Raw genomic sequence first — 57009 nt, 5'->3', positions numbered from 1 at the left:
CCCTGCGGGAGAGGCAACCGAGGAGATGATACGGGGGCTTAGAAAGCATCTTTCAAAGGGTGATATACTCATAGACGGCGGAAACACCTTTTATAAAGACGACATCAGGCGTTATGGCGATTTACTCGAGGACGGCATCAACTATATGGATGTCGGCACGAGCGGCGGCATCTGGGGCCTGGAGGTCGGCTATTGCCTGATGATAGGCGGCGAGAAAAAGGACTTCGATACATTAGAGCCTGTGTTTAAAACCCTTGCCCCGAAGGACGGCTACCTGTACTGCGGCCTGCCCGGGGCAGGGCACTTTGTGAAGATGGTGCATAACGGCATCGAGTACGGCCTTATGCAGGCATACGGCGAAGGGTTCGAGATAATAAATGAGTCTCGCTATAAAGACGGCGTTGACTTATCGAAGGTGGCCGGGCTCTGGAACCGGGGAAGTGTCGTGAGGTCGTGGCTTCTCGAGCTTTTAGAAAGCGCGCTTACGAAAGACCCGGGGCTAAAGAACATAAAGGGCTATGTCGATGATTCGGGCGAAGGTAGATGGACGGTGAACGAGGCGGTCGAGCTTGGCGTGAGCGCGCCTGTGATAACCGAATCGCTTTTCAGGCGTTTTAGATCGAGGCAGGAGGATTCCTTTGGAGAAAAGGTGCTTGCCGCGCTAAGGCAGGAATTTGGCGGCCACGCAGTAAAGAAAAGTTAGTTTTCTCTATCCCTTACCATGAAACCGCGCGTTATAGCATTTGACATAGGCGGAACAAAGACCAATGCAGCTGCCTTTGGAATAGACAAGAAGGGGCGGCTCATCGAGCTTGTGTTCGGGAGGTTTAAGAATTCCGAGTTCGGGAGTGCAGAGGCTGTGGTGCGCGCGTTTCTTACCCTTGTGCCAAAGACCGAAAGCCTGGCCATTGCCGTTGCCGCGCCCGTAAATAATAACCGCGCTGTTCTTGTCAATATCGACTGGAAGATAGATGCCAATGTAATAGCGAAAAAGTACGGCTTTAAGCGAGCAGTTCTTCTAAACGACCTTGAGGCCGCTGTAATTGGTGTTGGCGCGCTTAATGTCTCCGATTTCTCGGTGCTTCAAAAAGGCAGGGCAAGGCAAGGCAATATCGTCATGGTAGCTCCAGGCACGGGGCTTGGTGAGGCCGCTCTTGTCGGCACGTGTTGCACGGTCGTTGCAACTGAGGGCGGGCACGCGGACTTTGCGCCGCAAAACAAGACAGAGGATGCGCTACTTTTGTTCCTTAGAAAAAAATACGGGCACGTGAGCTATGAAAGAGTGCTTTCTGGTAGAGGCATAGGCGATATCTATGATTTTCTAATGTCCGGAAGGGAAGTCCCTCCTCGAACAAAAGAACGTTTTAATGTAGACGATAAGGCAGCCGTGATATCCGGCGAGGCCATGCGTAAGGGCGGCGACAAGGTATGTAAAAAGGCGCTTGAGGTCTTTATGTCGGTGCTTGGCGCCGAGGCAGGGAACATGGCTCTAAAAACGCTTTCAACAGGAGGCGTGTTCATTGGCGGAGGCATCGCGCCAAAAATCATCACGGCGCTAAAAAAGGACAAGGCCTTTATCCGCGCTTTCCACGCCAAGGGCAGGTTCAGGGCCTTTATGAAGGATATTCCCGTTAAGGCCGTTATGAACGACAAGTGCGCGCTCTACGGCGCCGCTCTATCAGGGCTTTAAAGATGAGGCTCGTGGTTTCAAAGGACATCGACGGTTTAAGTAATAAGGCGGCAGAGTTCTTTTTTGAAAAGGCAGTGGCTGCCATAGAAAAGAGTGGGCGTGTTGCAGTTGCACTGTCTGGCGGTTCAACCCCGGTTCTCTTGTACAGGCTTCTCGCGTCAAAGGAAAACGCAGGGCGAGTTGATTGGAATAAGGTTCACTTCTTCTTTGGCGACGAGAGGTGCGTTGCGCCTGGTAGTAAGGACAGTAATTTCCGTATGGCCAATGAGGCGCTTTTCCTGCCGCTTGGCATAAATCAAAAAAACATACACCGTATAAAGGGCGAGGAAGAGCCGGCAAAGGCCGCTGCCATCTACGAGGCAGAGGTAAGGGAGTTTTTTTGCGCGGACCCCAAAGAAACGCCGCGCTTCGACCTCGTGCTGCTTGGGCTTGGCGAAGACTGCCACACGCTTTCCCTATTTCCAGGCACAAAGGCGTTAAGTGAAGATAAGCGGCTTGTTGCCGGAAATTACGTAAACCGCCTTGATTCATGGCGCGTGACCGCTACATTTAGCCTTACCAACGCTGCCCATGCGGCCGCGTTTCTCGTAAGCGGCGAAGTTAAGGCCGGAGCCCTTAAAACGGCCCTTTCAAAGGACGTGTCCATAGCCGACTGTCCGGCCTCCGGCATACGGCTTTCTGAAGGCGAGCTTGTATGGTTTACGGACGAGGCAGCGGCCTCGCTTCTAAGGGCTTGAGAGCAGGATAAAAAAAGGGGCGGCTTCATGCCGCCCCTTTTGTATTTTATCTTAATGCGTAGAGGTTTAAGCCTGTTTTACTTCTTTTTCTTTGCCGGGGCTGCTGCTGGCGCTGCGGCCTCTGTCTTTTTGGGTATGTGGCACCTTGCGCAATCCTTAAGCTCGAAGGCGACCTTGCCGTGACACTTTCCGCACCACTCTCCCTTGGCAATGCCCGCCATGTTCATGTTGTTCGTGCCTGCCGCAGGGATGAATATCGCAGGGTGGCAGTTGTCGCAGGTGAACCAGTACGTGTGTATGGAGTGAGGGTATTTCACGTCACCTACCGACGGTGTCTTGCTCTTTATTATGACGTCCATGTCTAGAGGCGGCATGTCCTCTCCGCCGTCGAGCGAGCCCTTTGGCGATATGGCGCCTGAGTTTACGAGCTTTACCCAGTCGGCGTTGCCGTATTTGTCCTTCGGTATGCTCGGGTCGGAAAGCGCTATTACGTGCGTTACCGGCGCCTTCTTCGACGGGTCGCCTGTGCCCGCGATGTTTCCGGCCTTGTCGAGGTAGAGTACGCTATTGGGGTTTTTCGGGTCCACCACCGGCGATACGTTTGGGTCGGCCTTTTTCTGCGCTGACACGGCCTCGTTTACCGGAGCGTAGGCGATGTATCCTGCAACGATAAAGGCGAAGGCAAGGAGCGCCGCCTTAAGAGAAAGAGATCTGTTGATTTTATCCTTCATTATAAAATTCCTCCTTGGATTGGCTTTTGCGCGAGTTACTTTGCTGCGCCTTCATACGAATGGCACTTTGCGCAGTCGAAGGCCGCCCATGCTATATTGCCGTCGTGGCACTTTCCGCAGAACTTGCCTTCCATTATGAGCCCCATGTTTATGTCGTTGGAGCCCTTCTTCATTATGAATATCTCTTCGTGGCACACCTTGCACTTGAACCTTATCCTGTGGAACCAGTGCGGGAACACGACCTGGTTGACGCCGCCGGCCTTTACCGCCTCGGCCTTGCCTTCCATTACGATGTCGCCGTACTCGGCCTCGGACGGGCTCGGCATGAGAAACGCGCCAAGGATGCCGGCCAAGAGAAGCGCTAAAAATATTTTTGTCTTCATTAAATATCCTCCTTCTTATTTATAAACAATCGAATATCTTAGTTTTTTATTTCCGGCAGGGAAGCAATAGTGCCCCTATTATATCCAGACATACGGGTCTTTTGTCAAGCTAAAAATACTGCTTTGCCGATTGCAATGAAACCGGATATTATGGTATATAATTAGGCTTGGTATGGCGGTGTGCCGGTCTTGTTTCGGTCTTGGCCGCCGTAAATAGAGTTTGTGCGGAGGTATTGCCTTGGAAAGTCTCGGAGGATGGAAAAGGAGTTGTTACGCTGCCGATTCGGCCGCGTTAAAGGCCGGCGACACGGTAACGCTGATGGGCTGGGTCCAGCGTAGGCGCGACCACGGGGGGCTGATATTCGTGGATATGCGCGACAGAAGCGGCCTGGTGCAGCTGGTGTTCAATCCGGAAGAGCAGCCAGATGCGCATAAAAAGGCGCATTCCATACGTAACGAGTTCGTCATCGCGGTAAAGGGCGCTATATCGCCGCGCCCGGAGGGCACCGAGAACCAGGAGCTTAAGACCGGAAAGATAGAGGTAAAGTGCTCGGAGCTTAAAATCCTTAGCGATGCCGCAACGTTGCCGTTCATGGTCGAGGATGACACCGATGCCGGAGAGGACGTGCGGCTAAAGTATCGCTATCTTGACCTTAGAAGGCCAAAGCTCCAGTTCAACCTCATGCTAAGACACCAGGTCGCCATGATAGCGAGGAACTACCTCTCTGCCAGGGGTTTTCTCGAGATGGAAACCCCGATGCTAACAAAGAGCACGCCCGAGGGCGCAAGGGACTTTCTCGTGCCAAGCCGCTTAACCAAGGGCGCGTTCTTCGCTCTTCCCCAGTCCCCGCAGATATTCAAGCAGATACTAATGATATCGGGGTATGACCGTTACTTTCAAATCGTAAAGTGCTTTCGAGACGAGGACCTTAGGGCAGACCGCCAGCCCGAGTTCACGCAGATAGACGCGGAGATGAGCTTTGTCGAGAAAGACGACGTCATCGAGTGTATGGAAGGGCTGATGGCAACGGTCTTTAAGGAGGTTATGGGTGTGGAGGTAAAGTTGCCCATACCGAGGCTTAGTTACGCAGACGCTGTGGGCAGGTTCGGTCTCGACGCGCCTGATACGCGTTTTGGAATGGAGCTTAAGGATTTAACCTCCATAGCAAGGGGCTGCGGCTTGAAGGTCTTTGCCGAAGTCGCAAGTTCCGGAGGACTTGTAAAGGCCATAAATGCTTCCGGCGGAGCAACTTTATCCAGAAAGGACCTTGATGACCTGACGGCATTTGCGGCGGTGTACGGCGCAAAGGGGCTTGCGTGGGTGAAATTGACTGACGAAGGCTGGCAGTCGCCTATTGCAAAGTTTTTTAAGGACGATGAAAAGGCCGCGATAGAAAAGACGCTCGAGGCAAAGAAGGGAGATCTGCTTCTTTTCTCCGCAGATAAGCCAGGTATCGTAAACACCGTGCTCGGAAGATTAAGGCTTGAGATGGCAAGAAGGCTTTCCGTGCTTCCGAAGACCGGCTATAACTTCGTCTGGGTAACGGACTTTCCGATGTTCGAGTATAACGACGACGAAAAGCGTTTTCAGGCCATGCACCATCCCTTTACCTCGCCGCTTGACGAGGATGTCGACAAGCTCGACTCCTCCAACAAGGACGGCATGCTTTCTGCCAGAGCAAAGGCCTACGACCTTGTGCTAAACGGAAGCGAGATAGGCGGAGGCTCGATAAGGATACATTCGAGTGCTGTGCAGTCGAAGATATTCGGGCTTCTCGGCATAGGAGAAGCAGAGGCAAGGCAGAAGTTCGGCTTCCTTCTTGACGCGCTTAGCTTCGGCACGCCGCCGCACGGCGGCATAGCATTTGGCCTCGACCGCCTGATAGCCATAATGACTGCAAGCGAGTCGATTCGCGACGTCATAGCCTTCCCAAAGACCCAAAAGGGCTTTTGCCCCATGAGCGAGGCCCCGGGCGAGGTCGATAAAAAGCAGCTTGATGAGCTTTCCATAAGGGTTACGAAGAAGGATTAAAAGGCCTTTTGGGTTACAGGCAGGGGACAGGCGCTTATATGGGGATTCGAGGTTTGCTGGCTGCTATATCTGCCGGGTTGATTTTTTCGGCTGCCGTGGTTTGTTACGGCGAAGAGCCGCCTGCAAACAGGTTTTCAAATGCCGCAGCCGGGTTCTCGATAGAAAAGCCGCCGTCCTGGCGGTTTCTTTCATCCGAAACGATAAAAAGGAACAGGGACCGCGTCAGGCTCGGCGACGAGGAGACCGATAAAAAGATAAAGGAAAAAGCCGAGGCCCCTCTTGTCGTCATGGTAAAACATGACGATGGCTACGAGAGCTTGAATACTTCGGCGCAGGTCATCATGGTGCCGCTTGGCGCTGTTTCCGGTAAGGGGGCAAAGGAACTGCTCACCATGCTCCTTGATAAATACGAGGACGTGTTTTATGAGTTTTCCATATTAAGCGGGGTAATGGATTCGACCGTGGATGGCATGACTGCCGCGGTGGCAGAGGCCGCGTACTCGGTATTCACTAACGATGGCAGAAGCTACAAGACCTTTATGCGCATATACCTTGTTCCCAGAGGGTCCTCTGCGTTTGTTATATCATTTATGGGCCCGCAGACCGGCACCGACACCTTTAACGAAGATTTCTTTGGCATAATAGAGTCGGTAAAGATTAAGCGTTAGTGGCGAGCCCGCCTTTGGCCTTTCTAATATCTTGAAAAATAAGGGATTTCGGCGCTGTCGCGTCGCCTCCAACAAAAAATCAAAGGTTTTCCTTTTTCACGCGTCCAATATACGGAGCTATAGCCGATGACAGGGGTCTCTGACATAGAGCTCGTAAAAATGGCCGCCTCGGGCGACAGGGAGGCGTTTGGCCTCTTTGCCGAGCGCCACTACGGGCTTATCTACCGTACTGCCTTCAAGTGGTCCGGCGTAAAGGCAGACGCAGAGGACATTACCCAGGAATCCCTTATGAAGCTTGCGAGATCGATAGACACCTTCAGGAGCGAATCGGACGTAAAGACCTGGCTCTACAGGGTTACCGTTAACGCGGCAAAGGATTTTCACAGAAGGAATTCGGTTAAGAGAAAGTATGAGGAAGCGTATGTAAGCGAGAGCCTCGGCGCGTCAGCAGCCGATGAGGGTATCCCTGAGAGAAGCGAGGAAAAGGACGCGCTCATGGCTGCGATAGGCAGGCTCTCGGATAAACTAAAGGACGCGCTCCTTTTGGTTGTAAGCGAGGGGCTTAGCCACGCAGAGGCGGCGAAGGTTCTCGGGTGCGCCGTTACGACAGTTGCCTGGCGCGTGTTCGAGGCAAAGCGCAGGCTCTCGGAGATGCTTGAGAAAGGGGCCGGGGCATGAAGAAGAGCGACATAGAAAAATTGCTAAAGGATATGAACGTGCCGCTTCCGGACGACAAGAAGAAGGACGAAAGCATAAAGGCTGCGATGGAGGAATTCGACGCCGCGAAGAAAAGGTCGAAGGCTGCCAAAGCTTTTGAGGACGAGGAGCGTCCAACGGGTATAAATAAATTCTTTGGAGGTATACCCGTTATGAAGGCGCTTACAGGCATGGCAGCAGCAGTACTGGTTCTGGTCGTAGGGTTTGCGTTCATTATGCCGCAGTTTAAGTCAGGTAAAATAGTTACGGTTGCAAGCGCTCCGGCAGAGGTCGATGTAAAGAGGCCGTCTACGGTAGCGTCTGCCCCGGAGGCAAAGCAGGATGCGCCGCTTCGTTATCCGGCAGGCGATGTGGGTAAGCAGGTTTCCGTACCGCCGTCTGTTGCCGTGGCAAAGTCTGCTCCGCCTGTGCCGGCAGATAAAGAGATTCACGGTGTTGTCGCGCCAAAGGCGGATTTTGCGGCAGGCGAAGGTCGTGGAGACATAAGCATGGATGAAATGGCTACGGAATCTATGGATGCCAAGGTTTCGTCCGCAGCTCCTTTTGCGGATTCGCGGGCAAAGGTCGGCTTGCTTGCGAAGAAGGAAAAGGTGGCGGGCGATGAGGGCCGACATTATCTGATGTCGCCGTCTACAGTGCCTGTTGAGGCAAAGCCGCAGTATTATAAGGATGAAGGCAGAAATAAGTTCGAGCACAAGGAAATAAACCCGGTAAAAGTCGCAAAGGACGAGCCTGTCTCGACCTTCTCCATAGACGTTGACACGGCATCCTACGCATTCGTAAGACGCAGCATTCGCGAGGGCCATTGGCCCCAAGCTGACGCAGTGCGCACAGAGGAACTCATAAACTACTTCGACTACGACTACGAGCTTCCGGGCAGCAGGTCCAAGCCGTTTTTGCCCAATGTTTCCGTGATGCCCTCTCCTTGGGACAAGGATAAAAAGCTCGTGCACATAGGCATAAAGGGCTATGACATCGTAAGCAGGGAAAAGCCGAGGGCCAACCTTGTGTTTCTTGTGGACGTGTCGGGCTCCATGAACAGCCCTGATAAGCTTCCGCTTCTCGTAAGCTCTCTAAAGCTCCTTGTCGGAGAGCTTGATAAGAACGATACCGTTGCCATTGCCGTGTACGCAGGAGCAGCCGGCGTTGTGCTTGAGCCCACGAAGGCAGCGGAGAAGACAAAGATATATAATGCACTCGAAAGGCTCCAGGCCGGCGGCTCGACAGCAGGCGGAGCGGGCTTAAAGCTTGCGTACTCGCTTGCAGAGGAGAACTTCGATAAGAAGGCCGTCAATAGAGTGATACTCGCAACAGACGGAGACTTTAACGTCGGCATAACGAATACGAACGAGCTTCAAAGCTACATCGAGAATAAGAGGGAAACGGGCGTGTATCTCTCTGTGCTCGGTTTTGGCGAGGGCAACTATAACGACGAGCTCATGCAAAAGCTCGCGCACTATGGTAACGGCAACGCGGCCTACATAGATACAATAGACGAGGCAAGAAAGGCGCTTGTCGAGGAGGCTGCCTCAACGCTCTTTACGATTGCCAATGACGTAAAAATCCAGATTGAGTTCAACCCGGCTATGGTCGCGGAGTACAGGCTGATAGGGTACGAAACAAGGATGCTAAACCGCGAGGATTTCCGTAACGACAAGGTCGATGCAGGAGACATCGGAAGCGGTCATGCTGTGACGGCCATATATGAAATCACGCCCGTTGGCTCGAAGGCCGCGCTCGTAGAGCCGCTTCGCTACGGCTCGGATGAGGGCGAAGGCAAAAAAATCAGTGGAAACAAAACCGACTATGCGTATCTTAGGCTGCGCTATAAGGTCCCTGGTGAAAAGACCGGGCGCGAATTAGAGAAGGCCATCACCGTAAAGGATGAAGCGCGGACAGTCGAGGCTGCGCCTGTTGAGTCGAGGTTTGCAGCATCTGTTGCGGCATTTGGCGAGATACTTAAAGGCGGCAGGTATACTGGTGATTATACGCTCGAAGACGTTGCAAGGCTTGCCGCGTCCTCAAAGGGCGAAGACAAGTCCGGGTACAGGGCTGAGTTCGTAAAGCTTGTGAAGCTCGCGGCAAAGACAGCAAAATAGGCGTCTTCTTCTGCGCCCTCCTCCCCGCAGCTGCCGGGGCGGCCTTTGAGATGGAAAACAAGGCTGCCCCGGCAAGTTTTTTGTCAACATGTTCAAAAAACCACTCTAAAATCAGCAACTTGGCAGGCTTGCCGCCCGTCTGCCAAAATACCCCTTGACAAAAGCAGTTACTGACCCTATATTTGTTAAGGCTTTCCCCGCACGAGTGCGGCTTCGCCCCATTATCTATCGTGGGGCGGTTTTATTTAAGAAAAATAGCACATAAATCAAAAGGAGGAAAATGTAATGAAGATCAGACCGCTACATGACCGCGTGATAGTGAAAAGGCTCGCGGAAGAGGAAGTGACAAAGGGAGGCATCATCATCCCGGATACCGCAAAAGAGGCCCCGGCAGAGGGCACGATTATCGCAGCAGGCCCGGGCAAGTCGGATGAGACCGGCAAGGTCACCCCGCTTAACGTCAAAAAGGGCGACAAGGTGATATTCTCCAAGTACGCGGGCACGGAAATCAAGGTGAAGGGCGAAGAGCTCCTCATAATGAGGGAAGAAGACATCCTCGGCGTTGTCGAGGGCTAAGGTTTTTTTAAACCATATAATCCAAGGAGGGAACTTCAAATGTCAGCAAAAGAAATCATCTTTGGCCAAAGCGCCAGGGGCGCAATTCTACGCGGCGTAAATATTCTGGCCGATACCGTAAAGGTAACGCTTGGGCCCAAGGGCCGTAACGTCGTAATCGAGAAGAGCTTTGGCTCCCCGGTCATCACAAAGGACGGAGTCTCGGTTGCAAAGGAAATAGAGCTTGAGAATAAGTTCGAGAACATGGGCGCGCAGATGGTAAAGGAAGTAGCGAGCAAGACAAGCGACATCGCCGGAGACGGCACCACCACCGCGACAGTCCTTGCGCAGGCAATTTTTCGCGAGGGCAGTAAGCTCGTTGCCGCAGGCCACAACCCGATGGAACTTAAGAGGGGCATAGAAAAGGCCGTAGAGAGCGCAACAGACAGCCTTAAAAAGCTTTCCAAGCCGATTAAGGAGAAAAAGGAAATCGCGCAGGTCGGCACCATATCCGCTAACGGCGATACCACAATCGGCGAAATCATAGCCGAGGCAATGGATAAGGTCGGCAAAGAGGGCGTTATCACAGTCGAAGAGGCAAAGGGCATGGAAACAGTGCTCGACGTTGTCGAGGGCATGCAGTTCGACAGGGGATACCTTTCTCCCTACTTCGTGACCGATGCAGAGAGAATGGAGTGCGTGCTCGAGGACGCCTTCATCCTCATTAACGAGAAAAAGATTTCCAGCATGAGGGACCTTCTCCCCGTGCTCGAGAAAATCGCGAAGCTTGGCAAGCCCCTTGTGATTATCGCCGAGGACGTCGAGGGCGAAGCGCTTGCCACCCTCGTCGTAAATAAGCTTCGTGGCACGCTCCACGCGGCAGCTGTAAAGGCCCCTGGCTTTGGCGACAGGCGTAAGGCCATGCTCGAGGACATAGCAGCTCTCACAAACGGCAAGCTCATTGCCGAAGAGCTTGGTATAAAGCTCGAGACTCTCGACATAAAGGACCTTGGCAGGGCAAAGAGAGTGGTAATCGACAAGGAGAACACCACAATCATCGACGGCGCAGGCAAGAAGGACGTAATCGACGCCAGGGTTAAGCAGATAAGGGCGCAGATAGAGGAAAGCACCTCTGACTACGACAAGGAAAAGCTCCAGGAGAGGCTCGCAAAGCTCGTTGGCGGAGTTGCCGTAATAAATGTCGGCGCTGCTACCGAAACAGAGATGAAGGAGAAGAAGGCCAGGGTCGAGGACGCTCTTCACGCAACAAGGGCAGCTGTTGAGGAAGGTGTTGTTCCTGGCGGCGGTGTAGCGTACCTTCGTGCGCTCGAGGCAGTTGAGAAGATGAAGCTCGAGGGCGATAAGCAGTTTGGCGTGAACATCGTAAGAAGGGCCCTTGAGGAGCCGATACGCCAGATAGTTGCCAACGCAGGCGGCGAAGGCTCCATCGTTGTCGAGAAGGTAAAGGGCGGTAAGGGCGCATTCGGCTTCAACGCCGCAAGCGAGGAGTACGAGGACCTCGTGAAGGCGGGAGTCATAGACCCGACCAAGGTATCGAGGATAGCGCTTCAGAACGCGTCTTCAATAGCCGGGCTGCTTCTCACCACCGAGGCCATGATTGCCGAAAAGCCCAAGGAGGATAAGGGCGGCATGCCGGGCGGTATGCCTGGAATGGGCGGCATGGGCGGTATGGGCGGCGGCATGGACATGATGTAAGTAAGGTACCGCGAAACCTTCCAAGGAAGGTTTCGCGGTAAGCAGAATATAGAAGAACGGATAATTTGAGGGAACCTTTCTTAGAGGAAGGTTCCCTCTGTTTATTTTAGCAGTGCGTGTATGATAGAATTTACCGTATGCGCAATGCCGACCTCATAAAAGTTTTTTCCATCCTTAAAAAAGAATACTCACGGCTTAAGACACCGGCCGTTACGGTCGTGTCCGAAAGGACAAAAGACCCGTTTCGCGTGCTCGTGTCATGCGTTATAAGCTTGAGGACAAAGGACGATGTTACGGCAAGAGCGTCGGCAAGGCTCTTCGAGAGGGCAAAGACTTTGGCCAAAATGGCAGCACTTACGCCCGTAGTAATTGAAAAGCTCATCTACCCGGCCGGGTTCTACAGGACAAAGGCAAAGGTAATAAGGAATCTTTCTCTTGATATAATCAAGAAATATAACGGCAGTGTGCCGGATTCAATCGATGAGCTTCTCACCCTTAAAGGGGTCGGCAGAAAGACCGCTAATCTTGTCGTTACGCTGGGTTTTGGCAAGCCCGGTATCTGTGTTGACGTGCATGTGCATCGGATTACGAACCGTTGGGGTTATGTGAGGACGAAGAACCCGGAAGCAACCGAGTTTGCGTTAAGGAAGAAACTGCCGGGCCGTTACTGGATACCGATTAACGACTATCTTGTCGCATACGGGCAAAATATTTGTACTCCTGTTAGCCCGCGCTGCTCGGAGTGCGCAATATTCAAATACTGTAAGCGCGTAGGGGTGGGGAAAAGGAGGTAGCTAGGTGACCAAGATAGTTTTTATAATAGCATTTGTTCTATATGCGGGTTTTGCCGTGGTTATTATTGCGGACGACGTAGCCTGCTTTCGCATGGTTACGTGCCGCGTTCTTGCCCGTATGTTTTCGTGGGCCGCGCTTAATATGGTTATCCCTGTGGCGCTTTTCTTTCTGGGGTATGAGATTGTATGGGGCCTCGGTGTGCTTTGTGTCGCGGCCTCTGTATTCGCGCTCGTAGAAAGATTTTTCATTGCCGCAACCCGTAGCCTCGACGTGCCCATAACCCCGCCAAAGCGCTTTGCAATTTCGGCCGCATGCTGCTTTGGCTTGAGCTTTGCCCTGACGCTTGCCCTTCTTTTGACCTTCAAGGCCTGATAGGGTTTTATCTAAAAGACAGCGGATACGCCGACGAAGTATCCGTTTAGCGGCTCTCTCGTGGTCGTCATCCAGTGGTATCCTGCGCGGAGCATGACGTAGCCAAGTCCTGCGTTTATAGAAACGTCGCCCTCTGCAGTATGGTTGCCGTTTATGGTGTACCACACGGGCCGCACTTCGATGCCAATGTCCTTTATAGGATATATGAGAACGCGGGCGGTAAAGGAATGCCCTGTGTTTGTTTCGGTGCCTTTGATTCTGACCGAGCCGAGCCCTATGTCGGCTTCTATCTGCGGCAGAAAGAGCATGCGAAAGAGGCCGTGTTTTTTTGTGATAACAAGAGAGTGGGATGGCGCGTTTTCATTGTAAAAGGTTTTTTGTATCTCGAAGGCAAGGGGGCCGAACCCGGCCTCTGCCCTGGCGTCTATTGCCGAGATATTTCCCGGTATGTAGCCGCGGTTTACGTCGAGCCGCAAAAATGGGACAACGCTCTCTCCGAAATCCCGTGCGCCGTCCGAGGCAATATCGGTAAGGTCAGAGCCTGCCGCGTAATCAAGGCTTCCTGCTCCGCCGTATATAAGGGCGGCGACGGTTGCCGTAGCTATTATCGCTGTGGCGCAGAGTTCTGGTAAAGCGTAGCATAAACTGCTGTCTTCCGATGACGCGACAGACATGCTAGTAGCGTTGATGTCCACGGAGCCCTGGTTTTCGGACTGTGCGTGCGTGTGTGAGGTGGCGCTTTGCTCGAAAAGTTTAAGTCTGTCGCCTGCCGAAGCCTCGTGGGGCAGCGAAAGCGCCAGGCAGATTGCCGGTATCAGCAGGATGGTAAGTGCGCGTGTCGTCATGCAGAGCCTTAGCGGTGCGGCTTTATTTCAAAGGAATCTATCTCGCTGCCTTTAAAGTCTATGGCCTGTATCCTTAGCAGGTCTTTTTCAACTGTTACCTTGAGAAAATGAAAGGTCTCGACGAATTTGACCGAGAACTTGTGCGGCGGTCTCGGTTTGTTGTAGAGCATTGCTCCGCCTCCTCCTGTTACAATGTGCGTAACCTGGCCGTCTTTTGAGCGTTCGTAGTCGTGGTCGTGGCCGGAGAGCACAAGGGAGACGTTGTTTTTTTCGAATATAGCGTGAAGGGCTTTTGTTACCGTTTCGGTATTGCCGTGAAAACCGCTTGAGTAGAATGGGTGGTGCATGACCGCTATCTTGAATGCGGCCCTTGAATTTTTAAGCGCAGTCTCCAGCCATTCGAGCTGTTCTTTGTCGCCTTCTTCTATCGTGTTAGAGTCGAGCATGAAGAATTCGATATCCCCGGCCTTTATCGTGTAGTAGCGGTTCGGGAGAGTTAGGAAATACGCTCTGAAGCCCTCGCCGTCGTTTTCTATGTAGTCGTGGTTGCCCGGCACCGGGTAGAAGGGGATGCCCTTTTTAAGGAGCTTTTCGTAGGGCTCTACGAATTTGTCCAGATAGTGTTCCCATTCGCCTGTCATGTAGACGACGTCGCCGGTGTGGATTATGAACTCCGGGGCGGCCTTTAGTATCTCGTTTGCAACCTCGAACTGCTCTTTGTTGCCGGAGCCCGAGTCCCCGACAACGGCGAAGACGAAGTTCTTTTGCGATGTTGCCTTAAGCGTTATCGAGTACGGCGCGTTATCCCTGTAGGTATATTTCCTTATTATCTTTTCCGTGCTGTCTGCAACACATGTAGAGGCGGAAAGGATAACGGCCAAGGCGGCTGTAAGCAGCGTAAGTGATATGCGCGATTTTGTCATAGGGTGTTTTCCATGGCGCTATGTCCTTGATGGCGGTTGTTGGCTGCCGAAAAACACAGAGCGCCGCCTTCAAGCGTGCGGCGCTCTGTCACGGTATTTTTACTTTTTCAGCTCTTCGAGCACTTTGTCTATATCCATCGGTAGTAGCAGTATCTCTATTCTCCTGTTCCTTAAGCGACCTTCCTTGGTGTCGTTTGAGTCTATGGGGCGGTGCTCGGCAAAGCCTGCCAGGGAGAGGAACTTCGGGTCTACGCCGGACGATTCCTGAAGATACTTTACGACGTTTGTGGCCCTTGCCGCAGATATCTCCCAGTTCGTTGGGAATTTTTCCTTAAGTTTGCCGCTAACCGGCACGTTGTCGGTGTGGCCGATGACGCGGATCTGCTTATCCGAGATGTTTTTCAACAGCGCGCCGACCCTTTCGAGCACTTTCATGCCTTCGGGCTTTATCTGTGTTTCTCCGGAGTTGAAGAGTATCTGGTCAACGAGGTTCACCGAGAGTCTGTCGACCGCCTGGGTTATCTTGACCTCGCCTTTTTCGATTTCCCCTTCGAGCTCCTTTACCAGGCTGTCGTAGGAGTTTTTGAGCCTCGAGAGTTCCGCCTCCTTTTCGGCGCTTATCTCGCCGGTCTTTACCCTCATTCTCTCGTTTTCCCTTGCGAGGTACTCGTTTTCCTTTTCAAGTTCGCTTATCTTGTTTTTTGCGTCGGCCAGTATGTCGGCAGTGGCTTTTTTCTCGCCGCTTATGTCGCCAAGCGCCTTTTGCAGTTCTTCGAGGTGTCTTCTCTTTGTGTCGAGTTCGAGTGTGAGACGGTCTATTTCCGCGTCCTTTGCGTCCGAGACCTTTTGGAGCGCATCGTATTGCTTGGTGCTTACGCATCCTGTGAACAGAAATGCCAGAGCTGCGAGCAGAATGTATTTTTTCATGGTCTTGCCTCCTTGCTATTTTTTGTTTTTATTTTTCTGAAAAAAAACGGCCAAGAGATGTTTTTCGCGGTTTTTAACTGTCTCTTGCGTTCTGGTGTCACGGGGAATGTTCGTGTAGCCCGCAAGGGCCTGGCTATCTGTTAAAGGATAGCATTTCCTGCGTCCAAGCACAATACCTGTTTATGCCAGGACGATTAATATGGTTTTCAGCCACGCGGTTTTCTGCTATAATTTGGATGACTTGGCGTTTTAGGCCGAATCGGCCATTAACTTCCTTAGGGCGAGGTGCAGCCGTGATACACGTGATAAATTTTATCTACCTTATGTCGCTAATAGTATGGCTTGGCAGCATGATATTTTTTAGCTTTATTGCGGCGCCAAGCATATTCAAGACGCTGCCAAGAGAAACAGCCGGCGACGTGGTCGGCGATGTATTTCCGAAGTACTGGATGACAGGTTATATATGCGGGGCGCTCTCCATTGCCTCGTATGCCTATGTCTCCGGAGCCGAGCGAAGCGTGGATATGCTCATAATCGTGCTTCTCTCTGTAATGCTAGTGTTGATGCTTTTTTCCGGGCTCGTTGTCGGCAATAACGCGCGCATAATAAAGCGCAAGATGCGCGATACCCCTGATACAGAGCTTAGGGAGCGCCTTAGAAGGGATTTTATAAAGGTGCATACCGCGAGCACGCTCTTGAACCTCGTAATCATGGTGCTTGGCGTGGTCGTTGTGATGTGCACGGCGGTCGGGCGCGCGCGTTTTTGATGGCGCGCCGTAAGGTCGCGTTCAAGCCGGATTAGTTTTTCTTGAAAATACGTTTTAACGGCGGTAATGCGGTGGATTGTTTTTTTAAGGCTAAGGCCGTTGCCATAGTAGGGGCTTCCCCGTCAGAGGGTAAGCTCTCGAACGTCATTATGCAGAGCATGAAGGACGCTGCTTTTCCGGGCGAGGTCTTCTACGTAAACCCCAAGTATCCCGCAAAAAATTATTATCCCGATATCCGTTCAATCGGCAAGCCCGTTGACATGGCCGTGTTTGCCATGTCCGCCGAGTATGTTCCCGGACTTCTAAAGGGGCTTGGCGGCGTTCTCAAAGGCGCGGTGGTCGTAAGCGGCGGGTTTTCCGAGACAGGGGCCGTTGGAGCGGCGCACGAGAAGGCTCTCTTGGAAACAGCAAGAAACGAAGGCATACGCTTGATTGGCCCGAACTGTCTTGGTATCTACGATACCGTCTCCGGAGTTGACACGTTTTTCATACCAAGGGAAAGGGCAGGCAGGCCCAGGAAGGGCCGCATAGCCATACTGTCGCAAAGCGGCTCGTTTGCCCTGACCGCAATGGATGAAATGGCGGCAGAGGGGCTCGGTGTTTCAAGGGTTGTAAGCTACGGTAACCGCGTGGATGTTTCCGAGGCCGAGTGCCTGGATTTTCTTTCTACCGACGAGCATACCGATGTTGTTATCGTTTATATCGAAGGCATAAATAACGGCCGCGCCTTTGTCGAGGCTGCAAGAAGGTGCAGCGCGAAAAAAACAGTGCTTGCGTACAAAGTCGGCCGCTACGGCTCTGCAGAGCGGGCCGCAAGGTCGCACACCGGCTCCATAGCCGGACGATACGAAATATACAGGGCGGCATTTAAAAAGGCAGGGGTTGTCGAGCTAGGGAGTTACGAGGAACTTATGGATTCATGCCGCGTGCTTTCGAAAAGTCCCGTGATGCCAAAGGGCCGCCGTGTTGCCATAATCACCGACGGCGGGGGCATGGGGGTTGGCATTGCAGATGCATGCGAGGCTGCAGGGCTCGATGTCACGCAGCTTGCCGAAAATAAGGCCAATGAGCTCCGCTCGGTATTCCCGGCTTATTTTACCGTTTCTAATCCCATAGACCTTACCGGCAGCGTGACCGATGAATGGTATGCTCTTTCACTTAAAACGGTGCTTGAAGGCGACGGCTACGACATGGCCATAGTCGCGGCGCTCTGGGGCCCTCCTGGGCTTACGGACAAACTGCCGATGATGCTTGCAGAAGAGGCCCAAAAGGCCGCAAAGCCGGTTATCATATGTTCTCCAGGAGGATCTTTTACGCTAAGTAAGCGCGCTTTGTTCGAGAAGGCCGGGTTGCCGGTGTTCTCGACGCCCGAGGGAGCGGTCAGGGCAGCTTCGGTGCTTGTCAAAAAAAGTGTTTTAAATCATATTTAAAAGGGTTAGAATGAACGCGGACGTCATAAAACAAGCTGTATCAAAGGGGCATAAGACGCTAAACGAGGTCGAGGCCAAGAGCCTTGTTGCCTCGCTCGGGCTTCCTGTGCCCGAGTCACGGCTTGTAAGGGATAAAGAAGAGGCCTTGAGCGCAGCTTCCTTAATCGGGTACCCTGTTGTCTTGAAGGTTGTTTCCAGGCTTTTTCTCCATAAGAGCGACATAGGCGGAGTTATCACAGGCATACGCGACCCGCGCGAGATGGAAGAGGCGTGGATGGAGGCATATGTCAATGTTGCCGGCGATTTCGCCATGGTCAACCTCGACGGGTTTCTCGTCGAAAAGATGGTGCCAAAGGGCATAGAGGTAATCATCGGCGCCTTCAGGGACGCGCAGTTTGGCCCGGCCGTAATGTTTGGCATAGGCGGGGTGGCGGTAGAGTATCTAAAGGACGTTAGCTTTCGCCTTGCCCCTGTTACGCTTGATGAGGCGAGGTCGATGATAAAAGAGGTGAGAAGTTTCCCTCTCTTAAACGGCGCCAGAGGCGAGCACGGCGACATAGAGGCCGTTGCCGCTGCCATAGTGAAGATATCCGCGGCCTTCGAGGCCATGCCGGAGCTTAAGGAGTTCGAGGTAAATCCGTTCGTCGTATATGAGAAGGGGCTTGTTGCGGTTGATGCGCGGGCAGCACTTAAGTAGCAGGAGTTTTAAAAAAAATATTTCGCCGTAGAGCGGCTTTGCTGGAGGGTATATGGAGAGGTTAGGCGTACTTAGGGTGGTGGCGCTTTTGATGGCCTGCTTAGCGGTTTTTGTGGTTTCTTCTGCCGATTGCTTTGCAACCGAGACAGAAGAGCTTAGAAAGGAACTCGATAGTCTGAAGGCAAAGGTAGCGGCCATGGAGGGCTCTCTTTTGGAGAAGTCCCCGGCAGCGAAGCATGACGACGGAGTGGCAACACAGTTTGGCCGTAACCTCGGCATATTTGGCGATATAAATTACTATACAGACAGCCGCGAGAGAAGAAATAAGTCGTTTAACATAGGCTCTGTCGGCCTTTACTCCCATGCGGAGAGCGGCAGGCTTAACTTCATGTCCGAGTTGCTTATCTTTGAGCATAATGCCAAGAGCGGCATAAATATAGAGAGAATATGGATAGGGTACACCTTTAACGATTATTTAAAGCTTAGGGCAGGGCGTTTTCACACGGCACTTGGGTACTGGAACGCCGCCTTCCACCACGGTCGTTACCTCTATGCTCCCATGGATCGTCCGTTCTTCATAGACTTCGAGGACATAGGAGGCGTAATTCCGGCGCATATTGTCGGGCTCGAGGCTGCCGGCTCCCTTGGGCCGCTTTCTTATACTGCCGAGGTCGGCAACGGCCCCGGGCTTAGTGTCGACCCGCATTGGTTTTTATATTCAAAGTCCAGAAAGTACAGGCTCGCGCCAAATAACCAGTCCGACAATAACGACTCGAAGATGGCGGCAGGCCGTATTGCGTTCGAGCCAGGTAGGATGCCGTGGTTCTCTCTTGGCGTGTCAGCGGCAAATTATCTTGTCCAGTATAAGAAGACAGAGACCGCTCCTGTCCAGCTTGTCGACATATATGTGCACCAGGCTGTTTACAGCGGCGACATGCACATCGAGAAGAGCGGCATGGAGCTTATAGGCGAATACTATCTCTTAAAGAACGGCGAGAGAGCGGCGCACGCCTTTTACGGACAGCTTTCATACAATATAGACAGCATAAACCTCACCCCGTACGCGCGGTTTGCAAGGCTCGATACAAAGACCGGGGATCCGTACCTTAAATGGCTTGCCGGCGGAGGCGAGAGAAGCGAAACGGTATTTGGCGTTCGCTACGATATCGACGGCATGCACTCTGCCGTCAAGTTCCAGTTTCGGCGCGACAACATGGTTGGTTCGACAAGAGAAGATTCCTTCGAGGCCCAGTGGGCCTTTCACTTCTAAGGCGGTTGTGATTTTCGTATGAAACGCGTTACGGTTTGCATATTGATATTCGCGGCGGTCTTTGGCGCTGCATACCGGGGCATGGCTGCCGATGATTTCGTCGTCATCGTCAACCGCAAGGGGCCGTTCGCATCCGGCGTTACCGCCGATACGGTAAAGAAGATATTCCTTGGCGAAAAGAGGTTCGAGGGCGGCGTTACGCTGATGCCTGTCAACATGCAGGACGGCAGCCTGAAAGAGGCCTTTCTTGGAAAGGTTGTCGGCATGACGCAAAAGGATTATAAGCTTCACTGGGTGAAAAAGGTGTTCAGGGAGGGTATCGACGTGCCCCCGACCCTGCACAGCTCATACGAGGCTGTCGAGTTGGTTCAGCGCGAGAAGGGCGCGATTGCCTATGTGCCGGCCTCGGTTGCCTCGTTTGCCGAAGGCGTGGTGGCCCTGAAACTATGAGGACCGGCATAAACAGGAAGATCATCGCGATGTTTTTCGCCGGCGCAGCCTTTGCCGCAGTTTTCCTCGTGTGGTCGGTCTTTACCATAGACGCCGTGATCTCTGATATGAAAGAGATGCACGTGATGGCAAGAAGGATAGAGCTTGCCGATCATTTAAACGTCAACATCCATAAGCTCATAAGACTTTCCGGCGAATATATAATAGGAAGTGACAAAGCCAAGCGAAACGAGTTCGATTCGACACTAAGGGCCATGGGTGATACACTTGGCGAGATGGAGTCGTTGCCGCCGTATGCCCCGTGGGACGAGCGTAAAGAGGGCGTCAAGACCGGCGCGGTAGCGGTAAGCGAGCTTGTTTTGGATGTCGTGTATTCGGACGCCAAGCCCGGCAGCAGGCAGATAACCGACAAGTTAAACGACGCGGTTGTGCTTGCCGACTCGGTTGCTTCGGACCTCGACCGCTTCGATACAGAGGCGGTTATAGAAAATAGAAGTCTCGAGGCCAAGGCAAACAGGCGCGCCGCAGGCGCGCGAAAGATGCTCTATGTCTTCGCTGCCATAGGACTGGCGCTCGTCGCAGTCCTTTATTACCAGCTAAGAAGGCGCATAACGCTACCCATCGAAGAGCTCTACAGCGGGGCCGAGAGGATAACAAGCGGCGATTATTCCAAGGAAGTGAGCGTTACGACCAACGACGAGCTCGAGGACCTGGCCGACGGGTTTAACAACATGAGCTCGGTCATAAAGGAGAGGGAAGAGAAACTAAGGAGCATGCTCAAGGTGATAGACTCGATAAACAGCGAGCTCGTGGCCGCAGGGCGATATAAGGGCACATTCCTTGCCAATATGAGCCATGAGCTGAAGACCCCGCTCACCCACATACTAGGGTTTACCGAACTCATATCCATCGATTCGTCGAGTAAGCTCTCGGAGAGCGGGCAAAAGTATCTTGGCAACATAACAAAGAGCGGCAACGAACTGCTCGGGCACATAGAAAAGCTTCTCGATGTAACGCGCACATACGAGGGCGTTTCAACGGAGCTTGTCGAGTTCGATTTGAAGACACTTGTCTCCGAGGTCGTGGTCGAGGCCGAGCGCGCGGCAGCTGAAAAGGGGCAGACGTTTATCTTGAACGAGGTTTCCGGGTTAGATGTCATAAAGGCCGACAGGGCCATGCTAAAGCACATCTTCGAGAGCCTTCTTGATAACGCGGTAAAGTTCACCCCGAAGGGCGGCACCGTGGGGCTTGGTATCGATAGAAAGCATTTCGAGGGTGTCGATACGCTTATTATGACAGTGACGGACACGGGCCCCGGCATAGCAAGTGACGTAAGGCATGCGCTCTTCACGCCGTTTTCCGGGGCAGAGACCGGGTTTGTCCGCAATTACGGCGGCCTCGGGCTCGGCCTTGCGCTTACAAAAAAGTTTGTCGACGCGCACGGCGGCTCCATAGCCCTCGAAAGCGAGGACGGCACGGGAGCGAAGTTTACCGTCAAGATACCGATGCACCTTAGCCGCTAAATACGGGAGCAAGATGACAGGGGTCATAAAAGGAGAAGAGACCTACGAACTAAACGGCGAGCAGAAGAGAGCCGTCAACCACGGCGAAGGTCCGCTTCTTATCATCGCAGGCGCGGGCACCGGAAAAACCCGCGTCATCACGCACAGGATAGCAAAGCTCGTCGAGCGGGGCGTAAATCCCTCGGACATTCTTGCCCTCACGTTTACCGAAAAGGCAGCCAATGAAATGGAGGAACGCGTCGACAGGCTCGTTCCATACGGGTACTCGACCGTGTGGATATCCACCTTCCATTCATTCGGCGACAGGCTGCTTCGTGATAACGCCCTCGCAAGCGGCCTTAACCCGGATTTCAAAGTGCTAAGCTTGGCCGAGAGCGCGATATTTCTAAGAGAACACGTCTACGACCTTCCGCTCGAAAGATACAGGCCATCTGGCAATCCGACAAAGCACGTATTCGAGCTCGTGAGGTACTTTGGCCGCCTGAAGGACGAGGACGTAGTGCCAGAGGAATATATCAAGTACGCGTCCTCCTTGCCGGATGACCCTGCTGACTTCAAGGCCGAGCAAATCGAGCTTGCTTCTTCCTATGCCGCGTATCTGGAGTTGATGGCGAAAAACGGGTATCTGGACTTCGGCGACCAGGTAACTATGGCGCTAAAGCTCCTTAGAACGCGGCCAACGGTGCTAAAGCGCTATACCGATCGCTTCAAGTACGTGCTCGCAGACGAGTTCCAGGACACGAACTACGCGCAGTTCGAGCTTGTAAAGCTCCTTGCAGGCGGGAGGCGTAACATCACCGTTGTTGCAGACGACGACCAGAGCATATATAAGTTTCGGGGCGCGGCAATCAGTAATGTCCTTAACTTCAAGACCGTTTTCCCGGACGCAGCGGAAATAACGCTTCGGGAGAACTACCGCTCCGTGCAGCCAATCCTCGATGCCTCGTACAGGCTCATTACGCATAACAACCCCGACCGGCTCGAGATAAAAAGCGGCATTGATAAGCGCCTTGTCTCGATTCGCGATGGCGGGGCAGGGGCGGTGAAGCACCTCTTCTTCGACACTGTCACGAGCGAGGCAGAGACCATTGCGAGAATGATAAAAGAGGCGTGCGCCTCCAAAAAGCGCCGCCTCTCGGACTTTGCGCTTCTTGTCAGGACGAACGGCGATGCCGAGCCCTACCTTAAGGCCCTTACCCAGAGCGGCATAGACCACCGCTTCTCGGGCTCGAGCGGCCTTTACTCAAGGCCAGAGATAATGCACCTTATCGCGTTCCTTCGCGCAGTCACCAATCACATGGATTCGCTAAGCCTCTTTCATCTGGCAAGTAGCGCGCCCTACGGCCTCAAGGCCGAGGAGCTAATCCCCTGTCACAATCTTTCGAGAAGGACTAACAGGCCGCTCTATATCGTCATGCGCGGCGTTTCCGAGGGGATTACAGCGTGCACGGACCTTGATTCTAAAAGTATCGAGCGGGTAAAGGCCTGCGTTGACGACGTAAAGCGCTACTCCGAGCTTTCCCTTACCATGGCAACGGGCCGTCTTCTTTACGCCTTTGTTACAGAGAGCGGCATACTTTCATCCCTTAGCTCCGAGGCAACCGAGGAAGCGGAGTTCAAGGTGAGAAACATCGCCAAGTTCTTCGACATGGTGACGCACATAGAGGAGACCTTGAAGGTAAAGAACGCGCACGCGCTAATCGAGCATCTGAACCTTCTCATGGAAGCTGGAGACGACCCGTCGACAGCAGAGCCTGACCTTGACGCCGAGTGCGTGCAGGTTATGACAGTGCATAAGTCAAAGGGGCTCGAGTTCCCGGTCGTGTTCATGGCAGGGCTTGTTACCGACAGGTTCCCGAGAAGAGGGAGAAAAGACCCCATAGAGATGCCTGCCGAAATCATAAAGGACATACTTCCCTCCGGGGATTCCCATATCGCGGAGGAAAGGCGGCTCTTCTATGTTGGCATGACAAGGGCCATGGAGGAGCTCTATCTCACGGGTGCGGCTGATTACGGCGGCGTAAGGGCGAAGAAGACGAGCCGCTTTGTGCTCGAGGCCCTGGACGCGCCGCAAGCCTCGCCGCTTATAAAGACGAGTGCATCCGAGGCCATAAAGCGCCATGCCCCGCCGCCTGCAGCAGGGCATATAGAAAGGGCGCCTCTGCCGGACGACACTGTAATAAAACTTACGCCTTATGAGGTGGATGATTACGCCACATGCCCGTTAAAATACAGGTACGTGCACGTCTTGAAGGTGCCGCTTCTGCCGCATCATACGGTTATGTACGGAAGCGCCATGCACGCTGCCATACGCTTTTACTTTGAGAGAAAGATGGACAACGCGGCCGTGTTCGAGGACGACATTCTCTCCATATTCAAGTCAGCATGGCGTAACGAGGGCTTTGTCTCCAGAGAGCACGAGGAAAAGCGCATGAACGAGGGTATCGAGGCCTTACGCAGGTTCTTTAAAAAGCAGGAGTCAAAGGAAGGCATAAAGCCCGTGTGTGTAGAGAAGCCGTTCCTTGCCGAGTTTGGAAAGTTCTCGATTGCCGGAAGATGGGATTTAATCGAGGAGCGCGGCGGCGGCGCGCATATCATAGACTTTAAGACCTCGGACGTCAGGAGTGTGGAGAAGGCAGTTGAAAAGGCGGAAAAATCCTTGCAGCTAAAGCTCTATGCCCTTGGCTACAGGGCTGCGATGGGAAAGCTTCCCTCGGGCTGCGAACTGCATTTCGTTGACCACGACGTTGTCGGGAGCGTGGTGTTTACGGATAAGGACATGGACAAGACAGTTAGCGAGCTTGAGAAGACGGCAGAGGGCATAAGAAAGAGGGAGTTTACCGCCAAGCCGGAATATTTAAGCTGTTCGTGGTGTGCTTTTAATAATTTCTGCGAATTTAGCGCTGTGTAGGGGCAAAGCGGCGATTTGGCCGTGTCTAGGCAAGCGCAATCTTTGGCCAAATACTGCGTCAAAGGCGTCCGTCCAAATACTCACATACTATAAAAGTATGCTCCGTTTTGTCCGTCCGCCTTTTCCTTGTCTTTGGCTCAAATCTTGCGCTTGAATAAGCTTATGAACTTAGCGGCCTGTGAAGCGGGTAAAGATTTTGGCCTCGTCTGACACCAAACTTGCGGGTTTAGGATTTCGGTTTGTGTCTGAAAAAGTTATTTTCTTGCCTTTATGCGTTCGAGCAGCCCTTTTGCCAGCATGTGTTCTATGAAGTCTTTTTTATCCGCTTCAATGCTTTTTGCGAGATAGTCGGCCGCGCCATTCGTGTCTCCTGCAGCAAGGCGTTTTATCCCCAGATAGTAGTATGTCTCGCAGAGGCGGCCGCGTACGTCTTCTTCGGTTGTTCTTTTTTTTGCCTCTTCGATAACCGATTGCTCGCTGATGCTTCCGTCTCCGAGATAGTAGCGCGATATGACGCGCACCCAGTCGTCGGTGTTGTTTTGAGACACGAATTGCCGGAGCAGGTCGAGCGCTTTTGTGTCGTCTTTCTTTGCAAGCCAAGTTGCGTTAAGAAGCCGGAGATAAGAATATTCGTATGCCGGATCCAATTTGATGGACGTGTTGTAATCCGCTTTGGCTTTATCATACAGGCCTCTATAGAAAAATATATTTCCACGGTTAGAGTAGGCCTTAGCATCCTTGGGTCCAAATGACATGACCTTGTTGACGTCCTCGATCGCGCGGGCATGGGAGCCTTTTTCGAAATATGCATTTCCGCGGGCGGCGTAGGCATACACATTTTTCGGATCCAGGGATATGGCCTTGTCAAAGTCATTGATTGCTTGGTCAAGGAGGCCTTTTCTTGCATGCGCAAGTCCGCGGTTATAGTAGCCGTTTGCGTATTCCGGGTCTAAGGAGATGGCTTTGTCATAGTCTTTGATGGCGTTGTCAAAGAAGCCAGTTTGGGAATACGAATATCCGCGGCTTTCGTATGCGTACATGAAATTGGGGTGTAATGATATGGCTTTGTCAAAGTCCTCGATTGCGCGGTCATGGAGGCCTTTTTTGGCATACGCGTTTGCGCGGATGTTGTAGGCCTCGGCATTCTTTGGGTCTAAGGATATGACCTTGTCATAGTCTTCGATTGCGTGGTCAAGAAGCCCTTTTTTCTCGTACGTAATGCCGCGGTTGTAGTAGGCCACCGCGTTATCGGGCTTTAAGGATATAACCTTGCCAAAGTCCCCGATTGCGCTGTCATAGAGGCCTTTTTTTGCATACGTAATTCCACGGTTCTGATAGGCGTACACAAGTTTAGGGTTTAGTGATATGGCCTTGTCGAAGTCCTTTATCGCGCGGTCATAGCGGCCTTTGCTTGCATACGCGTTTGCGCGAATGTTATAGGCCTCGGCATCCTTTGGATCCAGAGATATGGCTTTGTCATAGTCCTTAAGTGCGTGCGTGAGGAGGTCTTTTCTTTCATACGCAATGCCGCGGCTGTAGTAGGCCTTAGAGTCCTTCGGGTGTAATAAGATGGCCTTTGTGCATGTTTTTATGGCATTGTCGGGATCGGCATTGATACTCATGTCGTAACAATCGTCTGCCATGGCATGGCGTTCCGGGAGCGTAATCGCCAGTAAAAACGCTGAAGTAACGATTGAAAAAAATTTTCTCATGTCGAGCCTCCTTGGGAGACTTCCTCGGTTTGCCTGCGGGCCAATTGCGGGCGTTGCTTTATATGGCGACCTTGACGATGGTCTTCACATTTCCCCGTACATTAAAGTCGCCTACGACTTCAAGCTTCTTGGGCTTTAGCGCCTTCTTAAGGGCCGTAAATATTTCGTTTGTCGAGGCCTCGTGCGATACTGCGCGGTCGCGGAATGCGTTTAGGTAGAGCTTAAGGGACTTTAGCTCCACGATAAAGTCCTTTGGCACGTACGTGATGCGGATGGTGGCAAAGTCCGGGTACCCTGACCTCGGGCAGAGGCACGTGAATTCAGGGTAGCTTATCTCTATGGTATAGTCCTTGCCCTTTGCAGGGTTTGGCCACGGCTCTATGGCCGCCTTTTCTATGTTTTTAGCGCCGTATTTTTTCATCTGGAAATAATAACACCTTCACTGCCAGGAGTAAAGAGGGGAAGGGCAGGGTGCGCCCACCCTCGGCAGGTAAAAAATAATGAGGCGCAGCCCTTGACATAGTTTCGAATATATGCAACAATTGAACTATGGGAGGTAGGCGCCATGAAGACCTTATTTGACATACAGGCTGCCATATGCAAGGCCCTCTCGAACCCAAAGAGGCTGGAAATCATATACGCCTTAAAGGACGGCGAGCACACGGTCTCGGAGATAGTAGAGGCCGTTGGCCAGCGTAAGGCCAACGTTAGCCAGAACCTTGCGGTCTTGAAGAACGCTGGCATACTCAAGGCAAGGAGAGACGGACTTAATATCCATTACTCCATAGCCAATGAGAAGATAGTTACTGCCTGCGGCCTTATGCGCGAGTTCCTGATGGAAGGGCTCGAGGAAAGTAAAACGCTTCTTACCAGCCTTAGAAGGGTAAAGTAAAGAGGAGGTTATCATGGAAACCGTGACCATTGTTTTGCAGGACGCGCCGTATGGAAATGAAAAAATGTGGAATGCACTTAGGCTCGTGGAGGCCCTTTTGACCGAGGACGTAAAGGTAAGGATATTTCTTTATGGCGATAGCGTCTCGGCAGCCAAGAAAGGCCAGAGCCCGCCAAAAGGCTACTATAACGTCGGCGAGATGCTCTCTGCCCTGATAAAGAAGGGCGCTGAGGTAAGAAGCTGTCTTACCTGCACGCGCGCACGGGGATTTACGCAGGAAGACTTTATCGAAGGCGCAGTGGTCGGCAAGACCATTGACCTTGCAAGATGGGTAAAGGACAGCTCGAAGGCAATGGTGTTTTAGCAAACAATAAAACAAACGGAGGTAGTATTATGCATGTCGAAAGGACTCTAAGGCTAATAGCAGGGTTTTTCATACTACTTAGTCTCGCACTTGCGAAGTTTCACCACGAGTACTGGCTCTATTTTACGGCATTTGTCGGCCTGAACCTTCTACAGTCCGGGCTCACGAACTGGTGCCCGATGATGACATTTCTTAAGTGGGGCGGGCTGAAATGCTGCAAGACCGAGAAGTAAGCGGTTTTGTTCTGCGGTGAAAAACAGCAAAGAAGGAGCGCTGCATGGATAGAAGAACCTTGATACTGGCGGTTTTGCTTACGGCCTTGGCTGCGGGATGCGGAGGCGGCCCTGCAATCGTGTACCAGGGCGATGCGACGGCGGGGGCAGAGTGTAGAGGCACTGAAGTGCTGACCGAAAAGGCCTGCGCAGGCGACGAACTAAACGCGGAGGAAAAGAAGTTCCTTAAGCTCCTAAACGATTATCGCGCAAAGCACAAGCTGCCGCCCGTACCGGCTTCTCCTTCTCTTAGTCTTGTTGCGAACCGGCACGTGCGCGATGTTGCTGAAAACCATAGGCAGTACTCGAAAAAGGGAGAGAACTGGCTTCACGGGTGGAGCGACTGCGACTACGACGCCGCCAATAACTCCACGTATAAATGCATGTGGGAGGCGCCAAAGAGGCTTGGAACGCAATATGCCGGTTACGGGTTCGAGAACTTTTTTGGCGGCATTGAGTACGGCGGTTACATCGTAACGGCCGAAGGCGCCCTGAAGGGCTGGCAGGGCAGCAGACTCCATAACGCGGTTATACTTAATAAAGGCGTGTGGGAAAAGCATCCGTGGAAAGCCGTTGGAATAGGGTTTTATAAAGGATACGCGGCGCTATGGTTTGGCGAAGAGGACGATCCTGCAATAACAGCTGCGGTCAGGTGATTGTTTTGGAAGTGAATTCCATAAGGAGGGAACATATGAATACGAGAATTGTACTTGGAATGTTTGTTTTACCGGTGTTGGCGGCGCTAGTCTTTACGGCGTCTTCTGCAGCTGCCCTTACGCCGGAAGAGATAATAGACAAGGCGAACCTTGCCTATTACTATGCCGGTAACGACGGAACCGCTTCGGCCAAGATGACCATCTATGATAGCCAGGGCAGAAGCCGCGTTAGAGAGATTACGATGATAAGAAAGGACGTTAAGGACGGCGGAGAGCAGAAGTTCTACGTCTACTTCCATAAGCCCGAGGACGTCTCGAGGATGGTATTTATGGTGTGGAAGAACGTCAAGGGAGACGACGACAGGTGGCTCTATGTGCCTGCCATAGACCTTGTTAAAAGGGTTGCCTCAAAGGACAAACGCTCGAGCTTCGCAGGCTCGCACTTTGTGTACGAGGATGTCTCCGGGAGGCTGCCTGCTGCCGACAATCATGAACTACTTAGGGAAGATAAGCTCGGGGCAAGCGACGTCTACGTCATAAAGAATACTCCGAAGGACCCTGGTTCTGTCGAGTTCTCGTACTTCGTTGTCTACGTTGACAAGAAGAACTTCATCCCAATAAAGGGCGAGTACTTTGACAAGGCAGGAAAGCTCTATAAGGTAGCAACAGTTGAAGAGGTCAGGGACATTGACGGCATCCCGACGGTCATAAAGGGCAAGGTCGAGGAGCCGGGTGGCGGGTATACGACCATCGAGTTCTCGAATGTGAAATATAACGTAAAGGTAAAGGATGATATCTTTACCGAGCGTTCCCTTAGAAAGCCGCCAAGAGAGTGGATAAAGTAAGCATTGTAAAGGAGTGTAGGCCATGTTTCAGTTAGCCGACATAAGAGGGAAAGCGCTTGTTGCCGTAGTTCTTGCGGCTGTGATTATCGGCATATCCGCGCCGCGCGCTACTTACGGCGCGGATGCAGCAGGCGGCTTTGTAGAGGCAGCCGGAAGCCTCAAAAGCGGCGACAAGCTTGCCGAGAAAAATGATTACAACCTCCTTGAGACGAGGCTGCAGCTTCGCTACGGCTCGGCAGTGCCAAAGCTCGACGCCGTGTCCGGAGAGTTTTTCGTCAAGGCAGAGGCATTATTCGACGGGTACGAGGAAAGAGGGTTTTTGTCGGTAAGAGAGCTGTATCTTTCTCTAACCCCGTTTGGCGCGCTGGATACGAAACTTGGGCGCCAGATAATTACATGGGGTACGGGAGATTATGTGTTCATAAACGACCTCTTTCCGAAGGATTATAACTCGTTTTTCTCAGGCCGCGATGACGAGTATTTGAAAGTGCCAAGCGATGCTTTGCGTTTCTGGCTCTGGAACGATGCGGTTAATGTCGATCTGGCGGTTATCCCTGTATTTAGGCCAAACAGGAGCCTTGATGAGGACAGGTTCTCGTATTTCGATTGGATGCGCGGTTTTATCGCGGGCGAAACAATGAACCGCCATTTCGTGCGTCCCTCGAAGACAGTAGACCACTCGGAGACAGCGCTTCGGCTCTCGAAGAACATAAGCGGCTACGAGGCTACTCTTTACTTCTTCAGAGGCTTTTATAAGGAGCCCATGGGCGCAGTTAATCCTATGGAGGGTGTCTTCTATTATCCGAGGCTAAATGCCTACGGAGCGAGCCTGCAGGGGCAGTTTGCCGGGGGAGTTGCGAACATAGAGGCAGGGTACTACGATTCAATAGAAGATAAGAACGGCGATGACCCGATGGTCGAGAACTCGAGCGGGAAGCTGCTTATCGGCTACAACCGCGACCTTGGAGGAGACTTAAGGGCAGGGGTGCAGTACCTTATAGAACGCATGATGGACTACGGCGGCTATGAGATGTTTATCCCTCCGGGCGCGCCAAAGAGGGACAGGATGAGAGAGGTGGCGACTCTAAGGATAACAAAGCTCCTGATGGCGCAAACCCTTACGCTCGGGGCGTTTGCATTTTATAGCCCGACCGACGAAGATGTTTACTTCAGGGCCTCTGCTGCGTATGCGGCTACCGACAGGCTAAAGGTCACGCTTGGCACGAATGTGTTCGCGGGTAAGCTCGACCATACGGAGTTTGGCCAGGCAAAGGGAAATGATAACGTGTATCTTAGGGTGCGCTACGGGTTCTGATGCAGGTTGTTTGAATACCGGTAATTGAGTGGGATTTCACAAAAGGGCCGCCGTGCAAACGGCGGCCCTTCCTTTTAGAGCTTTATCTCGGTGTCAGTTGCCATTGCTACGCATTCTATCTTTGCGCCCTTGTCCTTGAGCAGTTTTTGGGATGACTCGAGGATTTCGTCGACGCCGTCGTCGGGCCTGTCCTGGTTGTGGTGGAAGAGCCCTATTGTTTTAACGCCTGCCTGCATGGCGAGGTTTACGGCATCGGTGTATGTCGAGTGGCCCCAGCCCTTCATGTAGTCTTCGGGCTTGTACTCGGCGTCGTGGATTAAGAGGTCCGCGCCTTTTGAGAACTCGACGTAATCGTGAAACGATTTCCCTGCAGGGTGTGGGTGTCCAAGCTCGTTATCCGTTAGAAACACGAACGCTTTGCCGTTCTCTTCGAGCCTGTAGCCAACGCCCGTGTTTGTGTGGTTAAGCGGTATGGTCTTTACGTGCACGGAGCCGATGGAGAAGTCGTCCTGGCCGGTTGTAGAATGGAATTTGACGTCCGCGGCAATGTCTGTCAACTCGACCGGGAAGTAAGGCGAGGTCATTGTCCTCGATATTATGGTCTTTATGTATTCCTGCGTGGTGCGCGGGCCCCTGATGTCTATGGTGGCGGTTTTTTTGTATAGAAGCTTGAAGAACGGGAATCCGGCGAGATGGTCCCAGTGAGGGTGCGTAAAGACCATGTTAACGCGGCTGATCTTTTCTTTGGCGTAGTGGTTGCCAAGTCGTCTGATGCCGGTGCCGGCGTCTATGACGATTATCTCGCCCGAGTCGGCCACGACCTCGACACAAGTTGTGTCTCCGCCGTACTTTATGTATTCTTTCCCGGAAACCGAGATAGAGCCTCTCGACCCCCAGCACCTGACGAGCATGCTATTTTACGCCCCTTGGATTGTTGTGCTGTTTATATAGCTGCAATTATACCTGTAAGCGTAACTATAGTCAAATTCTAAGTTTAAGACGAAATTCCTCTAAAAACAGACGGTTATGGCCTGTCAGGGTCTCTTTTTAGCCGCTGCTGCAATGGCGGATTCGATAATCTTCTTTAATGGAACGTGTTTTTTCTCGGCAATGCGCCTGCAGTCTTCGTATTCCGGTTGAATATTAAGCGTTCTGCCGTTTTTAACGGACATCTTTGCCTTTATTTGTCCGTATTCGGTCTTTAGCGTAATAGACTTTCTTTCAAGGCACGTTCTTTGTGTTTCATGGCAGCGTACTCCTATGGTGCTCGATTCAGCGAATATCAAGTCAACGAGCCTGTCCCTGGATTCCTCTACTGTTAGTACTGTAAGGAGTATTGCAGGGCGCTGTTTTTTCATGAACACGGGCGTTACGTATGCGTCGAGAGCGCCTTCTTTAAGGAGTTTTTCCGTAAGATAGCCTGCGATTTGCGGGCTCATGTCGTCGATATTGGTCTCTATTACAATGACCTTTTCGCCTGTTTTGGCGTTTTTCGAAGAAGCGCCGATTACTGCGCGCGCGGCATTTGGGAATTCCCTTAGGTCCTTACCTCCGCAGCCGTAGCCAATAGATTCTATTGTCATGGCGGGCATGGGGCCAAAGCCCTTTGCAAGGGTTTTTAGTATGGCCGCGCCGGTAGGGGTCGTTAGCTCCATTTTTATGTCGGAAGGCGCGATAGGCACGCCCTTCATGAGCTCTATTGTCGCTGGCGCGGGTATGGGCAGCATGCCGTGGTCTGTCATCACGCGCCCGGAGCCAAGCGGGACCTCGGATGAGTAGAGGGCCCCGATGCCAAGAGATTTAAGAAGTATTGCCGCCCCAACGATATCCACTATCGAATCGACTGCGCCGACCTCGTGAAAGTGCACCTTGTCTGCGGCAATGCCGTGGACCTTGCCTTCTGCTATCGCGAGGTTTTTAAATATCGCTATAGCGGTGTCCTTTATGTCTCTGTCAAGGCCGCTTTTCTCGATTATGGCCTTTATGTCCTTGAATGTGCGGTGATGGTGCTCGTGGCCGCACAGAACCTTGAACCTCGTGCCCTCTACTGCCTGGCGCCGTTCTTTCGTGACCTTCAGGGTGTAGCCCTTGAGCTTTAATTTTGCGAGCCCGCTTTTAAGAGTTTTCATGCCAGCGCCTGCGTCGAGAAGAGAGGCGATGAACATGTCGCCGCTAAGCCCGGTCGGGCAGTCGATGTATAGGGTTCTTGTCATTTTTTATCCCTGTTTATGAGTGTGGCTGCGTAGGCCGCGCCAAAGCCGTTGTCTATGTTCACGACAGTAAGCCCGGAGCTGCAGGAGTTTAGCATTGCAAGCAGTGTTGTTAGCCCTCCGAGGTTTGCGCCGTACCCGACGCTTGTCGGCACGGCTATGACCGGCCTTCCGACAAGCCCGGCTACAACACTTGGGAGCGCGCCCTCCATGCCGGCTACGGCGATGAGCACGTTTGCCTCGAAGAGGTCATCTTTTCTGTGGAGCAGCCTGTGTATGCCTGCAACCCCGACGTCGTAGATGCGTTTAACGCGGTTTCCGAGGCACTCTGCCGTAACCGCAGCCTCTTCGGCAACAGGAACGTCGGAGGTGCCTGCCGTTATGACAAGGACCGTTCCTTTGCCGGTTATCTTTACCGGCTGTTTTTTTATGAAAATGGTCCGCGCAGTTTCATTATATGAGGAGCCTTTGAAGGAGCGGCGCACGGTTGCTGCCTTTTTTCCGTCAATACGCGTTATAAGCACGTTTTCCTTTTTTGCGCCAAGCCGTTTGGATATCTCGATTATCTGCTTTGCGCTTTTGCCCTGGCCAAATATTACCTCGGGAAAGCCCTGTCTTAGCGAGCGGTGCGTGTCTATTGTGGCGAAGTCTAGCGACTCAAAGGGCATGTGCCTTAGCTTCTTTAGCGCGCCCGGCACCGAGACCTTCCCGCTTTTGACAAAAGTTAGCAGTTTTTCGAGTTCCTTTGGGTTCATCTTTGCCTTCTTTGGGAATTTGGAGCGTTAAACCGACGCAAGCTGCGGTATGTCAAGGAGGAATACCGGTCTGCCGTTGCCGAGTATGGTTATTCCCGCAGCGCACCATATGGAGGAGAAAGGCGGGGCAAGCGGGCGTATGTAGGCGTCCATGTCGTCGACGAAGTCGTCGAAGGCCAGGGCAAAGAGCTCGTCGCCCTCCACACCCGTTTCGAGGAGCGCAACCCTTAGTGTTTCGGTGCAGTCGTCATCTGGTATTCTTAGAAGGTTTTTCAATAAGGAAACCTTGATGCTCTTTCCGTAGTACTCGATACGCCCCGTCGATATCTCGCTTCTTTCGGCCTCGATGACGCGGTGTACCTTCGAGAGCGGCAGCGAGAACTGTTCGTTTCCGACTCTTACAACAAGAAGCTTCATCATGGACGAGGCCTTTGGAAGCTCTATCGTCATGATAGTGCCCTTGCCGAGTATGCTGTCTATGGTAAAGTCTCCTCCGAGGTCGTCTATGGTGCTTTTGACGATGTCCATGCCAACGCCTCTTCCCGAGATGTCGCTTACCTGCTTTGCCGTGCTAAACCCCGGCAGACAGATGAGCATCAGGAGCTCTTTATCTGTCATGCTCATGACGCGGTCCTGGGGCATGCTCTGGAGGGCTTTTTCGCGGATCCTGTCCCTGTCTATGCCGCGGCCGTCGTCGGTTATGGTTATGAAGATGCGGTCGCGCCTCGACAGGGCGCGCACTTTTATAGTGCCCTTTTCCGGTTTTTTCGCTTTTTTGCGGTCTGCCGGGGGCTCGAGTCCGTGGTCAACGGCGTTGCGTATGATGTGGATTAGCGGGTCGCTCATAGTTTCGAGCACCGAGCGGTCCATGGCTATGGAAGCGCCTTCTATGATTATCTCGGCCTCTTTGCCGGTGTTTCGGCACACGTCGCGAACGATTCTGGGAAGTGTCTGCGTAATGCTGTCGAACTTCACCATCCTGGCGTCCAGGATATTTTCTCTAAGCTCGTCAAGACTGCGCTCGAGCGCCCGGATTATGTCGTGCATGGCCATGGATTGCACGTTCTCGGCCTCGGCCTTTAAGCGCGAGAGCTCTGTCATGAGATTGCCGGTGATGTCCAGTTGTTTGTCGAAGACCGCGCGCTCGACCTTGATGGTGTCGGCGATGCTGATGTGCTGTTTTTGTTCGTCAACCGGGCGCGGCGCGGCAGCCTGTTTCTTTTCCTCCGGCTCGGCCTCCGGCTTTGCTGGCGCGGCAGAGGGCGGGGGGGCGGTCTTTGCCGCCTGTATTTTTACTATCATCGCATCCACTGCCGCCTCGTTTTGCTCTGCGTCGTGTTCTATGGCCTCGGCCAGGGCCTTCATCTTGTCGAGGCATTCGAGGAGAAGCGATATGAGGTCTCCGGTGACGCCTAGTTTTTTGGACCTTACGGCGTCGAGAAGGTCTTCCTGCGCGTGCGAGAACCTCTGCACGAGCTCGTAGCCCATGGAGGCGCTCATGCCTTTTATGGAATGGTAGGAACGGAAAAGCGTTTCAACGGGTTTGGTGCCGGAGGGGTCTTTTTCAAGCTCAACGAGCTCGGTCTCTATGGCCGCTATTCTTTCGCGCGCCTCCTGCAGGTATAGGTTTTTATATTTGGATGCGTCCATTGAGAGCCACGTAGATAGCCGCTACAGGCCGGCTATGGTGCCAAGAATCTCTTCCTCGTTAAAGGGTTTCTTAACATACCCGTCGATGCCCGCGGCCTTTGCCTCCGCAAGCACCTTTTCTCCCTTTATGGTGGTGCAGAGGATGACCTTTGGAGGTGTGGGCATGAGCTTCATCTCTCTTAGGGCCTCGATGCCGTTCATCTCAGGCATGACGAGATCGAGTATGAAAATCTCGGGCTTAAGCTCCTTTGCCATTACGACAGCGGCGGCGCCGTCCTCGGCTACCCCCAAAACGTTGTGGCCGGCGGATGTGAGTATGTCTTTTAGAATGGTCCTGAAGAACGCGTCGTCGTCCGCGATGCAGATATTTTTAGGCGGACCTGCGTTCAGCGAGCCTGGTTGAGACGTCATCGAAAATATACCTCCAGTCAATGATTTTCAAAGTGCCTTCGCCGATCTTTACGGCGCCGGATACGTAATTGGAGGTGCGCTGGGTAATGAACTGCGCCTCCTCCAGGTCTTCTTGCCATGCGAAAAAAAATCTCTGGTTCCCTGCATGCAGCCCTATTCTGCGTTTTCCGTTCTCGGAGACGACGATTACGCGCCCCGAGTCTTCATAATACGGCGGCAGGCTAAATATCCGGCTCAAATCTACCACCATGATGGTGTCGTGCCCCGCCGTTATGACGCCTTTTACGGGCGGTATGGCGCTCGGCACGAAATACACGCGCGAGGTCTCGACGATACGCTCGATATACTCAAGATGTATGGCGAGGCGTTCGGTGCCTACCTGCAAAAGCAGCATGTTGCTCTTTGTGTTAGACGGGGCGTTCATCGTGCTTTTCCGCTTAGGCCCGGTCCTTTCCCCCGAAGTAGCCGCCAGAGAGGTCGTCGTCCTCGAACTCGAACTCGCCGCGCTGCTTGTCATCTTTCCTGGCTGCCGCAGCGGTGGCAGTGGCGCCGGCTTGCGGGACAGGGGGCGGTGCTTCCATCTCTATATTGCCGATTAAAGGAGCTTGTGCATCTTCGCCGCTTTGGGCGCTTTCAGTGTAGAAATCCCCAAAGGTCGGTTCCTGCGTTTGGCCTTCTTCCTGCACAAACCCTTCTGCTGTTATTTCAGCTTCACCGCCGGAAGCCTGCTCGATGATGGTATCGACCTCGGACTGGAGATCAGAGTTTGGCTCGGCGGCGTATTCGGCCTGAGGGACCTCTTCGGTTGCCGCGTATTCTTCGGACGCGGCCTGTTCTGTGCCGTATTCCTGCGGCTGTTCAACCCATGTTTCTTCCGTAGCCGGTTCTTCGGCAGCCTGTTCTTCGGTCGAAGCGAATGTGGCGATATCCTGTGGTTCCTCCTCCGGCAGAGTCGCGGCTTCCGTCTCATCTGGCAGGGTATAGCCTGCGGTGTTGGCAGCTTCCTGCTCTTCTGCCGTTACGGCGTAAGCGGGGGCTTCTTCTGTAACAGACGGTTCCTGGAATGCCGTTGTTGCTGCAGCAGCGGCTGCGGCAGTTGCCGCTGCTGCAGCTGGAAAGTCCTGGCCTTCCGACATGTTTGCGTCGAACCCTTCTTCTATCTTGAAGCGCGCAACGAGGGTCTCGAGTTCCTTGGCTATTTTGGCAAGGTTTGTGGCCGCTTCTACTGTTTTCTCCGTTGCGGCGCCGTGCTTTTCAACGGTCTGGTCCACGAGTTCTGATGTGGAAAGATTGTTTTGTGCGATGCGCGCCAGTTCCTCGATGATTGTGACGGCATCGTGGGTCTTTTCCTTCTGCTTTACCGTAAGGTCGATTATCATGTCGGCCCTGGTCGTCATGTCCGAGGTGTAGCTTGCGACATCAAGCAGTATCTCTCTTATCTTACGGATGTCTTCGCGGCCCTCTTTTATGAAGGAGGAGCTGTTGGAGACGTTTTGCACGACCTTCTCGACCTCGTCTTTTAGTTCCTTGACTACGGTGGATACGTCGCCAACGCTTCTGTTGGTGTTGTCAGCGAACCTTCTGACCTCTTCGGCGACCATGGCAAACCCCTTGCCGTGTTCTCCGGCCTTGCTTGCCTCGATTGTAGCGTTTAGGGCGAGGAGGTCAATCTGTCTGGATATGTGCGTTATGACGTCGAGGATTTTCGGGATGTCGTTTAGTTTGTCCTTTAATCTGCTTGCCGCTACCGTGGTGCTGTCTATGCCGGTGAATATGCCTTCGAGTTTTTCTATTGCCGATGCCGTTGTGGCGGTGCCGCGCTCAACCATCGAATGCGCCATCTGGGAGGCCGAGGCGGTCTGGTTTACCTTGTCGGCCACGTCTTCGGCAAAAGAGTCCACGTCCTTTACGAGAGCCGAGGTGCTGTCCACGTGCCTGGCCTGGTCAAGGGCGGCCGCGAATATCTTGGATGAAGCGGCGATGACCTCGTCGTTGGTTACGCGTCCTTTTGCGACGATGCTGCTTAGAGATTGTTCGGCTGTGCTTAAGTTGTGCACAGAACCTTTGAGGTTTTTAACCAGGGTGCGCATGTTGGTGTAGATTAGCTCAATGGCGTCTTCCAGGTCGATTGTTTCGTCCTTGAACAGTATGCGCGGGGGCTTGGTTTTTTCGTCGAAGCTTAGGTCGCCAAGGCTTATGCGCTTCGCGGATTTTATGAAGTAAGTGAATCTTTTCGTGAAACTTCTGCTGAATACGAGGCCGAGGATAAGTCCAACGATGGTTGCGAGTCCGACTCGTATTTCTTCGTCGAGGTTGATAAATAGCGGCATCGAGGCCACTGTTGCCACGACGAACAGAAAACCGAATATGAATTTTATGGCTACCGGTATCCGCATGAACACCTTCCTTTGAGCATATAGTGCTATATTATAGTCGTTTTTTTAAAACAAAGTCAATCAGTGTTGATATGCGCTACAAAGCCTTTTCAAGGGTCTTTTTTTGCCGGCATAAAGTGCTCGTACCCGGCTATCCCGGCGCCTTTTAGCGCATTGCCGGATGCCCCGGTTATGACCGCGCCTTTTTCCTTTGCCGTGACCGTGCCTATCCTTGTAAGCGGCGTTTTAAGCTCCGCCGCGAGCCCTGCAACATCGCTTTTTTTGTCCGGCGAAGCCGTGAATATAAGCTCATAGTCCTCGCCGCCGCGAAGTATGTCCGGCGCGTCGTCCGGATGTTTTTCTATATGTCGGCGCGCTTTGGCAGATAGCGGCAGCAGGTCCGAGTCTATCTCGAAGCCCGTATTGCTTGCCTCTGCTATGCGCCAGGCGTCGAGGAAGACCCCGTCGCTTATGTCGGCCATGGCCGAGGCGATGCCCCTTTTTGTAAGCTCAAGCCCGGCCCTTAGGCGAGGCGAGGGGGCAAGGTGTCTTGCTACAGCATCCACGTAGTTTTCGTCTTTTGCTGCAGCAGCGCCCATCTGTCTTAGCGCCATGAGCCCAAGTGATGAATCCCCGAGCGTGCCGCTTACGTATATGTCGTGGCCCTCTAAAGCGCCATTTCTGTACGCGATAGCTTGCTTGTCTGCGCTTGCCAGAAGCGTCGATGTCAGCATCATGTGCGCCGTAGAGGCCGCGGTGTTGCCGCCGACAAGCGGAAAATCGAACTCAGATGTTACGTCTTTTATGCCGAGATATATGTCTTCTAGAAATTCAACGTCGGTATTTTCCGGCACAGCTATCGATATGAGCAGGAACTCCGGGTTTGCTCCCATTGCCGCTATATCCGATACGGAGATACTGACGAGCTTTCTTCCAAGTAACCGTCCGGTCGTCCATTCCCGCCGAAAGTGGATGCCTTCGATAAGCGAGTCTGTCGTCGTGACGAGATAGTCTGATCTGGGTGTCAGCGTGACAGAGGCGTCGTCGCCGATGCCCTTGACCACATTAGCGCCGTTTTCGCCGAAGATGCGCGCTATTTTCTCTATGAAGGCCCTTTCGCCGTATCCTTTTATCTTTGTCATCTTGCGCGCGGCTTTGGGCGCGGCGTTGCCGCTTTAAGGCCTTGCGTGCGGCCTTTTCTTGCCGCCCTGTGTTGTCTTTTTGCCTTCTTTGGCGCCGGGCGTGCTCTTGAGGACGTGCTTTAAGACCTCGTCCATGTGTTTTACGAAGATGATTTTCATCTTGTCTTTTACGACCTTGGGTATCTCGTCGAAGTCCTTTTTGTTTTGCTCGGGCAAAAGTACAGTTTTCATCTTTGCTCCGAGCGCGGCAAGGCACTTTTCCTTTACCCCGCCAATGGGCATGACGCGCCCCCTTAGAGTTATCTCGCCTGTCATTGCAACGTCTTTTTTGACCGGCGTGTGCGTAAGCGCAGAGATGAGGGCAGAGGCTATGGTTATGCCTGCCGACGGGCCGTCTTTGGGGATCGCCCCGGCAGGGACGTGTATGTGTATGTCTATGTTCTTGTAGAAGTCGTCTGAAAGGCCAAGCGTTACGGCCCTGGACCTTGCGTAGCTAAGCGCTGCGTGCGCGCTCTCCTTCATCACGTCGCCAAGCTGCCCGGTAAGCAGGAGCTGGCCCCGGCCCTTGAGGATAGTTGCCTCGATGTGCAGTATTTCTCCTCCAACAGGGGTCCATGCAAGCCCCGTGGAAACCCCGACCTCGTCTTTTTCCTGCCCTTCTTCGTGCAAGTGGCGAGGGGCCCCGAGGTACTCGTGCAGGTTTTCCTCTGAGATAGTGGTTTTTTCCTTTTTGCCCGAGGCTACTTTCTTCGCTACCTTTCTGCACACGGATGCGACCTCGCGCTCAAGGTTACGGAGGCCGGCCTCTCTCGTGTAGTCGCTGATGATGAGCTTTAGCGCAGCGTCCGGGATATCTATCTGTTTCTCGGTTATGCCGTGCTCGGTAATCTGGCGCGGCACGATGTAGCGCTTTGCTATCGCGAGCTTGTCTTCCTCGGTGTAGCCGGCGATGTCGATGATTTCCATCCTGTCCTTAAGAGGGCCGGGGATGGGGTCTGCCATGTTAGCGGTCGTTATGAACATGACCTTCGAGAGGTCGAAGGGCACGTTCAAGTAATGGTCGCTAAACGAGTCGTTTTGCTCTGGGTCTAGCACCTCGAGGAGCGCGCTCGATGGGTCGCCACGAAAGTCCATGCCGAGCTTGTCGATTTCGTCGAGCATAAAGACCGGGTTATTTGTCCCGGCCTGTTTCATGCCCTGTATGATTCGCCCCGGGAGCGAGCCCACGTAAGTGCGTCTGTGGCCGCGTATTTCTGCCTCGTCCCTTACGCCTCCAAGAGAGATGCGAACGAACTTTCTGCCCATTGCCCGGGCAATCGATTTTCCAAGCGAGGTCTTTCCAACTCCAGGCGGCCCGAGGAAACAGAGTATCGGGCCCTTGGTCTTTTTTCTTAGCTTTCTTACGGCAAGGTACTCAAGTATCCTCTCCTTGACCTTCTCAAGGTCGTAGTGGTCGGAGTCGAGCACTTTCTTTGCCTCGTCTATGTCGATAGATTCCTTTGTGGATTTGTTCCACGGCAGGTCAACGAGCCATTCGAGGTATGTCTTCGTTATGGTGGCCTCTGCCGCGTCCGGGTGCATGGAGTCAAGCCTGTCGGCGTGCTTCAGGGCCTCTTTTTCGACCTCCGGGGGCATGGATGCGGCCTTGATTTTTTCCTTAAAGCCGGCGGTTTCGCTTGAAGCCTCTTCCATTTCGCCAAGCTCGCTCTTTATCTGCTTTAGCTGTTCTCTTAGGTAGTACTCGCGCTGCGTCTTGTCCATCTCTTCTTTGGCCTGGGTCTGTATCTTGGCCTGCATCTGAGCTACGTGGTATTCCTTGGTAAGAAGCTCGTTTACCCTGTCGAGTCTTTTTATCGGGTCTATGGTCTCGAGCACCTGCTGGCCTTCGTCGACCTTTAACCCGAGGTTTGCGGCCACGAGGTCGGCTAAGCGGCCCGGGTCCTGAAGTGTCTCGACAACGGTCATGACCTCCGGGAATATCACCTTGCCAAGGTTCGCAAGCTTATCTACGAGCTCCCTTACGTTACGCATAAGGGCCTCTGTCTCGATTGGCTGGACCTCGAGAGTCGGCTCTTTTATCTTCTCTATTGCAACCGAGTACGACGGCTGCGTCTGAATGAAGGTCTTTGCCTTTGCTCTTGAGAGCCCCTGTACGAGTATCTTTACGCGTCCGTCCGGAAGCTTTAGCATGCGCATTATCATGCCCACGGTGCCAAGCGTATATAGGTCCTCGGGGTCAGGGTCTTCCTTGGATACGTCTTTTTGCGTGACAAGGAATATGAGGCGGTCTTTTGCAAGGGCCGTGTCAACGGCGCTGATGGATCTGTCCCTTCCGACAAAGAGCGGCAGTATCATGAACGGAAATATCACGACGTCGCGCACCGGTAGTAGTGGCAGTATTTCTGGTATTATTACTTGTTCGTCGGCCTTTTCCGCAGCCATTATCGTGCCCTCACTTTTTTTCCGGCTCTATCGGTATCTGTTTTGGCAGCCCGCGCTTTTCCTCTATGCGCGGCATCTCTACTTTGAGTATTCCCCTGTTAAACGTGGCAAGAAACTTGGCCGAGTTGACGGGAAGCGGGATGTCGATTTTCCTGGCAAGCTTGCCAAACGACCGTTCCATGCACACGTACGTTACTTCTTCTTCGTCGAAGCACTCGTACTTGGAGGCGCGTATGGTGACGCTGCCCTTGAAGTACTCAAGCGTTACGTCCTCGTATTTTACGCCCGGGAGCTCGGCCTCGAGCACGACGATGTCGCCCTTCATGTAAAGGTCGACCGATATGCCGCTACTGGTGGTCTCGTCGTCGGCTTTTTGTCCGAGGCTGCCGAGTTCGTCCACGAGGAATTTAACGACACCGCGAGTGTCGATTGTCTTTCCGCAGCCTGTGTCCGGCGTCTTTTTATGATTTTTTGCCATAGCCCGTCTGAACCGTTTTTCTAATTGTAACACAAAGAACTTAGAATTTCAGGGTCTTGATGTGTTTTTTAAGCTCTTTGCCGAAGTTGTCGTGGCCGGTGCCAAGTGTTACCGTGGCCTTTAGAAAGCCGAGCTTGTCTCCGGCGTCGAACCTCGTGCCCTCGAATTCGAAGGCAAAGACCGGCTGCTTTTTGAGAAGTGTTTTTATGCCGTCGGTAAGCTGTATCTCTCCGCCCGAGCCGCGTTTTGTGGTCTCAAGACAGCCAAATACCTCCGGCGTGAGGATGTAGCGCCCTATGATGGCGAGATTTGAGGGCGGGTTGGTCTTGGGTTTTTCAACAAGGTCCTCGACGCTAAAGAGCCCCGGGCCGACCTTCTTGCCCTTTACTATGCCGTACTGGTGTGTTTGGTTCATCGGCACGCGCTGCACGGCAAGTACACTTGCCCGGTGGCGCTCGAAGATGCCAAGCATCTGCTTCATGGCAGGGGTCTTGGATATTATAACGTCGTCGCTAAGAAACGCGGCAAACGGTTCGTCCCCGACAAGGCGCTTTGCACATAGTATCGCGTGCCCGAGCCCAAGCGGTTCTTTCTGGCGCGTGTAGGAATAATATATGTTCTGGGATATCTTTTCGAGGGATTTAAGGTTGTCGAGCTTGTTTTTCTTTTTAAGGAAGTATTCGAGTTCAAAGGACTTATCGAAGTGGTCTTCGATGGCGCTTTTACCCATGCCGGTGACGATTATTATATCGTCTAGACCGGAATCCACCGCCTCCTCGACAGAGTACTGGATAAGGGGCTTATCCACAAGAGGCAGCATCTCTTTGGGTATGGCCTTGGTCGCCGGCAGAAAGCGGGTTCCGAGCCCTGCAGCCGGAAACACGGCTTTACGGATTTTCATAGAATGATAATAGTTCTTTTTTGGCCCTAAGTCAAGGTTTTAAAAGGTATTATCCGATGGGAGAGAAATCAAACGTGTATTCGTCGGTGTAATCCTGCGCAGGGGATATGTTTCTAAATCTCCAGAGCTTTATTCTTTCCACGATGCTCGTTTCGAGCCCCGTATGGTTTATGGTGGATTTGACTATCTTTGCGCTTGTTACCTTGCCATCCGCCGATATGGTGAAACGTACGGTGACAAGGCCGCGTAGCGAGGGGGTTTTCTTAAGTTCGTTGTTGTAGAGGTATTTGAGCCCCCCGGTGTATGAGCGGATTGCCGCATAGACCTCGTCCTTTGAGCGCGGCTGTGCCGAGGTTTTTTGTCCCGGGCCGGGGCTTGAGGCGGATACGGCCTTTGAGGACTTCTTTTTTTCCTCGATAAGGTCTTCCGAGCTTTTGCCTTTTTGTCTCAGGCTTCCGGCCACTTCTTCTGTTTCGCGCGTTGTCGCAGTGTTGAAGTCCGAGGCAGGGTTGCCGCTTGAATCCATGGGGCGCGCCGACGCAAGTATCGAATCCAGGTTTTTGTATGTCTCTGCTGTGGAGGTATTCGAAAATACGCCGCCCTCCATGGAGCCTATGACGCCGAGCGCGCCCTTGGTCTTTACCCGGTCTATTACCTTCTTTCTTTCAGCCGTCATCGGCCTGTCGTCCTTGGTCCTTTTTGCCTTTTCTTCGGGCTTTTTTGTTTCTTCCTCCGGCTTTGCCTCCTCGGGCGCGGGCTTTGGGGCCTCGGCCGGTTTGGGCGCGGCCTTGGGAGCAAGTATTAGCTTTGCAAAACGCGGCGGAAGCGTTGCCAGCTCATCCATTGCCGAGCGCCTTATGACCTCGACCGAGTTTATATACAGGGCAAAGACGATGTTTACCGTAAGCGAGGCAGCAAGGATAAAAAGGAACATGTGCTCGCCTTTGGGTATGGAGTGAAGCGAGAGGGTGCCGGCAAGGCTGCCTTTTACCGGCGCCGCTACCCGTGGTATTTCTTCCGCAGGCACGTCGTCGAAGGCGAGGGTAAGTATCGCGCCCGAGTCCTTGAACCTGAGTTCGAGCGTTACCGAGGCATCGAGCTCGATTACGTGGTAGGCGCCTTTTTTAGCGACAAACCCCATTGCAACGAGTGTGGAGAGCTCGGCCTCGTGGCCGTTTTTTCTTAGCGTGCCGTCCATGCCGGGTGCCATAAGGAATTCGTAGGAGCCCTTTGAGCAAGGCCTAAGCGGTTTATACGAGGCCGGCAGGGCAGACGACTCGACTGTGATATCGTTAGCCGCGTCCTTACCAAGGGTAAGCGATGCCGATGCCCTGTGCGAGGACGGTGTTTTTCCGGCTAAGCGTATCTTTATGTAAAGGTCTTTTTGCACGGTGTTATCCGCCCTTGGAGATAACGGCAAGCTTTATGTTCGAGTACCCGACCAGGCCGCACGTGTACATGACCTTTTCGAGGAGAACAAACGGTATTTCCTTGTCGCCAAACAGTATTACCTCTCGCGTAAGCTGCAAATCCCTGTTTATTCCGGCGATGTAGATGCTCTTCTTTGCTTCTTCGTCGAGCCGCATTTTGAGAGGCTCTATAAGAAGCGACGGGGCCTTGAGCGCGTCCTCGACCGAGGCCGTCTTGCGCCCGTCAACCAGGATGTCGTTTTGGGTTACCTGTATGGTGAGCCTCGGCACGAGTTCCGAGACGGCCGTGGATGTCGGGAGCGTGAACGTCGGAGATGAGGTAAATGTCTCTCCGGTCGAGGAGAACGACTGGAGAAGGAATATCAGGACTATTGTAAAGAGGTCCATCAGCGATACAAGCGTTATGGACGCCACCACCTTGCCTCTTTTACGCCCTATTTTTCTAGATGGCCTTGCCGACATTGTGTTATCGCCCCTACTCACCGTGTTCTCCTACCGACACAACCGGAAATAGCGGCTTTCTTGAGGATACGCCGCCTTCCTTGACGATTATCTCCCTGGTCGAGTCCATCAGCCTTATGACGTCGTTATAGGCCGCGTCCTTTGGAAATAAAAGCACTATGTCTTCCTTGGCGGGGTGCTGGCGCTTCAATTCGAAGAGTCTTTTGTTGAGTGTCTCGAAGTCGTATTTGCCGCTTTTTCTTTCAAGGAAAGGAATGGCGCGCCCTATGCCGCCAACGAGGATGCCGCTTTTCTTCATGGTCACGGTAAGCGGCTCCGATGGCGCTGCCGCCTGTGCGGCCGAGCCAGTAGGCAGCACGATGTCTATGGACACCGTTTTTGCGAACACGGCAGAGAGGAGCAGAAACGGTATGAGAACCATAAACAGGTTCATCACCGCCGTAAGGTCGAGCTCTTCGCCGTGCGGGTTAGGGCGTCTTCTACGACTGGGCTTCCTGGCCACTGTCCCTTGCTCCGCTTCTTCTCTCAGAGTGCTGTTTTATGAGCAGGTTTATTATCTTTACCGAATACGCGTCTATCTCGTCGTTAAGCTTGTTGGAGCGTGTCTGCAGTATCGAGTACGCAACAAGCATCGGTATTGCGACGATTAATCCAAGGGCCGTTGTGTAGAGGGCTATGGATATGCCCGAGGCCAGAAGTGTAGCCTTTTGCGAGGGGTCGGCGTTACCGACCGCCTGGAATGCCTGCACGAGGCCCTGTATCGTGCCAAGAAGCCCGAGAAGGGTCGCGACGTTTGCGACCATCGCAAGATACGACACACGTTTTTCGACAAGCGGGATAAGCTCCATGGAGACCTCGTCTACCGCGTTTTGTATCTCTCTTTCACCCTTGCCGTGCGAGGCAAGGGCCCTTTCGAAGAGCCTTGCCACAGGGGCCGTGCTAGATGAGCAGAAGGCCCTGGCCTTTGCAACGTCGTTTTCCAAAACGGCCTTTTTTATCCTCGCCCAGAGCTCTTCTGAGTTTATCGAGTACTTGAACACAAGGTGTATGACGCGCTCTACCGTTATCGCGATACCGACGGCCAGGACGAACAAAATGATGTACATGAACAGGCCGCCGTCCTTGAAAAATGCGGCTAAAGATTCCATATGACCTCCTTCTGATGAGTGTTGTTTTAGTTGTTAACCTTGCCGGTGCCGCTCCCGGGCGTTTGTTTGCCGCCGATGCCAGGGTGCGCCGGTACCGATAACTCCCTTGAAAACCCGCTCTTGCCGGGTTCCTGCCTTACTAGCCTTGCCCTTGGCACTATGAATATGACGCGCGGCTTGTCGATAGAGCCCTCTATCTTTATTATGCGCTGCTCTATCGGCGTATCCGTGCCGTTAGCCGCAAACGAAGCCGCAGCCGTTACCATTATAATAACGGGCGCGATTGCCGCCGTCAATGCCATCTTTAAGGCTTGCTTTTTTCCTTTAGAAGCTCTATCCATTGTATTACCTCGCTTTTGCGTTTCCCTCCAAGCTCCAGGTACTTCGAGTAGCTCTCTTCGGCCTTTTTAAAGTCGTTTAAGTAAAGCTCGTATAATATGCCGAGGTTTATGTGCGCCGCAGCGGCTTTCGGATGCAGCGCGGCTGCCTCGATATATGCCTTCTTTGCATCGCTGTACTTGCCCATTTCGAAAAGCGCCTCGGCGTAGGCAAGCGATGTTTCCGGTACCGATGTCTTTAGCGCGAGTGATTTTTCGAACCTCTTTGCTGCCTTGTCGTACTCCTTGGCCTTCATGTGCAGCATGCCTATGTTGTAGTTAAGGTAGGGGTCGTCCGGGGCCCTGGCCTCTGCTTCGCCGTATGTTTTGTCGGCGAGCGCCTGGTTGCCAAGAAGCAGGTAGACCGAGGCCAGGTTTACAAGTATTCGTGAGTTGGCCGGCTCCTCGGCCAACGCTTTTAACATGGTCTCTGCGGCCGCGGCGTAGTTCTTTTCGTCAACGTACAGTATGGCCATGGCTAAGTATATGCGACCGAGGGCGAAGTTCGTTTCAGCTGCCTTTTCGAACTCCGCTTTGGCGCTTGCTCTGCTGTTTAGCCTTAGCATCAGGATGCCGAGATTGTATCTTGCCTCCGTGAAGTTTGGCTCCGAGGCAAGGGCTAGGTTCAAGCTTATCAGCGCCTCTGCCGGGGATTTTTCAGCGGTCTGCGTTGCGTTCTTGAAGTGCCGCATTGCGTTGTATCCTATGGACCGGGGGCGCTTGCTCTGAAGCGCCTGGACGATTGGCGCCGGTTGCTGCGGTTTTTCGTTTTTTGGCGCATCGGGCTCCGTAACAGCGGGTTTCGCGGTCTTTGCAGGTTCTAAGCGCCCCGGGGCCGTCTTGAAGTCTTTATTGATTGCAGGGCCCGCGCATCCGTTAAGCAGGCACACGGCCGCTATTGCCGCTATTGCCGCAGTAAGCGAATAACCCGCCTGATTTCTATTTATGCCTTGCTTAGTCAGCATTCATCATCACCGGGCGGTCGAAAAGAGGGGACTTTTCAACCGGTTCTATTGTTCTTTTGTACATCGCCGGCCTTAGTTCAGCGAGCCTCTTCAACGCAAGCGAGCCTGGCAGCGCCGCGTCCTTAGTAAGCGAGAGCGAGGCCGATGTCTTCAGCGCGCCTTTGTAGGCCTTTACGGCCTCCTCCTCGATCGGATATGTCTTTTCTTCCAGAAGAAAAGTGTACTCCTTTTTTTCCTCTTCCGTCAGGTCCTGTGGCCTTGGCGAGTTAAGTAGCGCCGACTCGTAGTTCTCGAGAGCGAGCCCCATGGAATAAAAACAGCGCGGCAGCAGTTCGGCGTACTGTTCGTTGGCTATTGCAGCGTACTCGTCGAGAAGCGTTTTCATGGCAGCCTCTTTTGCCTTTATCGAGGAGGCCAGCGGTTCGGTTATCTTCATGCCAAGGTACTCGGAGAGCTTTATTTCGGCAAGGGAGAGACGTGCCGGCGCCTTCAGGCTTCCATCCGCCCCGGAAGAGACGATGGAGGCGTAAGTTTTTTTGGCGGCGCTTATGTCGCCGGCCTTTTCCTCGGCCTCTGCCATAAGTAGCAGCGCCTTCGCCTCCGCCTGTGTTGAAGCGAACCCTCCACGCGAGATGCGCGCGGACACGATGCTTCGGGTCATGGGGTACATGGCGGCCACATTATATAAGGCCGCCGCTTTTATGACGAGTTTGTCTCTTTCCTCTGTTTTGCCGATATGATGCGCGTGGATGGCCGCCTCGTTGTATCTGTCGGCGGCGCTCTTTGTCCGGCCTTTTTGCTCGTTGTCTGCAGCGTTCTCTACGATGACTGTGTATGTCGCGTTGGAGAGCGGCATCAGCCGCTTGCCGAGCGCGAGTACGCGCTCGAACCCTTCGTCGTCGCCCCTTTTCATTTGTAAGCGCGCGGCCCTTAAGAGCGCGTCATCGGAGGTTTTCGACGGCGCACCGAGTTCGAAGGCCCTCATGTAGCGCTTTAGCGCGTCGTCGTATGCGCCAAGCTTCTCGTGCTCGAGAGCCCTAAGATAGTGCATGGAGGCAAGCCGCTCGTTTAGCGAGGCGTCTTTTTTTATGGCGTAGGCCTTTTCGTATGAATCGAGTGCGCCGTCTATGTCCATTGCCGCGGCCTGTATGTCGCCAAGCTTGATGAACGCGGCATAGGGGTTTTTACCCCTGGTAAGCGGGGTAAGGACGTCCTTTGCCTCGGTGTGCATGCCTGCGGCGGCGTACGCGTCCGCGGCCTTGAACATGAAGGCCTCGGCCCTGGGATTGTCCATGTGGTAGGTCGAATAGTAAAGGGTAACGTCGCCGGCTATCTGCCTGTAGGTTGTTTTGTTAAACGGCTTATTCGATGCCGCCGTCAGTTCAAGCGATATGAGGCATGTGAAGGCCGCTGCCTCGCCTTCGGGCTTGTTTCTAAGGAGCAGCGTAAGGTCAGAGTACTGCAGCGCTGCCTCGATGTAGCGTTCGGATTCGAAAAGCAGGTCCGCGAGATTGTACCTTGCGGCCTCGGCCGCCGCATTGGTGCCGAAGTTTACGACAAACAGCGCGTAGGCGTCTATGGCCTTATCGCGCATGCCGGGGTCGGTCTTTGCCAGTTCGCGGTAGTGGTCGGCAAGGTCTAGAAGCGCAGATGCCATGGAGGCGCGCTCTTCTGCGCCCAGGCCTTCAAAGTTTCGCCTGTACCAGTCGGTTGACGGGCCGTAGTTCTCTATGAGCTTTTTCTTGAACTCAATTGCGCTTGCCTTGTCGCCTGCCACATCGGCTGTTTTTGCCATTTCCATGTATACTACCGGCACGGCGCGGTTTTCCGGGAAGAGCTTTAAAAAGAGCGCGAAGGCCTGCGCGGCCTCAACTGTACGGCCCTGGTCCAAAAACACTCGTCCGAGCGCGAGCGTCATGGCAGGGGCCTTTGGCGAGCCCTTGATGCCGGTCATAAGGGTTTCTATCGCGGTTCCTTTTAGATGGGTCAGGGCCTTTATCGCGTCGTTTTCAGCCTCCGTGCCGAGCGTTTCCGCTGCCTCGCGGTCGGCTTGCGCTATTTTGGAACTGTCAAGGAGCCTTACGAAGTACGAGAACGCCCGGTCGTATTCGTCCAAGCGGTAGTGCGTCCATCCGAGTTTGTATGTGGCCTTGTTGTGAAAGGCCGATGTCCGGCGTCTTAGGAGCTTTGAGTATGCCTCCTCGGCCTCCACGAGGCGGCTTTCGTCGAAGTATAGTTCGGCCAGACGAAAGTTAGCTTCGGTTGCAAGGCGGCTGGAGTCGTATTTTTCGAGGAACTTCTCGAACGCGGTTATTGCCTCACTTGGCTTTCCGCTCTCGAATAGCGCGTAGCCGAGCGCGTAGGCAACACCGTCCATGCCGTCCTTGTCCGGAAAGCGCTCCTGCACTGCGCGCAGCCCCCTTATGAGGCGCGAATGGTCGGTCACGGGCGCTGCCGGGGCCGCTCTTGTCTTTCCGGCAAGGTAGAGGCGCTGCTGCTCTTCGTATGCGAGGAAGCGGTCTCTCGATATGGCGCTCTCTTCGTCAAAGTAGTTCTCGGTCAGAACCAGGAGCGTTTCAACCGACACATCCCCGCTCTTTAGCGCGATGTCGATATACTCCTCGGCGGTCGAGAGGCTCTTATTCTCTATTACGGGTATATGCAGCGGCGCCGTGCCCTGGCAGCCGTAAAACAGGATTGATGCTGCCGCAAGCGAAAGCGCCGCCGGTATGAAAAAGTGCCGCGTCAGCGCCATCACTTATCCGCCTCCCGTTTGCCGGAGATCGAGGTTAGTACGCCCCTGGCCTTTTCGTTTATGCTTCGTATCTCGAAGCGTAAAAGCGCGGCGCGGCGAAGAAGTATCTCTCTTGCCATGGATACCGCGGCCTTCTTGACTGTAAAAGCATCGGCCAGGTCCTTTTCGGCAAGGGCCTTTAGGTCTTTAAGTTTTTTTATCTCAAGAGCGTCCTTTGCAAGCTTCTTCGTTATCCATTCCTCTACGGTCGGTATGTAGAGTTCCTTTGGAAGAGGGCCGCTGTTTGCCATTGTGCCAAGGTCTGCCGCTATGCGGTCGGCTATCGGAGTTTTTTGTCCGGGCGGCAAAGGCACTGTCATAAGGTAGAGGAGCTGGCTGTACTGTATGTTGTCGAGGTATGTCTCTCCTTCGGCTCCGTCGAGTAATACAAGATGTATCAGGAGTTTCTCGCTTGCGGAGAGCGGGCGGCTTAGCGCAAAAGACCATTTTTTCTCTATCTCTGCCGTCACGGCCTCGCCAAGGCCGTGGTCGCGAAGCGTCGGGCCATGCCATTTGTCTTCATAGGCCGCGTCCTTTAAGTATTGAAGGCGCGCCCTGGCGCTTGTTGCCCCGCTTCTGTTGCCCTCGAACCACGACTCGAGAGAGGCCTTCCTTGCCGAAATGGCGTGTATCGCATAGTCAAGTTCGGTTATTTTTTTCTTGAACGTGCGTTCGGTCTCGTCAGCAGCCGTGTAGTAGAATTCGGCCTTTTTGAGTTTTTCAGAGTCTTTTGTTGCCGCCTCTATGCGTATGGATTCGGCTATCGCCTTGCCGTCTATCCCGGCCGGTTTAAAGAGAGCGTCCCCGGCCGCCATGCGTGTTGTGGAGAGCAGCTCCTCTGTTTCCTCCGGCAGCGTCTTTGATGCGTATGTCTTGTCGTAGCCGTCGGTGAGGGCGTTTAGTATTTTCATGGTCTCGGTGACGAGCCCGATGGCCTCGGTTGTCTTGCCGGTTTCTTTCAGGCAGTGGGCCTTTGCGAGCAGTAGTTCCTGCCCAAACGCCCCAAGCGGGTTTGGCGCTTCAATGCGCCCGATGTGGGCGAGCGCGTCCTTGCATTTCGATGCCCTTAGAGCCGAGTGCGCCGCGTTGGCAAGGGCTTCGTTTTTAAGCGGCCCGTAAGATATCGATAAAAATGCTTCCTCTGCTTCCGCGTATCTGCCGAGTTCGTAGAGCAGGTAGCCCTTGTACATGCGCGCGGCGTCGGTTGCCTCGTCGTGGAGGTCTGGGGCCCTCGATATGACGACGTTTATTATGGACAGGGCGCCGCCGGGGTAGTTGTTCTTTATCTGTATCTGCGCCATCAGTATCAGGGCGTAGGGGTAAAGCGGCGACGACGCGTCGACGGACTGGATAAGGTTGCTTACGGTTTTAAAGTCTCCTTCGCCGTAAGCTGCAAGAGCGCCGTAGTACGCGGCAACTGGGTTTTTGACGCCATTTGTCGAGGCCTTTAGCGCGGCCATGTCGTTTACGAGGAACATCTCTCTAAGCGCCTCGGAGGCAGGGCCATAGTCGGCGTACGAAATGCCGGGTTCTACGGCGCGCCCGAGTTTTACGTGAGCAAGGGATCGAAGCGGTGTAAGCAGCGGGTCGTCGCTGCCTGCCGTAAGTATCGCGGCCCCGAGCATGTTGCCCCTGTGGAGCTCGAATGCCGCTTCTTCGGCTATAAGGCGCGCCGATGCGATGTTCCTTACGGGGATGTCATCGGCAGAAGAGGCGGCGGCGTGCTGGGCCGCAAAGAAAACGCAAATCGCCGCAAAGGCCCTGGCGATCCCGTAAACTTTCCTATTTGCCCTGAACGACACGAAGCATTCCCGGTTTTGCAACGACATTGTTACCGGCCTTTTCGAATATTATTTCCAGAACCACGGGTTCCCTGCCTGCCTTGTATGTCCAGGCCGATTGTCTCTTCAAGACCTCTTCTTTATCGTTGTCTGGCGAGAAGCCGTACTCAACCGAGATGGTGTGCTTTCCGCCGGCTGTTTCGGACCTGTAGAGGAAGTGGCGCCCGCCCTTGTCCATGGCCATGTTTTCCTCGTCGTCGTAGATGTGGCCCCAGAGCGGGAGCCCGTTGTCGGTGACCTCGACCGAGGAGAGCCTGAAGTTGCCGTTCTTTTTTATTGTGACGGTAAGCGGCACGAGAAGGCCTTCGGTAGACGGGACCGACGGCGTAGAGGCTGTCGAGGCCTTCAGAGCCGAGTCTATTTTCTCGTAGTCGCCGTAGAGTTTCTCGAGGGTCTTTGCCATGGATTCCTCGGATGCCACGGTCTTTTTCGGTTCTTCTGCTTTTATTTCGGTAAGAAAGACGGCGCCCGTGAAAGTAATGACGCACAATGCCACTGCTAAAGTGCGTATGACAAAAGCGCTGCTCTGCGGCATGGGCATGTGTAGAAGACTCCTCGAAAGACTTGCGTATCTCCGGATATTTTTAACACATCCGCAAAGTTATTGCAACAGAGGCAGCCGCTCTTTTACCGGCTTACGGTAAGAGGCGCGTGCTTTAGAGAGAGCTTTTTTTGCCCGGCCCTCTGGAACCTGACAGTTACCTTCGCGCTATCTCCGGAGCCCTCTTTTGCCAGTATCACGCCAACGCCGAAATCCGGGTGCTCGACGCGCGCGCCTATTTTCCACGGGCCGCTGTCGGCAGCAGGGGCAGGGGATGAAAGCGGGCTCTTTGCCTTTTCATAGCGCACAGGCTCGATTTGCGAGTCGTCGTATGTGTAGTATGGTTCGTTTGGGAGCTTGTCTTCTTTGTCGCCGCGTATGTCGAGCATCTTTTTTGGTATCTCGTCTACAAAGCGCGACCTGGTCTGGAACCTTAGCTCTCCGAATATGTTTCTCGACCTCGCGGAGAGCATGAAGAGGCGTTTGCGCGCCCTCGTCATGGCGACGTAACATATCCTTCTTTCTTCTTCCACCTCTGTATCGCTGTCCATGCTCCTAAAGTGCGGGAACACGCGTTCTTCGAGCCCTACTATAATGACGGAGTCGAACTCGAGCCCTTTGGCCGAGTGCACGGTCATGAGGGTTATCTTGTCGGTTGTCTCGTCGTAAGAGTCCGCGTCGTTTACGAGCGCGACTTTTTCAAGAAAGTCCTGTAAAGATGGCTCTTCCGTGGATTCCTCGTAGTCGCGTATTGCGCTAATTAGCTCGTGTATGTTCTCGATTCTCTCGAATGCCTCGTCGTTATCCTCTTTCTCGTACATGGCGATATACCCGGAACTTTCGAGAAGCTCCATTGCTGCCTCGTGAAGTGGTGCTGCCTCGCTATGTTCCCTGCATTTTGCGAAGGCGGTAAAGAGCTTTGCGATTTCCGGCTTTTTCATCTCGCTGTTTTTCGCGGCTGTTTCGAATGCCTCGTAGAGCGTGATGCCTCTCTCCGTTGCGGAGGTCACCATCTTATCGAGGGTCTGCTCTCCGATGCCTCTTGCCGGAACGTTTATGATGCGCCTTAGGCTAAGCGAGTCCTTCGGGTTATTTACTACGCGAAGGTAGGCAAGGGCGTCCTTTACCTCCATTCGGTCGTAGAACTTCGTGCCCCCGACTATGGCGTAGGGCATGTGCTCCCTTATAAGACGTTCCTCGATGACCCTTGATTGGGCGTTTGTGCGGTAAAATACGGCAATGCCTCTATACCCGTCTTCCGGAGAGTCCTTTAACGCCTCCCTGACGGCAGCTATGGCGTGCTCTGCCTCTGATTTTTCATCAGGGCATTCTTCATAGGAGGGAAGCTTGCCCTCCGCGTTATCGGTCCAGAGGTTTTTCTCGTATCTGTCGCGGTTATTCTGTATGACCGCGTTCGCAGCGCCAAGTATTCGCTTTGTAGAGCGGTAGTTCTGCTCGAGCCTTAGAATCGTCGAATCCGCCCAGTCCTCCTCGAAACCGAGGATATTCCTTATATCCGCCCCTCTCCACGCGTATATGGACTGGTCCGGGTCTCCCACAGCCGTGAGGTTACGGTGCGTGGAGGCAAGCGAGTTCATCATTATGTATTGTGATTTATTGGTGTCCTGGTACTCGTCTACAAGCACGTGCTCGAAGCGGTTTCTGTAGGACTCAAGCACCTCCGGGTGTGCCTTGAAAAGACGAAGCGGGCGGCATATCAGGTCCCCGTAGTCAAGGCCGCTCATGGATTCGAGCCTTCTCTGGTATATTTCGTAAATTGCAGCGACCTTTTCCGCAAAGAAGTCTGCCGCGTGATTAAGGTAGTCCTTGGCCTCTATGAACTCGTTCTTTGCCTGGCTTATGCGTGAGAGCACTGTCTTTGGCTGAAGGGCCTTTGTGCCTATGCCAAGGTCTTCCATGACCTCTTTTATAAGGCGGAGCTGGTCGCCGTCGTCGTACACGGTTGTAGAGTCCGAGAGCCCGGCCTTTTTTGCTTCACGTTTCAGTATTCGCATGCCGAGAGAGTGGAACGTGCCGAGCCAGACAAGCGAGGCCTTTGAGCCCATGAGCACGTTAAGCCGGGTCTTCATCTCGTTTGCGGCCTTATTGGTGAAGGTTACGGCAAAGACAGAGTCTGGCCTGGTATTCCTGTCAGCCACGAGGTGGGCGATTCTGGTGGTGAGCACGCGTGTTTTGCCGCTTCCGGCTCCTGCGAGCACGAGCAGCGGCCCGCCCGAATGAACGACAGCTTCTTCTTGCGCGGGATTTAGTCCTTTTAAGATACTCATCCGAATAAGCGTAACATAAAACATGGTGCGCGCGCAACGGCCAAGGTGCATTGCTGCCGCTTCCATGTAAAAGGTTTTAGATGGTCTCTGGGTGATAGATATGCTGGATAGGGACGGATACGATAAAAGTAGAACCAATGCAGGCGTTTTAGCAAAAACTGAAAATTATAAATAGTTATTTAAAAAATAGCATTTGACATAAGTAGCGTAAGGGTATAGTCTTGGTTTTCAAGCTTTATTGCGAGGTGCTGGTGTAAAATATGAAGACATATAACCTGCGCTTGGCAAAATAGCATCTTGAAATAAAACTACATGAAGGGAAATCAGTATTTATGAATACAAAAAGAGCTGTTTTGCTGGCAATAAGCGTATTAGCGGTACTATTCTGGACTGCTGCTTCGGTACATGCCGCAGTGCCCGGTACTATGACCTATCAGGGCAGGCTCACGAACGCTGCAGGCACGCCTGTTAGCGGCTCGGTTGCGCTTACATTCAATATATACGATATCTCTTCTGGCGGCTCTGCTCTCTGGACAGAGACCATAAATGGCGTTACCGTGACAAACGGCATCTTTACCGTGACGCTTGGCAATACCACGCCGATTACATCTTCGATAATAAGCACGGCAGACCTTTATATAGGCGTAACAGCAGGCGCTGATGCCGAGATGACGCCCAGACAAAAGCTCGCTCTCGTGCCTTTTGCCGTGAAGGCTGCTGCGGCCGATAGTGTGGCGTGGAGCGGTATAACAAGCGTTCCAGCTGGCCTTAGTGACGGTGATAACGATACGCTTGGCGTGCTCTTTTGCTCTAATGGGCAGGTTGCAAAGTCGAACGGAAGCGCGTGGATATGCGGCGCCGACTCAGGCATAACAGCCGAGACAGACCCGTTGGTAAACGCGCTTGGCAAGGCCGCTCTTTCGTGCGCCCCAAATCAGGTAGCCAAGTGGAACGGAAGCGCGTGGGTGTGCGGCGCCGACTCAGGCATAACAGCCGAGACAGACCCGTTGGTAAACGCGCTTGGCAAGGCCGCTCTTTCGTGCTCCACAAATCAGGTGGCCAAGTGGAACGGAAGCGCGTGGATATGCGCGGCAGATGTTGATACGGACACGACCTATGCAGCAGGCACAGGGCTTATGCTTACCGGTACGACATTTAGCGTCGCAAACCCGCTTTCTCTTAGCGGCACAACCGCTTCATCCATAATTACCGGAACTAATGCCAGTACCGCCAGCGCGTCGTCGGGCATAAAGGGTCTAAGCACTGCCGCAAGCGGCTCTACTTACGGCGTATGGGGCCAAAGCGACAGCGCAAGCGGCAGGGGCGTGTTTGGTTTGGGTCTCTCAGGCGTATGGGGAGAAAGCAGCTTGGCAAACGGCACGGGCGTGATAGGCGTTGCCTACGGAAGCGGTATTACCTCCGGCGTATACGGCGAGAACTCCAGTTTTAATGGCAGGGCCGTGTATGGTTATGCGAGCGACGCAACCGGCATAAACATGGGCGTATTAGGCTGGAGTGCCAGTCTCAATGGTTTTGGCGTATACGGATATAACTCCGGTGGCGGTTATGCCGGGTTTTTTCAGGGCAATACGCACGTGCAGGGTAATTTGTCCGTTAGCGGCACTATAAGCGGTGACGGCTCGGGGCTTACCGGTGTTACGGCTGCTGCTGCATGGGGCAGCATAACAGGCATGCCAGCGGGCTTTAGCGACGGCACGGATAACGACACGACCTACGCCGCAGGAACGGGGCTCATGCTTACAGGCACGACCTTTGGCGTTGTACCCGCAGGAATAACGTCAAGCCATATAGCGGATGGAACGATTACAGTGGCCGACCTTGGGCAGAACGGTTGCGGCGTGAACCAAATACTTAAGTGGAACGGCACGGCGTGGGCGTGCGCGGTGGACATTGACACAGACACTAACAGTGGCGGTACCGTTACCTCTGTTGCCGCAGGCGCGGGGCTTAGCGGGGGAACGATTACCGGAAGCGGCACCATAGCCGTTGATACGAATGTCGTTCAGACGCGCGTTACCGGCTCATGCTCGGTTGGAAACTACATAACTGCCATAAACTCAGACGGAACCGTTACGTGCTCAGCTGACCAGACAGGGGCAGGCGCATGCATTGTCGGCGATGAGGTCGTATGCTACACAGGGGCTGTCTCCACAAGGAATGTCGGCAGTTGCCGAAGAGGCAATAAGGTGTGCCAGAGCGGAGGCACTTGGGGCAGTTGTACCGGAGAGATAGTGCCCATTGCAGAAATACAGGACAACGGCATTGACGACAATTGTAACGGCAATGTAGACATAGGCAGATTGTTTGCCTCAAACGGCGCGGCAAACGATTGGTACGGTTATGCGATCGCAGCGTCCTCGGACGGCAAGATTGTCGCAGTCGGTGCGAGCAAGGCCGATGTCGGAGGGAATATTGATCAGGGTTCTGTGTATGTAAATAAGTGGGACGGCAGCTTGTGGGTCGAGACCAGGCTTACTGCCTCTG

The 57009-nt window shown here is 53.4% G+C and carries 53 protein-coding genes (2 of these 53 running past the window's edge); 25 read left to right on the top strand and 28 right to left on the bottom strand.

The window, feature by feature from the left end; translation table 11 throughout:
• The 3 genes in view from gnd to pgl are tightly spaced (at most 18 nt apart) and all read left to right on the top strand, a layout consistent with a single transcriptional unit that may run on beyond the window.
• Window positions 1-703 carry the 3' portion of a decarboxylating 6-phosphogluconate dehydrogenase gene (gene gnd, locus OEV59_01995; protein MDH4226516.1) on the top strand. The gene continues 200 nt to the left of window position 1, outside the view, so 703 of the gene's 903 nt are visible here — the last part of the coding sequence; its start codon lies off the left edge, out of view; it ends in the stop codon at window positions 701-703.
• An 18-nt stretch (window positions 704-721) separates the two neighbouring features.
• Window positions 722-1690, top strand: a complete 969-nt coding sequence (gene glk / locus OEV59_01990) for a glucokinase (protein ID MDH4226515.1) — start codon at window positions 722-724, stop codon at window positions 1688-1690.
• 2 nt (window positions 1691-1692) lie between these two features.
• Complete coding sequence (pgl, locus tag OEV59_01985; protein ID MDH4226514.1) at window positions 1693-2427, top strand: 6-phosphogluconolactonase; 735 nt, start codon at window positions 1693-1695, stop codon at window positions 2425-2427.
• A 77-nt stretch (window positions 2428-2504) separates the two neighbouring features.
• Here the strand turns inward: pgl and OEV59_01980 are convergent, their stop codons facing one another.
• Both OEV59_01980 and OEV59_01975 read right to left on the bottom strand, forming a co-directional pair.
• Window positions 2505-3158 carry a hypothetical protein gene (locus OEV59_01980; protein ID MDH4226513.1) on the bottom strand — a complete coding sequence of 218 codons (654 nt, stop codon included), beginning with the start codon at window positions 3156-3158 and terminating at the stop codon, window positions 2505-2507.
• A 35-nt stretch (window positions 3159-3193) separates the two neighbouring features.
• A complete protein-coding gene (locus tag OEV59_01975) occupies window positions 3194-3541 on the bottom strand; it encodes a hypothetical protein (GenBank protein MDH4226512.1) in 348 nt (115 codons plus the stop codon).
• Between the two features lie 238 nt (window positions 3542-3779).
• Here OEV59_01975 and aspS point away from each other — a divergent pair, with 238 nt between their 5' ends.
• The 8 genes from aspS to OEV59_01935 all read left to right on the top strand — a co-directional run bounded on the left by aspS (window position 3780) and on the right by OEV59_01935 (window position 12495).
• Window positions 3780-5573, top strand: a complete 1794-nt coding sequence (aspS, locus tag OEV59_01970) for an aspartate--tRNA ligase (protein ID MDH4226511.1) — start codon at window positions 3780-3782, stop codon at window positions 5571-5573.
• A gap of 53 nt (window positions 5574-5626) precedes the next feature.
• A complete protein-coding gene (locus OEV59_01965; protein ID MDH4226510.1) occupies window positions 5627-6241 on the top strand; it encodes a hypothetical protein in 615 nt (204 codons plus the stop codon).
• A 126-nt stretch (window positions 6242-6367) separates the two neighbouring features.
• Entirely contained in the window at window positions 6368-6919 is a 552-nt protein-coding gene (locus OEV59_01960; protein ID MDH4226509.1) for an RNA polymerase sigma factor, read from the top strand.
• Window positions 6916-9057, top strand: coding sequence for a von Willebrand factor type A domain-containing protein (locus tag OEV59_01955; GenBank protein MDH4226508.1), 2142 nt, complete (start codon window positions 6916-6918; stop codon window positions 9055-9057). Before OEV59_01960 ends, OEV59_01955 begins: the two co-directional genes overlap by 4 nt.
• Before the next feature lie 285 nt (window positions 9058-9342).
• Complete coding sequence (locus tag OEV59_01950) at window positions 9343-9633, top strand: co-chaperone GroES (GenBank protein ID MDH4226507.1); 291 nt, start codon at window positions 9343-9345, stop codon at window positions 9631-9633.
• A gap of 39 nt (window positions 9634-9672) precedes the next feature.
• Window positions 9673-11328: a chaperonin GroEL gene (gene groL / locus OEV59_01945; GenBank protein MDH4226506.1), complete on the top strand. Its 1656-nt coding sequence runs from the start codon at window positions 9673-9675 to the stop codon at window positions 11326-11328.
• Between the two features lie 137 nt (window positions 11329-11465).
• Window positions 11466-12122: an endonuclease III gene (locus OEV59_01940; GenBank protein ID MDH4226505.1), complete on the top strand. Its 657-nt coding sequence runs from the start codon at window positions 11466-11468 to the stop codon at window positions 12120-12122.
• A 4-nt stretch (window positions 12123-12126) separates the two neighbouring features.
• Window positions 12127-12495 carry a hypothetical protein gene (locus tag OEV59_01935; protein ID MDH4226504.1) on the top strand — a complete coding sequence of 123 codons (369 nt, stop codon included), beginning with the start codon at window positions 12127-12129 and terminating at the stop codon, window positions 12493-12495.
• Window positions 12496-12506: 11 nt separating this feature from the next.
• Here the strand turns inward: OEV59_01935 and OEV59_01930 are convergent, their stop codons facing one another.
• From OEV59_01930 to OEV59_01920, 3 genes are all read right to left on the bottom strand, one after another.
• Window positions 12507-13340, bottom strand: coding sequence for a hypothetical protein (locus OEV59_01930; protein MDH4226503.1), 834 nt, complete (start codon window positions 13338-13340; stop codon window positions 12507-12509).
• Window positions 13341-13348: 8 nt separating this feature from the next.
• The gene (locus tag OEV59_01925; GenBank protein MDH4226502.1) at window positions 13349-14263 is read right to left on the bottom strand and encodes a metallophosphoesterase; all 915 of its coding nucleotides are present in this window, start codon (window positions 14261-14263) and stop codon (window positions 13349-13351) included.
• Window positions 14264-14362: 99 nt separating this feature from the next.
• Window positions 14363-15190 (bottom strand): OmpA family protein, encoded by an 828-nt coding sequence (locus OEV59_01920; protein ID MDH4226501.1) that lies wholly within the window; start codon window positions 15188-15190, stop codon window positions 14363-14365.
• 293 nt (window positions 15191-15483) lie between these two features.
• Here OEV59_01920 and OEV59_01915 point away from each other — a divergent pair, with 293 nt between their 5' ends.
• The 7 genes from OEV59_01915 (at window position 15484) to OEV59_01885 (ending at window position 24238) form a co-directional block, all read left to right on the top strand.
• A complete protein-coding gene (locus OEV59_01915; GenBank protein MDH4226500.1) occupies window positions 15484-15957 on the top strand; it encodes a DUF4149 domain-containing protein in 474 nt (157 codons plus the stop codon).
• Between the two features lie 71 nt (window positions 15958-16028).
• The gene (locus tag OEV59_01910) at window positions 16029-17387 is read left to right on the top strand and encodes an acetate--CoA ligase family protein (GenBank protein ID MDH4226499.1); all 1359 of its coding nucleotides are present in this window, start codon (window positions 16029-16031) and stop codon (window positions 17385-17387) included.
• A gap of 10 nt (window positions 17388-17397) precedes the next feature.
• Window positions 17398-18084 (top strand): acetate--CoA ligase family protein, encoded by a 687-nt coding sequence (locus OEV59_01905; protein ID MDH4226498.1) that lies wholly within the window; start codon window positions 17398-17400, stop codon window positions 18082-18084.
• Window positions 18085-18136: 52 nt separating this feature from the next.
• A complete protein-coding gene (locus OEV59_01900; GenBank protein ID MDH4226497.1) occupies window positions 18137-19354 on the top strand; it encodes a hypothetical protein in 1218 nt (405 codons plus the stop codon).
• Between the two features lie 18 nt (window positions 19355-19372).
• The gene (locus tag OEV59_01895; GenBank protein MDH4226496.1) at window positions 19373-19804 is read left to right on the top strand and encodes a hypothetical protein; all 432 of its coding nucleotides are present in this window, start codon (window positions 19373-19375) and stop codon (window positions 19802-19804) included.
• Entirely contained in the window at window positions 19801-21327 is a 1527-nt protein-coding gene (locus OEV59_01890) for a HAMP domain-containing histidine kinase (GenBank protein ID MDH4226495.1), read from the top strand. Before OEV59_01895 ends, OEV59_01890 begins: the two co-directional genes overlap by 4 nt.
• Window positions 21328-21340: 13 nt before the next feature.
• The gene (locus OEV59_01885) at window positions 21341-24238 is read left to right on the top strand and encodes an ATP-dependent helicase (protein MDH4226494.1); all 2898 of its coding nucleotides are present in this window, start codon (window positions 21341-21343) and stop codon (window positions 24236-24238) included.
• Window positions 24239-24492: 254 nt separating this feature from the next.
• Here OEV59_01885 and OEV59_01880 read toward each other — a convergent pair whose 3' ends face one another.
• Together OEV59_01880 and queF are read right to left on the bottom strand one after the other, a co-directional pair.
• Window positions 24493-25950 carry a tetratricopeptide repeat protein gene (locus OEV59_01880; protein MDH4226493.1) on the bottom strand — a complete coding sequence of 486 codons (1458 nt, stop codon included), beginning with the start codon at window positions 25948-25950 and terminating at the stop codon, window positions 24493-24495.
• Between the two features lie 58 nt (window positions 25951-26008).
• The gene (gene queF / locus OEV59_01875; GenBank protein MDH4226492.1) at window positions 26009-26371 is read right to left on the bottom strand and encodes a preQ(1) synthase; all 363 of its coding nucleotides are present in this window, start codon (window positions 26369-26371) and stop codon (window positions 26009-26011) included.
• Window positions 26372-26515: 144 nt separating this feature from the next.
• Between queF and OEV59_01870 the strand changes: the two genes are divergently transcribed.
• The 6 genes from OEV59_01870 to OEV59_01845 are packed head-to-tail and all read left to right on the top strand — an operon-like array spanning window position 26516 to window position 30294.
• Entirely contained in the window at window positions 26516-26842 is a 327-nt protein-coding gene (locus OEV59_01870; GenBank protein MDH4226491.1) for a metalloregulator ArsR/SmtB family transcription factor, read from the top strand.
• 13 nt (window positions 26843-26855) lie between these two features.
• Window positions 26856-27206, top strand: coding sequence for a DsrE family protein (locus tag OEV59_01865; protein MDH4226490.1), 351 nt, complete (start codon window positions 26856-26858; stop codon window positions 27204-27206).
• A 29-nt stretch (window positions 27207-27235) separates the two neighbouring features.
• Complete coding sequence (locus OEV59_01860; protein ID MDH4226489.1) at window positions 27236-27439, top strand: DUF2892 domain-containing protein; 204 nt, start codon at window positions 27236-27238, stop codon at window positions 27437-27439.
• Window positions 27440-27483: 44 nt separating this feature from the next.
• Window positions 27484-28134 (top strand): CAP domain-containing protein, encoded by a 651-nt coding sequence (locus OEV59_01855; GenBank protein ID MDH4226488.1) that lies wholly within the window; start codon window positions 27484-27486, stop codon window positions 28132-28134.
• 35 nt (window positions 28135-28169) lie between these two features.
• A complete protein-coding gene (locus OEV59_01850; GenBank protein ID MDH4226487.1) occupies window positions 28170-28979 on the top strand; it encodes an outer membrane lipoprotein-sorting protein in 810 nt (269 codons plus the stop codon).
• A gap of 22 nt (window positions 28980-29001) precedes the next feature.
• Window positions 29002-30294 (top strand): hypothetical protein, encoded by a 1293-nt coding sequence (locus OEV59_01845; GenBank protein ID MDH4226486.1) that lies wholly within the window; start codon window positions 29002-29004, stop codon window positions 30292-30294.
• Between the two features lie 74 nt (window positions 30295-30368).
• On the opposite strand, the gene OEV59_01840 is transcribed toward OEV59_01845, so the two are convergent.
• From OEV59_01840 to OEV59_01740, 21 genes are all read right to left on the bottom strand, one after another.
• Window positions 30369-31205 (bottom strand): MBL fold metallo-hydrolase, encoded by an 837-nt coding sequence (locus OEV59_01840; protein MDH4226485.1) that lies wholly within the window; start codon window positions 31203-31205, stop codon window positions 30369-30371.
• A 123-nt stretch (window positions 31206-31328) separates the two neighbouring features.
• Window positions 31329-32507: a nickel pincer cofactor biosynthesis protein LarC gene (gene larC, locus OEV59_01835; GenBank protein ID MDH4226484.1), complete on the bottom strand. Its 1179-nt coding sequence runs from the start codon at window positions 32505-32507 to the stop codon at window positions 31329-31331.
• Window positions 32504-33259, bottom strand: a complete 756-nt coding sequence (larB, locus tag OEV59_01830) for a nickel pincer cofactor biosynthesis protein LarB (GenBank protein ID MDH4226483.1) — start codon at window positions 33257-33259, stop codon at window positions 32504-32506. Before larB ends, larC begins: the two co-directional genes overlap by 4 nt.
• A gap of 27 nt (window positions 33260-33286) precedes the next feature.
• Window positions 33287-34909, bottom strand: coding sequence for an ATP-binding protein (locus OEV59_01825; protein ID MDH4226482.1), 1623 nt, complete (start codon window positions 34907-34909; stop codon window positions 33287-33289).
• 21 nt (window positions 34910-34930) lie between these two features.
• Window positions 34931-35320 (bottom strand): response regulator, encoded by a 390-nt coding sequence (locus tag OEV59_01820; protein ID MDH4226481.1) that lies wholly within the window; start codon window positions 35318-35320, stop codon window positions 34931-34933.
• Window positions 35280-35714: a chemotaxis protein CheW gene (locus OEV59_01815; GenBank protein ID MDH4226480.1), complete on the bottom strand. Its 435-nt coding sequence runs from the start codon at window positions 35712-35714 to the stop codon at window positions 35280-35282. The genes OEV59_01820 and OEV59_01815 overlap by 41 nt, the downstream gene beginning before the upstream one ends.
• 43 nt (window positions 35715-35757) lie before the next feature.
• Window positions 35758-37716 carry a methyl-accepting chemotaxis protein gene (locus OEV59_01810; protein ID MDH4226479.1) on the bottom strand — a complete coding sequence of 653 codons (1959 nt, stop codon included), beginning with the start codon at window positions 37714-37716 and terminating at the stop codon, window positions 35758-35760.
• Between the two features lie 89 nt (window positions 37717-37805).
• Complete coding sequence (gene thiL, locus OEV59_01805) at window positions 37806-38837, bottom strand: thiamine-phosphate kinase (protein ID MDH4226478.1); 1032 nt, start codon at window positions 38835-38837, stop codon at window positions 37806-37808.
• 33 nt (window positions 38838-38870) lie between these two features.
• Window positions 38871-41279 (bottom strand): endopeptidase La, encoded by a 2409-nt coding sequence (lon, locus tag OEV59_01800; protein ID MDH4226477.1) that lies wholly within the window; start codon window positions 41277-41279, stop codon window positions 38871-38873.
• Window positions 41280-41289: 10 nt separating this feature from the next.
• Window positions 41290-41757, bottom strand: coding sequence for an Hsp20/alpha crystallin family protein (locus OEV59_01795; GenBank protein ID MDH4226476.1), 468 nt, complete (start codon window positions 41755-41757; stop codon window positions 41290-41292).
• A 40-nt stretch (window positions 41758-41797) separates the two neighbouring features.
• On the bottom strand, window positions 41798-42658 hold the full coding sequence (gene galU / locus OEV59_01790; protein ID MDH4226475.1) for a UTP--glucose-1-phosphate uridylyltransferase GalU: 861 nt from the start codon (window positions 42656-42658) through the stop codon (window positions 41798-41800).
• Between the two features lie 49 nt (window positions 42659-42707).
• Window positions 42708-44048 (bottom strand): TonB family protein, encoded by a 1341-nt coding sequence (locus OEV59_01785; protein MDH4226474.1) that lies wholly within the window; start codon window positions 44046-44048, stop codon window positions 42708-42710.
• 4 nt (window positions 44049-44052) lie between these two features.
• Window positions 44053-44571, bottom strand: coding sequence for a biopolymer transporter ExbD (locus OEV59_01780; GenBank protein ID MDH4226473.1), 519 nt, complete (start codon window positions 44569-44571; stop codon window positions 44053-44055).
• Window positions 44564-45052: a biopolymer transporter ExbD gene (locus OEV59_01775; GenBank protein MDH4226472.1), complete on the bottom strand. Its 489-nt coding sequence runs from the start codon at window positions 45050-45052 to the stop codon at window positions 44564-44566. The genes OEV59_01780 and OEV59_01775 overlap by 8 nt, the downstream gene beginning before the upstream one ends.
• Entirely contained in the window at window positions 45030-45698 is a 669-nt protein-coding gene (locus OEV59_01770) for a MotA/TolQ/ExbB proton channel family protein (protein ID MDH4226471.1), read from the bottom strand. Before OEV59_01770 ends, OEV59_01775 begins: the two co-directional genes overlap by 23 nt.
• Before the next feature lie 26 nt (window positions 45699-45724).
• Window positions 45725-46000 (bottom strand): hypothetical protein, encoded by a 276-nt coding sequence (locus OEV59_01765; GenBank protein ID MDH4226470.1) that lies wholly within the window; start codon window positions 45998-46000, stop codon window positions 45725-45727.
• Between the two features lie 2 nt (window positions 46001-46002).
• Complete coding sequence (locus OEV59_01760) at window positions 46003-47040, bottom strand: tetratricopeptide repeat protein (GenBank protein MDH4226469.1); 1038 nt, start codon at window positions 47038-47040, stop codon at window positions 46003-46005.
• Window positions 47030-49795, bottom strand: coding sequence for a tetratricopeptide repeat protein (locus OEV59_01755; GenBank protein ID MDH4226468.1), 2766 nt, complete (start codon window positions 49793-49795; stop codon window positions 47030-47032). Before OEV59_01755 ends, OEV59_01760 begins: the two co-directional genes overlap by 11 nt.
• The gene (locus tag OEV59_01750; GenBank protein MDH4226467.1) at window positions 49795-51663 is read right to left on the bottom strand and encodes a hypothetical protein; all 1869 of its coding nucleotides are present in this window, start codon (window positions 51661-51663) and stop codon (window positions 49795-49797) included. Before OEV59_01750 ends, OEV59_01755 begins: the two co-directional genes overlap by 1 nt.
• Complete coding sequence (locus OEV59_01745) at window positions 51617-52216, bottom strand: hypothetical protein (protein ID MDH4226466.1); 600 nt, start codon at window positions 52214-52216, stop codon at window positions 51617-51619. The genes OEV59_01750 and OEV59_01745 overlap by 47 nt, the downstream gene beginning before the upstream one ends.
• An 86-nt stretch (window positions 52217-52302) precedes the next feature.
• Window positions 52303-54504, bottom strand: a complete 2202-nt coding sequence (locus OEV59_01740; GenBank protein ID MDH4226465.1) for a UvrD-helicase domain-containing protein — start codon at window positions 54502-54504, stop codon at window positions 52303-52305.
• Window positions 54505-54836: 332 nt separating this feature from the next.
• Between OEV59_01740 and OEV59_01735 the strand changes: the two genes are divergently transcribed.
• Window positions 54837-57009 carry the 5' portion of a hypothetical protein gene (locus OEV59_01735; protein ID MDH4226464.1) on the top strand. It continues 1001 nt past the right edge of the window, so 2173 of the gene's 3174 nt are visible here — the first part of the coding sequence; it begins with the start codon at window positions 54837-54839; the stop codon falls past the right edge of the window.

It is taken from the genome of Deltaproteobacteria bacterium, assembly GCA_029858205.1.
Lineage (GTDB): Bacteria > Desulfobacterota > GWC2-55-46 > GWC2-55-46 > DRQE01 > JAOUFM01.
The sequence above is the reverse complement of the archived record's forward strand: the minus strand, read 5'-3'. Positions and strand labels throughout refer to the sequence as shown.

Excerpts from the sequence above, each read along its gene's own strand:
- glk (MDH4226515.1), top strand. The coding sequence starts at position 722 with ATGAAACCGCGCGTTATAGCATTTGACATAGGCGGAACAAAGACCAAT.
- pgl (MDH4226514.1), top strand. The coding sequence starts at position 1,693 with ATGAGGCTCGTGGTTTCAAAGGACATCGACGGTTTAAGTAATAAGGCG.
- OEV59_01980 (MDH4226513.1), bottom strand. The coding sequence starts at position 3,158 with ATGAAGGATAAAATCAACAGATCTCTTTCTCTTAAGGCGGCGCTCCTT.
- OEV59_01975 (MDH4226512.1), bottom strand. The coding sequence starts at position 3,541 with ATGAAGACAAAAATATTTTTAGCGCTTCTCTTGGCCGGCATCCTTGGC.
- OEV59_01960 (MDH4226509.1), top strand. The coding sequence starts at position 6,368 with ATGACAGGGGTCTCTGACATAGAGCTCGTAAAAATGGCCGCCTCGGGC.
- OEV59_01955 (MDH4226508.1), top strand. The coding sequence starts at position 6,916 with ATGAAGAAGAGCGACATAGAAAAATTGCTAAAGGATATGAACGTGCCG.
- OEV59_01950 (MDH4226507.1), top strand. The coding sequence starts at position 9,343 with ATGAAGATCAGACCGCTACATGACCGCGTGATAGTGAAAAGGCTCGCG.
- groL (MDH4226506.1), top strand. The coding sequence starts at position 9,673 with ATGTCAGCAAAAGAAATCATCTTTGGCCAAAGCGCCAGGGGCGCAATT.
- OEV59_01940 (MDH4226505.1), top strand. The coding sequence starts at position 11,466 with ATGCGCAATGCCGACCTCATAAAAGTTTTTTCCATCCTTAAAAAAGAA.
- OEV59_01930 (MDH4226503.1), bottom strand. The coding sequence starts at position 13,340 with ATGACGACACGCGCACTTACCATCCTGCTGATACCGGCAATCTGCCTG.
- OEV59_01925 (MDH4226502.1), bottom strand. The coding sequence starts at position 14,263 with ATGACAAAATCGCGCATATCACTTACGCTGCTTACAGCCGCCTTGGCC.
- OEV59_01920 (MDH4226501.1), bottom strand. The coding sequence starts at position 15,190 with ATGAAAAAATACATTCTGCTCGCAGCTCTGGCATTTCTGTTCACAGGA.
- OEV59_01905 (MDH4226498.1), top strand. The coding sequence starts at position 17,398 with ATGAACGCGGACGTCATAAAACAAGCTGTATCAAAGGGGCATAAGACG.
- OEV59_01900 (MDH4226497.1), top strand. The coding sequence starts at position 18,137 with ATGGAGAGGTTAGGCGTACTTAGGGTGGTGGCGCTTTTGATGGCCTGC.
- OEV59_01895 (MDH4226496.1), top strand. The coding sequence starts at position 19,373 with ATGAAACGCGTTACGGTTTGCATATTGATATTCGCGGCGGTCTTTGGC.
- OEV59_01890 (MDH4226495.1), top strand. The coding sequence starts at position 19,801 with ATGAGGACCGGCATAAACAGGAAGATCATCGCGATGTTTTTCGCCGGC.
- OEV59_01885 (MDH4226494.1), top strand. The coding sequence starts at position 21,341 with ATGACAGGGGTCATAAAAGGAGAAGAGACCTACGAACTAAACGGCGAG.
- OEV59_01880 (MDH4226493.1), bottom strand. The coding sequence starts at position 25,950 with ATGAGAAAATTTTTTTCAATCGTTACTTCAGCGTTTTTACTGGCGATT.
- queF (MDH4226492.1), bottom strand. The coding sequence starts at position 26,371 with ATGAAAAAATACGGCGCTAAAAACATAGAAAAGGCGGCCATAGAGCCG.
- OEV59_01870 (MDH4226491.1), top strand. The coding sequence starts at position 26,516 with ATGAAGACCTTATTTGACATACAGGCTGCCATATGCAAGGCCCTCTCG.
- OEV59_01865 (MDH4226490.1), top strand. The coding sequence starts at position 26,856 with ATGGAAACCGTGACCATTGTTTTGCAGGACGCGCCGTATGGAAATGAA.
- OEV59_01860 (MDH4226489.1), top strand. The coding sequence starts at position 27,236 with ATGCATGTCGAAAGGACTCTAAGGCTAATAGCAGGGTTTTTCATACTA.
- OEV59_01855 (MDH4226488.1), top strand. The coding sequence starts at position 27,484 with ATGGATAGAAGAACCTTGATACTGGCGGTTTTGCTTACGGCCTTGGCT.
- OEV59_01850 (MDH4226487.1), top strand. The coding sequence starts at position 28,170 with ATGAATACGAGAATTGTACTTGGAATGTTTGTTTTACCGGTGTTGGCG.
- OEV59_01845 (MDH4226486.1), top strand. The coding sequence starts at position 29,002 with ATGTTTCAGTTAGCCGACATAAGAGGGAAAGCGCTTGTTGCCGTAGTT.
- OEV59_01840 (MDH4226485.1), bottom strand. The coding sequence starts at position 31,205 with ATGCTCGTCAGGTGCTGGGGGTCGAGAGGCTCTATCTCGGTTTCCGGG.
- larC (MDH4226484.1), bottom strand. The coding sequence starts at position 32,507 with ATGACAAGAACCCTATACATCGACTGCCCGACCGGGCTTAGCGGCGAC.
- larB (MDH4226483.1), bottom strand. The coding sequence starts at position 33,259 with ATGAACCCAAAGGAACTCGAAAAACTGCTAACTTTTGTCAAAAGCGGG.
- OEV59_01825 (MDH4226482.1), bottom strand. The coding sequence starts at position 34,909 with ATGGACGCATCCAAATATAAAAACCTATACCTGCAGGAGGCGCGCGAA.
- OEV59_01820 (MDH4226481.1), bottom strand. The coding sequence starts at position 35,320 with ATGACGTCTCAACCAGGCTCGCTGAACGCAGGTCCGCCTAAAAATATC.
- OEV59_01815 (MDH4226480.1), bottom strand. The coding sequence starts at position 35,714 with ATGCTGCTTTTGCAGGTAGGCACCGAACGCCTCGCCATACATCTTGAG.
- OEV59_01810 (MDH4226479.1), bottom strand. The coding sequence starts at position 37,716 with ATGCGGATACCGGTAGCCATAAAATTCATATTCGGTTTTCTGTTCGTC.
- thiL (MDH4226478.1), bottom strand. The coding sequence starts at position 38,837 with ATGACAAAGATAAAAGGATACGGCGAAAGGGCCTTCATAGAGAAAATA.
- lon (MDH4226477.1), bottom strand. The coding sequence starts at position 41,279 with ATGGCTGCGGAAAAGGCCGACGAACAAGTAATAATACCAGAAATACTG.
- OEV59_01795 (MDH4226476.1), bottom strand. The coding sequence starts at position 41,757 with ATGGCAAAAAATCATAAAAAGACGCCGGACACAGGCTGCGGAAAGACA.
- galU (MDH4226475.1), bottom strand. The coding sequence starts at position 42,658 with ATGAAAATCCGTAAAGCCGTGTTTCCGGCTGCAGGGCTCGGAACCCGC.
- OEV59_01770 (MDH4226471.1), bottom strand. The coding sequence starts at position 45,698 with ATGGAATCTTTAGCCGCATTTTTCAAGGACGGCGGCCTGTTCATGTAC.
- OEV59_01765 (MDH4226470.1), bottom strand. The coding sequence starts at position 46,000 with ATGGCATTGACGGCGGCAATCGCGCCCGTTATTATAATGGTAACGGCT.
- OEV59_01760 (MDH4226469.1), bottom strand. The coding sequence starts at position 47,040 with ATGCTGACTAAGCAAGGCATAAATAGAAATCAGGCGGGTTATTCGCTT.
- OEV59_01755 (MDH4226468.1), bottom strand. The coding sequence starts at position 49,795 with ATGGCGCTGACGCGGCACTTTTTCATACCGGCGGCGCTTTCGCTTGCG.
- OEV59_01750 (MDH4226467.1), bottom strand. The coding sequence starts at position 51,663 with ATGTCGTTGCAAAACCGGGAATGCTTCGTGTCGTTCAGGGCAAATAGG.
- OEV59_01745 (MDH4226466.1), bottom strand. The coding sequence starts at position 52,216 with ATGCCCATGCCGCAGAGCAGCGCTTTTGTCATACGCACTTTAGCAGTG.
- OEV59_01740 (MDH4226465.1), bottom strand. The coding sequence starts at position 54,504 with ATGAGTATCTTAAAAGGACTAAATCCCGCGCAAGAAGAAGCTGTCGTT.